Origin of the sequence: Prevotella merdae, assembly GCF_900290275.1 — a bacterium.
Lineage (GTDB): Bacteria > Bacteroidota > Bacteroidia > Bacteroidales > Bacteroidaceae > Prevotella > Prevotella merdae.
In genome coordinates this window covers 1-57,671 of sequence record NZ_LT985324.1, presented here as the reverse complement: position 1 = coordinate 57,671, position 57,671 = coordinate 1, and the positions used below count along the sequence as shown (strand labels likewise).

General features: G+C 44.8%; 46 protein-coding genes and 1 pseudogene. 13 read left to right on the top strand and 34 right to left on the bottom strand.

The window, feature by feature from the left end:
* Positions 1-266 precede the first annotated feature (266 nt).
* The 4 genes from C9991_RS06550 to C9991_RS16845 form a co-directional block, all read right to left on the bottom strand.
* A complete protein-coding gene (locus C9991_RS06550) occupies positions 267-956 on the bottom strand; it encodes a hypothetical protein (RefSeq protein WP_117728745.1) in 690 nt (229 codons plus the stop codon).
* A complete protein-coding gene (locus C9991_RS06545) occupies positions 957-1,352 on the bottom strand; it encodes a hypothetical protein (protein ID WP_106811805.1) in 396 nt (131 codons plus the stop codon).
* A 117-nt stretch (positions 1,353-1,469) separates the two neighbouring features.
* Entirely contained in the window at positions 1,470-2,093 is a 624-nt protein-coding gene (locus C9991_RS06540) for a hypothetical protein (RefSeq protein WP_106811804.1), read from the bottom strand.
* 185 nt (positions 2,094-2,278) lie between these two features.
* Positions 2,279-2,458, bottom strand: a complete 180-nt coding sequence (locus C9991_RS16845) for a hypothetical protein (protein ID WP_198643763.1) — start codon at positions 2,456-2,458, stop codon at positions 2,279-2,281.
* A gap of 315 nt (positions 2,459-2,773) precedes the next feature.
* On the opposite strand from C9991_RS16845, the pseudogene C9991_RS16975 reads away from it, so the two are divergent.
* Positions 2,774-2,923 (top strand): annotated as a pseudogene (locus C9991_RS16975) (tyrosine-type recombinase/integrase); the annotation flags it as partial.
* A 141-nt stretch (positions 2,924-3,064) separates the two neighbouring features.
* Here C9991_RS16975 and C9991_RS16835 read toward each other — a convergent pair.
* Positions 3,065-3,466 carry a hypothetical protein gene (locus C9991_RS16835; RefSeq protein WP_198643761.1) on the bottom strand — a complete coding sequence of 134 codons (402 nt, stop codon included), beginning with the start codon at positions 3,464-3,466 and terminating at the stop codon, positions 3,065-3,067.
* A gap of 283 nt (positions 3,467-3,749) precedes the next feature.
* Between C9991_RS16835 and C9991_RS06525 the strand changes: the two genes are divergently transcribed.
* On the top strand, positions 3,750-4,928 hold the full coding sequence (locus C9991_RS06525; RefSeq protein WP_438269190.1) for an IS4 family transposase: 1,179 nt from the start codon (positions 3,750-3,752) through the stop codon (positions 4,926-4,928).
* A 345-nt stretch (positions 4,929-5,273) separates the two neighbouring features.
* On the opposite strand, the gene C9991_RS06515 is transcribed toward C9991_RS06525, so the two are convergent.
* The 13 genes from C9991_RS06515 to C9991_RS06455 all read right to left on the bottom strand — a co-directional run bounded on the left by C9991_RS06515 (position 5,274) and on the right by C9991_RS06455 (position 18,789).
* On the bottom strand, positions 5,274-5,831 hold the full coding sequence (locus tag C9991_RS06515) for a hypothetical protein (protein WP_157949385.1): 558 nt from the start codon (positions 5,829-5,831) through the stop codon (positions 5,274-5,276).
* 2 nt (positions 5,832-5,833) lie between these two features.
* Positions 5,834-7,042 carry a DKNYY domain-containing protein gene (locus C9991_RS06510; protein WP_106811800.1) on the bottom strand — a complete coding sequence of 403 codons (1,209 nt, stop codon included), beginning with the start codon at positions 7,040-7,042 and terminating at the stop codon, positions 5,834-5,836.
* 18 nt (positions 7,043-7,060) lie between these two features.
* Positions 7,061-7,750, bottom strand: coding sequence for an exodeoxyribonuclease X C-terminal domain-containing protein (locus C9991_RS06505; RefSeq protein ID WP_106811799.1), 690 nt, complete (start codon positions 7,748-7,750; stop codon positions 7,061-7,063).
* Positions 7,751-7,754: 4 nt separating this feature from the next.
* The gene (locus tag C9991_RS06500) at positions 7,755-8,165 is read right to left on the bottom strand and encodes a hypothetical protein (RefSeq protein ID WP_106811798.1); all 411 of its coding nucleotides are present in this window, start codon (positions 8,163-8,165) and stop codon (positions 7,755-7,757) included.
* A gap of 12 nt (positions 8,166-8,177) precedes the next feature.
* On the bottom strand, positions 8,178-8,438 hold the full coding sequence (locus tag C9991_RS06495) for a type I restriction-modification system subunit M N-terminal domain-containing protein (RefSeq protein ID WP_334641319.1): 261 nt from the start codon (positions 8,436-8,438) through the stop codon (positions 8,178-8,180).
* Between the two features lie 13 nt (positions 8,439-8,451).
* Positions 8,452-8,664 carry a helix-turn-helix domain-containing protein gene (locus C9991_RS06490; protein WP_106811797.1) on the bottom strand — a complete coding sequence of 71 codons (213 nt, stop codon included), beginning with the start codon at positions 8,662-8,664 and terminating at the stop codon, positions 8,452-8,454.
* Between the two features lie 394 nt (positions 8,665-9,058).
* Positions 9,059-10,126, bottom strand: coding sequence for a site-specific integrase (locus C9991_RS06485; protein ID WP_106811796.1), 1,068 nt, complete (start codon positions 10,124-10,126; stop codon positions 9,059-9,061).
* 314 nt (positions 10,127-10,440) lie between these two features.
* Complete coding sequence (locus C9991_RS06480; protein WP_007896973.1) at positions 10,441-11,454, bottom strand: GGGtGRT protein; 1,014 nt, start codon at positions 11,452-11,454, stop codon at positions 10,441-10,443.
* Between the two features lie 17 nt (positions 11,455-11,471).
* The gene (locus C9991_RS06475; RefSeq protein WP_094880593.1) at positions 11,472-12,173 is read right to left on the bottom strand and encodes an iron-sulfur cluster assembly scaffold protein; all 702 of its coding nucleotides are present in this window, start codon (positions 12,171-12,173) and stop codon (positions 11,472-11,474) included.
* A 203-nt stretch (positions 12,174-12,376) separates the two neighbouring features.
* Positions 12,377-13,591: a hypothetical protein gene (locus C9991_RS06470; RefSeq protein ID WP_157949384.1), complete on the bottom strand. Its 1,215-nt coding sequence runs from the start codon at positions 13,589-13,591 to the stop codon at positions 12,377-12,379.
* Between the two features lie 266 nt (positions 13,592-13,857).
* Positions 13,858-15,471: a RagB/SusD family nutrient uptake outer membrane protein gene (locus C9991_RS06465; protein WP_106811794.1), complete on the bottom strand. Its 1,614-nt coding sequence runs from the start codon at positions 15,469-15,471 to the stop codon at positions 13,858-13,860.
* A gap of 30 nt (positions 15,472-15,501) precedes the next feature.
* Positions 15,502-18,195 (bottom strand): SusC/RagA family TonB-linked outer membrane protein, encoded by a 2,694-nt coding sequence (locus C9991_RS06460; protein ID WP_106811793.1) that lies wholly within the window; start codon positions 18,193-18,195, stop codon positions 15,502-15,504.
* A 141-nt stretch (positions 18,196-18,336) separates the two neighbouring features.
* The gene (locus C9991_RS06455) at positions 18,337-18,789 is read right to left on the bottom strand and encodes a NanQ anomerase/TabA/YiaL family protein (protein ID WP_106811792.1); all 453 of its coding nucleotides are present in this window, start codon (positions 18,787-18,789) and stop codon (positions 18,337-18,339) included.
* Between the two features lie 308 nt (positions 18,790-19,097).
* On the opposite strand from C9991_RS06455, the gene C9991_RS06450 reads away from it, so the two are divergent.
* From C9991_RS06450 to C9991_RS06440, 3 genes are all read left to right on the top strand, one after another.
* Complete coding sequence (locus C9991_RS06450; protein WP_232823268.1) at positions 19,098-19,421, top strand: Na+/H+ antiporter NhaC family protein; 324 nt, start codon at positions 19,098-19,100, stop codon at positions 19,419-19,421.
* Between the two features lie 448 nt (positions 19,422-19,869).
* A complete protein-coding gene (locus C9991_RS06445) occupies positions 19,870-20,148 on the top strand; it encodes a hypothetical protein (RefSeq protein WP_232823267.1) in 279 nt (92 codons plus the stop codon).
* A gap of 307 nt (positions 20,149-20,455) precedes the next feature.
* Complete coding sequence (locus C9991_RS06440) at positions 20,456-20,662, top strand: hypothetical protein (protein WP_106811791.1); 207 nt, start codon at positions 20,456-20,458, stop codon at positions 20,660-20,662.
* Between the two features lie 106 nt (positions 20,663-20,768).
* Here the strand turns inward: C9991_RS06440 and C9991_RS06435 are convergent, their stop codons facing one another.
* From C9991_RS06435 to C9991_RS06395, 9 genes are all read right to left on the bottom strand, one after another.
* On the bottom strand, positions 20,769-22,544 hold the full coding sequence (locus C9991_RS06435; RefSeq protein ID WP_106811790.1) for a RagB/SusD family nutrient uptake outer membrane protein: 1,776 nt from the start codon (positions 22,542-22,544) through the stop codon (positions 20,769-20,771).
* A gap of 17 nt (positions 22,545-22,561) precedes the next feature.
* On the bottom strand, positions 22,562-25,666 hold the full coding sequence (locus C9991_RS06430; RefSeq protein WP_106811789.1) for a SusC/RagA family TonB-linked outer membrane protein: 3,105 nt from the start codon (positions 25,664-25,666) through the stop codon (positions 22,562-22,564).
* 385 nt (positions 25,667-26,051) lie between these two features.
* The gene (rpsO, locus tag C9991_RS06425) at positions 26,052-26,321 is read right to left on the bottom strand and encodes a 30S ribosomal protein S15 (RefSeq protein ID WP_106811788.1); all 270 of its coding nucleotides are present in this window, start codon (positions 26,319-26,321) and stop codon (positions 26,052-26,054) included.
* A gap of 142 nt (positions 26,322-26,463) precedes the next feature.
* Positions 26,464-27,507 carry a branched-chain amino acid aminotransferase gene (locus tag C9991_RS06420; protein WP_255414796.1) on the bottom strand — a complete coding sequence of 348 codons (1,044 nt, stop codon included), beginning with the start codon at positions 27,505-27,507 and terminating at the stop codon, positions 26,464-26,466.
* 209 nt (positions 27,508-27,716) lie between these two features.
* On the bottom strand, positions 27,717-30,887 hold the full coding sequence (locus C9991_RS06415; protein WP_106811786.1) for an alpha-amylase family glycosyl hydrolase: 3,171 nt from the start codon (positions 30,885-30,887) through the stop codon (positions 27,717-27,719).
* A gap of 594 nt (positions 30,888-31,481) precedes the next feature.
* Positions 31,482-31,679 (bottom strand): exodeoxyribonuclease VII small subunit, encoded by a 198-nt coding sequence (xseB, locus tag C9991_RS06410; RefSeq protein ID WP_106811785.1) that lies wholly within the window; start codon positions 31,677-31,679, stop codon positions 31,482-31,484.
* Positions 31,680-31,762: 83 nt separating this feature from the next.
* Positions 31,763-33,055 (bottom strand): exodeoxyribonuclease VII large subunit, encoded by a 1,293-nt coding sequence (xseA, locus tag C9991_RS06405; protein ID WP_232823329.1) that lies wholly within the window; start codon positions 33,053-33,055, stop codon positions 31,763-31,765.
* Positions 33,056-33,204: 149 nt separating this feature from the next.
* Positions 33,205-33,948 carry a nitroreductase family protein gene (locus C9991_RS06400; protein ID WP_106811783.1) on the bottom strand — a complete coding sequence of 248 codons (744 nt, stop codon included), beginning with the start codon at positions 33,946-33,948 and terminating at the stop codon, positions 33,205-33,207.
* A gap of 62 nt (positions 33,949-34,010) precedes the next feature.
* Positions 34,011-34,901, bottom strand: a complete 891-nt coding sequence (locus C9991_RS06395) for a DMT family transporter (protein WP_106811782.1) — start codon at positions 34,899-34,901, stop codon at positions 34,011-34,013.
* Positions 34,902-35,051: 150 nt separating this feature from the next.
* Here C9991_RS06395 and C9991_RS06390 point away from each other — a divergent pair, with 150 nt between their 5' ends.
* The 5 genes from C9991_RS06390 (at position 35,052) to C9991_RS06370 (ending at position 43,034) form a co-directional block, all read left to right on the top strand.
* On the top strand, positions 35,052-36,602 hold the full coding sequence (locus C9991_RS06390; RefSeq protein WP_106811781.1) for a M1 family aminopeptidase: 1,551 nt from the start codon (positions 35,052-35,054) through the stop codon (positions 36,600-36,602).
* 796 nt (positions 36,603-37,398) lie between these two features.
* Entirely contained in the window at positions 37,399-39,240 is a 1,842-nt protein-coding gene (locus C9991_RS06385) for a sensor histidine kinase (protein WP_106811780.1), read from the top strand.
* 4 nt (positions 39,241-39,244) lie between these two features.
* Positions 39,245-39,877 carry a response regulator transcription factor gene (locus tag C9991_RS06380; RefSeq protein ID WP_106811779.1) on the top strand — a complete coding sequence of 211 codons (633 nt, stop codon included), beginning with the start codon at positions 39,245-39,247 and terminating at the stop codon, positions 39,875-39,877.
* 168 nt (positions 39,878-40,045) lie between these two features.
* Positions 40,046-40,258: a response regulator transcription factor gene (locus tag C9991_RS06375; RefSeq protein WP_106811778.1), complete on the top strand. Its 213-nt coding sequence runs from the start codon at positions 40,046-40,048 to the stop codon at positions 40,256-40,258.
* Positions 40,259-40,283: 25 nt separating this feature from the next.
* Complete coding sequence (locus tag C9991_RS06370) at positions 40,284-43,034, top strand: hypothetical protein (protein WP_157949383.1); 2,751 nt, start codon at positions 40,284-40,286, stop codon at positions 43,032-43,034.
* 107 nt (positions 43,035-43,141) lie between these two features.
* Here the strand turns inward: C9991_RS06370 and ltrA are convergent, their stop codons facing one another.
* Positions 43,142-44,548 carry a group II intron reverse transcriptase/maturase gene (gene ltrA, locus C9991_RS06365; protein WP_106810824.1) on the bottom strand — a complete coding sequence of 469 codons (1,407 nt, stop codon included), beginning with the start codon at positions 44,546-44,548 and terminating at the stop codon, positions 43,142-43,144.
* 725 nt (positions 44,549-45,273) lie between these two features.
* On the opposite strand from ltrA, the gene C9991_RS06360 reads away from it, so the two are divergent.
* Entirely contained in the window at positions 45,274-45,546 is a 273-nt protein-coding gene (locus C9991_RS06360) for a co-chaperone GroES (protein ID WP_106811776.1), read from the top strand.
* Positions 45,547-45,582: 36 nt separating this feature from the next.
* On the top strand, positions 45,583-47,214 hold the full coding sequence (gene groL / locus C9991_RS06355) for a chaperonin GroEL (protein ID WP_106811775.1): 1,632 nt from the start codon (positions 45,583-45,585) through the stop codon (positions 47,212-47,214).
* 164 nt (positions 47,215-47,378) lie between these two features.
* Here groL and C9991_RS06350 read toward each other — a convergent pair whose 3' ends face one another.
* From C9991_RS06350 to C9991_RS06325, 6 genes are all read right to left on the bottom strand, one after another.
* Complete coding sequence (locus C9991_RS06350; RefSeq protein WP_106811774.1) at positions 47,379-47,954, bottom strand: chromate transporter; 576 nt, start codon at positions 47,952-47,954, stop codon at positions 47,379-47,381.
* A gap of 180 nt (positions 47,955-48,134) precedes the next feature.
* Positions 48,135-48,671: a chromate transporter gene (locus C9991_RS06345; RefSeq protein WP_106811773.1), complete on the bottom strand. Its 537-nt coding sequence runs from the start codon at positions 48,669-48,671 to the stop codon at positions 48,135-48,137.
* Positions 48,672-48,780: 109 nt separating this feature from the next.
* Positions 48,781-52,521 carry a phosphoribosylformylglycinamidine synthase gene (purL, locus tag C9991_RS06340; protein ID WP_106811772.1) on the bottom strand — a complete coding sequence of 1,247 codons (3,741 nt, stop codon included), beginning with the start codon at positions 52,519-52,521 and terminating at the stop codon, positions 48,781-48,783.
* 122 nt (positions 52,522-52,643) lie between these two features.
* Positions 52,644-54,104, bottom strand: coding sequence for a CCA tRNA nucleotidyltransferase (locus C9991_RS06335; protein WP_106811771.1), 1,461 nt, complete (start codon positions 54,102-54,104; stop codon positions 52,644-52,646).
* A 182-nt stretch (positions 54,105-54,286) separates the two neighbouring features.
* Positions 54,287-55,282 carry a DUF4435 domain-containing protein gene (locus C9991_RS06330; protein ID WP_106811770.1) on the bottom strand — a complete coding sequence of 332 codons (996 nt, stop codon included), beginning with the start codon at positions 55,280-55,282 and terminating at the stop codon, positions 54,287-54,289.
* A 5-nt stretch (positions 55,283-55,287) separates the two neighbouring features.
* Entirely contained in the window at positions 55,288-56,118 is an 831-nt protein-coding gene (locus C9991_RS06325; protein ID WP_106811769.1) for an AAA family ATPase, read from the bottom strand.
* A gap of 472 nt (positions 56,119-56,590) precedes the next feature.
* On the opposite strand from C9991_RS06325, the gene C9991_RS06320 reads away from it, so the two are divergent.
* The gene (locus C9991_RS06320) at positions 56,591-57,418 is read left to right on the top strand and encodes an AraC family transcriptional regulator (protein WP_198643760.1); all 828 of its coding nucleotides are present in this window, start codon (positions 56,591-56,593) and stop codon (positions 57,416-57,418) included.
* The last annotated feature ends 253 nt before the right edge of the window (positions 57,419-57,671 follow it).

Genomic DNA, 57,671 nt, shown 5'->3' with positions numbered 1-57,671 from the left:
CAACATCCTGATGCTTGTTCGTCCTTCAAGCGGTGACAACATCTTTTATAAGGTGAGGGATGGCAACCATATTATTCTGATAGATTCGTTTGGTAACGAACCTAAAAAAGAAAATCGGGATAACTATGCCCTAATAAAGAAATGAAATGTAAATAAACTGTGTTTACCCATTGTAGTAGAACACAGCTTATTTTACACTCGAACCAAAGATGGACTTTTACAAATTATTGTTTACAAAGACATATTGAATAGTAAACACACTAAGATTATTGTTGCTTTTTGTAGTATTCACCTCTCCATTTTATACCATTTGGTGTAACTTGTATATACTCTCCTAATAAATAATATTGATTGAAAAGTTTATCTGTTACATCAGGTAGATTTATAATAATACTTTTCTCAGTATTCAAATCCACTTTATACGGATACTCGTAGTATAAGACACCAAAGTATTGGCCTGCGGGATTACTTTCGGTATAATACATTGGTTGGAATGTAAATCTGAAACTTTTTGGAGAATTAATTCTATTACGATTCAATACTATAGTACATGTCCCTTTTTCAGTAATCCCAGAATACGAAATAGTTCCACAATAAACATTAAACTTTATAGGCATAGTTGTATTCGGAACTTTGAAAAGTATTTCAGCAAGAGTTTTATTACCAGAAACTTCTTCGATAATTAAAATGTTTTTAAAAGCACTTTGCATCGGTCCTTCTATTGAATTTATCTCAAAAAAAGTATCGCTGACTTTAGTTATTTGACAAATAGCCAAAGGAAAGCTCTGTTCCCCCTCTATAGAAGAGGAGGAATAGAACTTTAGTGTGTCATTTTTAATTTCTATCAATTTTGAACTGGTTTCATTATGATAGATACCATTTTCAAGTTTTTTAGATGTTTCACCAAAACTAACCAATCCTATAACTGACAAAAAAATACAAAATATAAATCTCATTTATTTTACCTCTTTAACGGATTTTACGTTTCCTCTTGGATTGGTCTTAAACTCAAGGGCATGGCTTTTTGCGTCTGGTATAGAATAATTAGATATAATATATGTCGCATCGGGTTGTAGATGAAACTTCTCATTTTCAATAATACTGTTTCCATAAGTAATAACATAAGCGTCATTAATTCTATTTAGATTTATTGATGATAGACCTACATATCCATCTTTTAATGAAATCTGATATGTAAATAACAAAGAATCATTTTCTAATGTTAAACTTCTTAAGGGCTGATTATCAGAGGATGAAATTAATGCACTTTCAACTCTAATAGAAATTTTATTATTTCCACAAGAGATACATAGAAAAATCATTAACAAAAAAAATAATTTATATTTTCCCATATTATTTCTTTTAATATTATGAGTCTACTTTAAGAGATTTTTTAAGGTGAGAGAGGCTTGCTGGTAACCTTTAGGTCATTTGAAGCCCTCTTTAGTTTATTTTACACTCTCTGAAAATCAAACTTCTTTAGTTTCAATTTTCTTTAGCAAGGAACTGATTCGTGAATCTTTAATTGTAAGACAGTATTCTATAAAAGAAGAAACACTGGGAGCTTGCCATTTTAGGCAAGCTTTTACTAATCCGAATTTTGGATCTAATATTCCTTTGTCCACGTTCTCACCAAAATGCCAAAAATGCAGTATTATTAACTCTTGTTCTTCTATATTAGGAGTCATATTGTCCTCGCCCAAAACATTTAAAAAACCTTCTCCAATAGAAAAGCCAATGTTTCCAAAAGATTTTATGATAGGAGATACATCTCTCATATTCAATCTAACAATTCTGAAATATGCAGCAGCAGCTTCCATCGTTACCATATCATGCTCCATATTTTTTTTTACTATTTGTTCTAACAAAGGTAAGGCTTTAACCAAATGCTGTTTACCTATTATTTTAATTGCCTCAACTTGTACTTCCCATGATATATTTCTTTTATATCTTTCTTCGAAAATATCAACTACTGTATTCCCAAATTCAGGGAAATAATTGCGTTGAAGTTTTTTAAAAGCCTTTAACAAATCTGCCGCTTTTTTACTTGCAAGCAATTTTTTTAATTGTACTATCGTTTCTGTTTTATCCATTATTTGAAATTTTAGAAACTTGCCAATGTTATTTATGGCATTGGCAAGTTTTTGGTCAATGAATTAGTCAATGATTGCTCTTTTGACCATTTTGTTTTTTAGATAGGACTTGGGCATTTCTTGTAGAATTACTACCTCCCTTACTTCGTGGTATTAATACCTGAAATCCGTTTATTTTATAAAAATTAGTACCATTGGGGGTGGTAGAGGGAATTTGGCTTTTCCACGATGTTGCTATATTCCCTCTCATACCTATGTTGTCCTCTAATCACTTTGATTAGAGACTCTATATTATCCATGACAACCAACTGGTCACGATTTGTGACCAGTTCGCCGTTTTCTGTCTTTTCCGTTATGTCTGCCATATTGCTATCTTTATTTTTGAGATCACAAATTGTGACCTTAAACGTATTGTTGTTATATTGCGTACAAAGGTAGTGCTTTTAGCCTTTAAGCCACTATTGCACAACCCCTTTCTTTGAAAAGAACGTAAAATCAATAGTATTATTGCTGTGATTGTAGTTTTATTAACATAAAGCTCTAAAGCAGCCAAAGGAGAACAAGAGCAAGGAAGCCGTGGAGACCAACAAAGACATCGAGCAGTTGTTGCTTTCCATCCAAAAGGCTTTCGATGTGCTTGTGGAAAAGAGAACGGACTTACCTATTTCTACCATTCGTGACGACACTCGTTCGCCAGCCTCATTACGCTGGAGGCAGGTGTGCCGATGTAGACCATCTGCAAGATGCTCGGTCATAAGGATGTGAAGATGACGCAGCGGTATGCGAGAGTGACCCAAAAGAAAGCACATCCTTCATTTCGACAAGATTAAGACCAACGGCATTCGCATCGTATTCGATAGCGCAAGGGCTTGTCCGTGCATCAACAATGTTTATTCCTCTTACCATTGGTCGGAACAACTCTAACAAGAATAAATCTCATTATTTGAATATTGTGACGTAGTTTTATATTTCTATCTATCACTTGTACTTAAAACAAAAGGCTTACTTTTTTTATATTTGACATTACTAATGATAGAATGTGTTCCAAAATTTAGAATAATAGAGTCTGGGATTACAGAAGTAGAATCAATCACGAATAAGCGTGGAATAGTAATTCTTTGTCCAATTTCATTTCTATCTCGATGATTTATGCTATTTACCAAAGAATCAATATTATAATTTTTAGAAAAAACTAAGTAATCGTCGAGCCATAAATCATTGTCCTCAATTGTAAGATTATGAAACAACGAGGATATATCATTGCCATTGGAATCTATTATTTTTATAGATTTAATTGACTCAATTGTACCATTCAAACCAGGTTCTATACCTCCTCCCATAAAAGTTAAAGAACTATGGCAATAGTCTACCATGAATTCTAATAGGAAATATCTATTTCCCTTTCTCAAATTCAAAAGAGAATCTTTGATAACAATCTCAGAAAGTGTAATGTTCGTTATCTTGTAATTTCGGTATTCTTTGTGTGATAACAACATACAAAACACAACGCAAATTATAAGAGTTGCTATCACTGCTGTCCAAAGAAAAAATCTTGGACATGATTTAAATTGATTATATTCAATGAGTTATACGAATTTGATTTTTTCGAGATTTGATTTTGTACTTTTGCAAATTGTATTGCAAGAGACTGAAATCATGAATCAAGGAAAGACCGTATTCGCTCAAATCATGTCGCTCATACCAAGATATGAATTCGACAAGTGCGTAAAGAGATACAATGGCAATAGACATGCCATCGAGTTCAAATGCAGAGACCAGTTTATGGTGATGAGCTTTGCGCAGTTCACTGACCAAGTTAGTCTCCGCAGCATTGATGCAACGCTGGTTGCACTCTCTTCCAAACTCTATTCGAGCGGAATAAAGTATATCCAACGTTCCACTTTGGCCCATATCAATGAGACCAAGGATTGGCGTATATACCATGATTTCGGTCAGATACTGATTGCTTGGGCAAGAGAGCTGTACCAAGATGAACCTTCCCGTCTTGACGTGAATGGTATCGTGTACGCCTTTGATAGCAGCACTATCAAGTTGTGCCTTCAGCTTTGTCCATGGGCTCGTCTGCATCATGACAAAGGCGGTGTGAAGATGCATACGTTGTTGGATCTGCGTGGTTCCATACCGACATTCATTTATCTTACAGAAGCTGTAGTTCATGACTCTAAGACAATGAGTTTGATTCCTGTAGAGCCTGGAAGCTATTATCTCATGGACAAAGGCTACGTCGACTTCAAGCAGCTGTTTAATCACTTTCATCGTCAGCAAGCGTTCTTTGTAACAAGAGCCAAGGATAACATGAAATATGAAGTGCTGGAGGAACGTCCCGTAGACAAGCGGACTGGTGTTGTGAGTGATGCCATTATTAGGCTTACTGGACAGAAAACCTCACAATGGTATCCAGACGCACTCCGCATGGTTATTTATGAGGATTATGCTACCGGCAACATTTATAGATTTCTGAGCAACGATTTCACTCATTCCTACCTGACTATAGCGGAACTCTATAGAGAGCGCTGGCAAGTGGAATGTTTCTTTAAATGGATCAAACAACGACTGCATATCAAGTCGTTCTATGGAACGAGCCAGAATGCTGTATTCTCGCAGATTTGGATTGCCATATGCGATTATCTGCTGCTTGCCATAGCTAAGAAGGTATATCATATTGATCAAAATCTTTATATATTATCTGCTGCCATTGGTAAAGTCCTCTTTGAAAGGAAACCTTTAGGTGAGCTATTTGTTAAGCCCAAACGTCCTCAGAATGACTCCGATGATGGTCAGTTGACCTTATGGGAAAATTTCTTTGGACAGTAGTGAGTNTTATCTGCTGCCATTGGTAAAGTCCTCTTTGAAAGGAAACCTTTAGGTGAGCTATTTGTTAAGCCCAAACGTCCTCAGAATGACTCCGATGATGGTCAGTTGACCTTATGGGAAAATTTCTTTGGACAGTAGTGAGTTGCTATAATAATTTTTTTCATAATGCGAAGTTTAATACATTATCATATTCAATTGGTTTTAGCTCAAGTGATTCTCTTATGTGTTCAGTCGCATCTCTCTATATATGCGACTGAACACAAAATAGAAATAATCTGATTGGCTTAACGCTGTATCAGAAACGCTTGTTTAAAAGATGTAACCCCCGAATTTTCTACCACTGCTTCATTTTCTGTTTTTTTGAATTAGCGTTATTGATTCAAGTTTGGCAACATTGGCCGAGATAGGTTTGATTGTCACCCTTACATCGTACTGTTCAGGGAGTAGCTTTACATTTGGGTATTGGTTGAGATTGTAACTTCTCCAAAATGGAGTTTCGTTATAACGGAAACATACCTCAACTATTCTACTTGTTGAATATCCCCTCAGCTGAGTTGTCAATGTTATCGGTTTGATAGACTCCGCTTTTACATTCCAATAGACAAAAAGCACAAGAAAAGTAGAAAGACCGCCAACAGTAGCAAATTTCAAATACTTGCCATATTGGGATTTTCGGGAAATGATAAAACAACCGACAGCAACAAGCCATACGACAATCATCAAGAAATCATATACACGGTTGGAGATAAGAAACCCTCTTGAAAGCCATAAAACTGCACCCATAAGCGCGATAATCGCCAATAAAAAATAGTCAATCGACCGTGAACGTATCGACTGATATATCCATTTGCCTATGCCATAAGCAATAGCGATTCCGACTATATAGCGCAGCATGATTTCCATACTCATTTTCCATATTTCTTTTTCAGATATTCACGCAGTTTGGGAGAATCCTTGCCTTCATATATTCGGTTGCGGTCGAACACCGTCCAACTGTCGCCGTCCGGGAATGTCATCTTCTCAAAACTTCCGGGGTCAGCACCTTGAATGATGGAGTCGTTCCAAAACACATGTTTGTCATCTTTCCCATAGTTGAAATCTCCCCCGAAACCTCCCTCGGACACAGGCTGGAAAGTTTCGGGATTTGCCCCGGCAACTAATTGGGAACTCCACCAGACATGCGATTTATCCTTGTACCAGTTGTCGGAAATATGCTCGAAAGTCGCGACATCGGCTTTAGGAAGGATATTAAAATGGGAATCGTAGATATTTGTTCCGTCGGAATACATCAAACTGCCTACTTCGGTGAGTTTGGAATAATCTTTTATTTGGGTTGGAATCCCTTTATTGTAAGCCCTGTGCTTGTCTTGCCCTATATAGAAGTCCACTTCCTTGAACGTCGCAGGGTCAGCACCGGGAACCTCCTTGTCCCTGAAAAACACTTTGTGCTTGTCAGCGGCATAGTCTCCTGATTGGTCCGGAGTCTTTGCTTCAATCGGGTGGAAAGTCTCGTAATCGATATCTGTAATCACACCTCCTGCAAGGTAGTATCCATTGTATTTGTCTTTTGCCCAATGAGTTTCCCAAGAATCTGAACTGCCTAAGATTTTGAATGTCGATTTATCTCTTACGTTCAGTGCTTTCCCATCCCAATAAAAATCGTTGGCATCTTCTGCAAAATAGTAGGAATGCACTTTGAATGTTGCCGGATGCGCCTTTTCTATCAATTTACCGGAAACATATACATGCGTATTGTCTGCTGCATACGATTTGGTAAGCACACGGAACGAGCCGCCATCGGCACCATTGATAATATCGCCCTCGTAGAATGCGTGTTTCTTGTCTCGACCATAATCATCATTCAGTATTTCAAAAGTCTTTGGGTCTGCATCAACATGACTTGAAGTATAACCGCTTCCTTCATTCCACGTATTCCATGTTACCTCCTTACCATCGTTTTTATATCCGACAGAACATGAAACTAGGGTCATCAATACCAAAAGTATTGATGTAATGAATATAGATTTCTTAGGAGTTTGCGAACCTAACTTACTTTGTGCTGTTGCTCCGAATGCTATAAGCAGGGAGCAAAATATTAACATAAATCTCTTCATAGCTACATTATAATTTGATTACTTGAATTTCTCCCAATCAAGATTGAAAGAATCGTTGTTTTGTGAAAGCCATATAAGGTATTGTCGGTCTGTTTTGCAAACCTCCTCAATGGACTTTCCCTTGTATTTCCCGAAGCTCATTATATCATTAGGACCAAGTGTTGGTCTATTCTCCATATGATATTCCAATACCTTATCGACATCGGTATATAAGTGTTGGGAATCTATAATCGCCCATTTGACATACTGCCAATCCTTAATGATGACCTCTTTCAAAGTCATATCCTTATATTTACCAAAGCCAATCTTGTCATCAAGACCGAGAACCTTAACAGATTCTGTTGTCTTCTCACCGATGATGTCCAACAACATCCATGAGCCACATCCACAACATGGTATTGGTTGCGGTTCGGTATCATCCTTTGTACACCAACTGTGTTCTGGGTCATTCTCATAAGCATCAGCTCTTTCACCATTACGGTAATAAAAACCAAATACATTTCCAAACTTACCACCTCTTCCATGTGGTTCTACTCGTACAACCTCTACATACTGATTACGATACCAGTCTGAAACTCTTCCGTCAGGGAATCTTTGGGCAGTAAAAGGCAATGCTCTACCTATATTGTAATAAATCTCCGTTAGGTTCTGATGTGGATATTTGCAATTCACCGCATCAACCAACGTTTTCTTTTCTTCTTCTGTCATAGCTTCACTTCTTTAGTTTCTGATATTCCGTCTTAGTCATAATTCCTTCTCTGGCTTTATCCATATTTTCGGCATCTTTGTAGAAAATCCAATGTATTATAGGTTTTCCGCCATAAGCAGAAGAATAGGCTTGTTGGAATTTCCACCCCTTATCAACCATGTAATTTGCGGCATCGACCATGCTGTTAAATTTGATTTCTTCACCATTTTCGTCCACAAATTTCAATTTGCTGCTGAGATCTCCCCAAATGTTATATGATGCCTTTGTGCCGAAATCGAATATGATTTTTAGACCAGAAGAAAGGTCTTTCTCAATACCCTTTACCTCGCAATAATAACGATGTTGTGCAAACACATTGCCAACATTACATATAAGGCATAAAGCCAATAAATATTTCATAATAGTCTTGCTCATTTTTTTCTTGTTTTATAGTCCTTGTGATACTTTGCTATACACTTGTTGGAAAACTCTTTCATTGATGGCATTTTGGAAGCTCTTGTTGTCAAGTTGTTCTTTCATCTGTATAACTGCATCCTTTGTCGGTTCAAGCAGCACGTCAATGCGGCGCAACACCAACATAGGCAGAATGACCTTCTTGTAATCGCCTTTGTTGAAAGCGTTCACAAGTACATCATTGGCTATGTTCCAGATGAACGAGAACAAAAAGTTATATTGTGACTGTTCCATTATGTCTTGTCTTTTATTTAGTACTACGTTCTTTCGCGTCTGAGATAAGTTCCTTCATATCCACAGACAATATCTGTGCAATTTCAAGAAGCGCTGTAAGGTTGGGTTGGGTACGATTGCACACATAGGCATTGACCGTACTAAAACTCTTGCCCATTTTCTTGGAAAGCCAAGTTTGGCTTATTCCTTTCTCCTCTAAAACTGCCTTTATGCGATTTAACTTCATATTTTTATTGCATTTTACCATACAAAAATAATAATTTATTGCGATAATCTATCATAAATAGGCAAAATTTTAGCATTTTATAAGGTGATTTTAGTCGAAGATGCTACAAATCCCACTTTTTATGCTTATTTTTGAAACTTTATGGTTCTGTTTTTAGGTCTTGACTTGAAAGCAATGTCGTAATTTACAAAAGAGATAGACAATCAATGTTCACCTCTTAAAAATATGTAAATTAAGAGCAAAAAAGATAGTTTCTCAGATTTTAGATTTATCTTTGCATTCGTAAACAAAGCGTTCTTTGTATATTGCAAAGTTGTGAAAGAAAAAGAATATAGCTCGTTTCTAAATCGTTAGCAGTTACATTCTTTTAAATACTTAATTCGTTGATATTCAATCAATAAAAGATTTTGTTGTGACTCCTTGTGTGGAAAGTCACTCGCTTGTTTATGCCACACAATGTAGCTATGTCTTTTAGGTTCTCGTTCACATCTGTACTATCCTGAATAGGCATAACAATATCACTGTTTGGGTCGTTGTATTTATCCAACAAGAGTTTTGCCATAGGAAGGAGAGGGATGCGTGAGAGAACACCTGTCTTTATGCGTTTCTTCTTAATCCAGATACGCCCCTCGTCATCTGTCTCAAAATGTTCTTTACGCAATGTCTTGATGTCGATATAGGCAAGACCTGTGAAACAACCGAAAAGGAAAGCGTCTCGTGTACGCTCAAAACGCTTGATAGGAGTAGTGAAATTGATAATCTTACGCAACTCCACATCGTCAAGATAGTCTATATCTACATGCTCACGCTCCACCTTATATATATTAAGTGGATTGAACTGGATATATCCATTTGCCACGGCTATGTTCATCAACTGCTTCAAGAACTTCAGATGTTTTGAACATGAATTTTGGCAGTTGTTCTTCTCCGTAAGCAGATAGGTATGAAAGCCCTGTATAAAGCCCAACTTTACCTCGTGCAAGTAAATATCCTCACGATGATACTTAGCCCCCATAAACTCCTTGATATAACGACCTGTAAGTTCATTGGCTTCGTAGGTGTCCTGGGAGATTTTCTTACCGACAAGTGGTTTGCGCATCGCTTGAAAGTCTTTGAACACATCCAACAATGTCTTTTGGTTTATGGCATCCACATGGTCGTTTACTGCTTCTTTCAGTAGGTTGGCAGTAATCATAAAACCTTTTTCCATCAACTCAATCTCCTTTTGAAAGATTTTGTTGCGGAGCTGATACAGATACTCGTTTAGCTGTTTAGCCTCTTCACTTCTGCCACGAACCAACTGCTTTTCATCGTCCCAGTCAGATACTTTAATCTTTTTGCCTGTGTAATAAGATACACGCACGGCATTAACGCTGATGTAAGCTACAATAGGGGATAATCCATTTTTGTCTTTTCTGGTTTTCTTTACCATGAAATAGACCGATGTACAATGCTTTTCCATTGCTTCTTAAACAAATTTTTTGAAGACTTATCTACTTAATATACAATGGTTTATCCCATGTTGTGATGCCACTTTTTACAGACACCCAAAAGTGGCATCAGTATGTACCACGAAAAAGCGATAAAATGGGGTGTTTTAGTGTCTCCATGCAACCTGTTAAAGACTCTTTTTTACAAGGTTTATTTGCCATAAATTCAAGCTCAACCCACTTATAAAAGCCAAGTTTCAACAGGCATACAGACACAAAAAATCCTCCATAATCACTACAAGGACTATGGAGGATAATTCTATATAAATATCTGACAGTCAGATAATTACTTCTTGTTGAGGGCGAGGTCGATAGCCACGGCGATAGCTACAGAAGCACCTACCATCGGGTTGTTACCCATACCGAGGAAGCCCATCATCTCTACGTGAGCAGGAACTGAAGAAGAACCTGCGAACTGAGCGTCAGAGTGCATACGGCCGAGAGTATCAGTCATACCGTAAGAAGCAGGACCTGCAGCCATGTTGTCTGGGTGCAATGTACGGCCTGTACCACCACCTGAAGCTACAGAGAAGTAAGGCTTGCCAGCGAGGATACGCTCCTTCTTGTATGTACCAGCTACTGGGTGCTGGAAACGTGTTGGGTTGGTAGAGTTACCAGTGATTGATACGTCTACGTCCTCGCTCCAGTTGATTGCTACACCCTCGCGAACGTCGTTGGCACCGTAGCAGTTAACCTTAGCACGGGGACCGTCTGAGTAAGCGATGCGGTCTACTACCTTCAGCTCGCCTGTGTAGTAGTCGAACTCTGTCTTAACATATGTGAAACCGTTGATGCGGCTGATGATCTGAGCAGCATCCTTGCCAAGACCGTTGAGGATAACGCGCAATGGGTTCTTGCGAACCTTGTTAGCCATCTCAGCAATCTTGATAGCACCCTCAGCAGCAGCGAACGACTCGTGACCTGCCAAGAAAGCGAAGCACTGTGTCTCCTCGCGAAGAAGACGGGCTGCAAGATTACCGTGACCAAGACCAACCTTACGGTCGTCGGCTACAGAACCAGGGATGCAGAATGCCTGCAAACCTACGCCGATAGCCTCGGCAGCGTCGGCAGCTGTCTTAACGCCACGCTTGATAGCGATGGCTGCACCTGCAACGTATGCCCACTTTGCGTTCTCGAAGCAGATACGCTGTGTGTCCTCACACATCTGATAAGGATCAACACCAGCTGCTTCGCAAATCTCGTTAGCCTCTTCAAGGCTCTTGATTCCCTCAGCGTTGAGAGCGGCAAGAACCTGAGCCTCGCGGCGCTCCTGACTTTCGTAACTTACTTTTCTAATCATAGTTGTGTATCTCCTTATTATTCTTTACGTGGATCAATTGCTTTAACAACACCCTGCTCGGCAGTTGTACGACCATAAGAGCCAGTGAACTTCTTCACAGCCTCGTTAGCGTCCATACCGTTCTTGATAGCTTCCATCATCTTGCCGAGGTGAACATACTCATAACCGCAAACCTGATTGTCCTTGTCGAGGAACTGCTTTGTGATGTAGCCCTCTGTCAGCTCCAAGTAGCGTGTACCCTTAGCTACAGTACCGTAGAGAGTACCTGTCTGTGAGCGAAGACCCTTGCCAAGGTCCTCAAGACCAGCACCGATTACAAGACCACCCTCAGAGAATGCGCTCTGTGTACGTCCGTAAACAATCTGGAGGAAGAGCTCGCGCATAGCTGTGTTGATAGCGTCGCAAACAAGGTCGGTATTCAGAGCCTCAAGGATTGTCTTACCTGGGAGAATCTCAGAAGCCATAGCTGCTGAGTGAGTCATACCGGTGCAACCGATAGTCTCAACAAGAGCCTCCTGGATAACGCCGTCCTTTACGTTCAAAGACAGCTTGCAGGCACCCTGCTGAGGAGCACACCAACCCACACCGTGAGTATAACCAGAAATATCCTTAATCTCCTTGGCATAAATCCATTTTCCCTCTTCAGGAATTGGAGCCGGTCCGTGGTTTGGACCCTTTGCGACAACGCACATGTTGTCTACTTCTTTTGAATAAATCATAATCGGTATAATAAAATAAATTATTAATGAAAATTCATCTTATAAACGAGAGGGGGCTGTACCTTATATATAATAAGGTATAGACACCCTACTCATTAACGTTTACAAAATTACAAAAAAAGAATTATACTATACCTATTTCACGGTATTTTTTTGTGTACATTTTAGGATTTTTCATTCTTAGTAGACTTTGGCGCATGTTTTTACTTCACCATCTTTTTCACTTTGCCGTTGGCAAAACGGTTGATGACAAGCTCGTTGCGCATGGTAGGACGGTTTAGTTTCTTGCCGTCTACTGTGTACGAGGCCACAACCTTCGACTGCTTGCTTGCGTCGGCCACACCTTCTACACCTGTAGCTTCGGTCTGTGTGTCTAGACACCATGTGGCATAGCAATAGTTCTCGTCGTCATAGTCCTTATAGCCATAGCCTACAATGTAGCGTCCGTCGGGTGTAATACTATTGGCCTGTAAAAAGCCGTTGGTCTCCATTGCAGAAAAATCGGTAATTGTTGGATAAACAGCCGACAAATTCTTAAACTCCGTTTCGCCTGCCTTGCAGATTACAGCATTGCGCGACGACATTCCTTCCTGAGCCATACCCAATATTGTGCCGTCGTCGGCCACAGAGGTGGCAAAATAGGCAAGGTCTGCACTTGCATTTGGACATGTAAGTGTGTCAAACACATCGGTCTCCACATTGTATCGTCCGATAAGATTGGCATCCTCTGAGTCGGCGTCCACCATCTTCTTGTGGTACGACACAGCTATCCATTTGCCGTTGGAGCTAATTGCCGCTCCGTTAAATATATCGTAAGGCTGAACTCCGTCTAAATCGATGCTGCCGTCAAAGAATCGCTTGCTCAACTGCGAAACCGAATAGGTCTGGCCGTCACGGTTCTGTGTCCATACTATCAATGGATACGAGGCAAAGTTGTCGATTACACTACCCATAATAACCGAACCATCCTTGTTGGCGCCATTGGCTATAAAGCCATTTGTCTCGTATCCAGTCCACTCGTCGGTTAACTCGGGCAGATAGCTCATCTTGCCGTCCTTCATCACATACGGATGCTGGATATAGGCGTCGTTGTAGGTCACGCCACAATTAAACTTGCCGTCGGCTGTCGCATAGTGAACCAGCGAATAGTCTTCAACACTCTCGTCCAACAAATAATTGTACTTACCTGTAGCAAAGTCGAACTTTGCCGACTTGGCGTCCACGTCGCCATAGCCCACACCATCGTTGGTTACCGAGCGGATGTCGGCCCAAGCTTCAATACCAGCATTTTCGTCGTCAAGACTTGGCGACTGAAACATCTTTAGCTTGCCTGTTTCCTTGTCGTATATAAACACGCGTCCCTCAATATCTGGTCCAGCCAAATAGCGTCCGTTCTCAGATATTGTTGTACCAGTCAAAAAAGGGTTGTCTGTGTAAGGAACGTAGGTAATTTTCTGTGCCGATGCGGCAACACAAGCAGCGAATAATGCTGCAGAGAGTAAAGTTTTTTCATAATCAACTATTTTATGTTTACTTATATTGCAAAAATGCTTACAAATCATGCAATGCTTATTTGTATTGCAAAAGTATACAAAATAAATTAAACACAGCAACAATTTACTAGAAAATTACCCACTTTCCTTACGATATATTACTAACACGTATAAAAATACAACATTTAATACTAATATCCAGCGTTTTGCTTAATATTCTTATTCATCTCCCTCACCTTCTCGGGTATGGGGAACACGATGGTGCAGCCTTTCTTGTCGGCCTCGGATGGGGTGTGGATGTCGTACGTCTTGTTGTAGGTTCCAAATCTAATCATGTCCTGTCGTCTCCAGCCTTCCCACACAAGTTCTCTTAGGCGCTCGTCAAGTATATTGTCGAGAGTTGCCGCCAGCGTATTCATTCCCACGCGTGCACGCACCTCGTTCAGTTCGCCGTCGCCATTCTCTCCATTCCTTACCTTAGCCTCTGCCTTCATCAGCAGCACGTCGGCATAACGATACAGCACGATGTCGTTGTCGGGCATTCTGCCGTCCGAATAAGCCGTGCGGTCCACCTCGTACTTCTTCATACGCGCTCCGGCAGTCTCTATATATTTGCTTGCCGTCAGGTTCTGTTCCACGGCCAGGGGCATGTATTCCAGTGGCGTGCCGTCGTCTAGCTTCACCTCGTTGCCATCTACCACTACCCTACCCGTATAGAAGTTCATGTCCAGACGCTTGTCGGCCGATGCCGTGTTGTATCCGTATACAGACATTGTGTGCAGAGTGGCACATGTGCCGTTCTCCGACGCTCCGCCATAGGCTCCGCCGTGGGCATAATGGCGCGAGCGAAACAGATAGTGAAACTCGTTTGTATACAACATCTTGTCCAAGGGGATAGTAAAGATGTTCTCCTTTGAGTTTTCGTTGTGCACGGCAAAGTTCTTTGTATAGTCGGGCTCCAGCTCGTATCCGGCATTGGCTATCAGGTCGCAATAGTGTATGCAAGCCTGCCATGCGTTCATCCTCGTTCCGTCCACATCCAGCATAATGGTCTTGCCTTGCGGGCGCCACTCATCTGTCCAATTGTCATCCGTATAAACCTCGGCATTAAGCGATAGTTTGGCAAGCAGAAACCAAGCCACGGGGCGTGTAAGCCTGCCATAATAGTTGCCTTGCAGATTGCTGTGCTCGTTGGGCAGAAGCGGAGCCGTGGCTTGCAGCTCCTTAACTATATAGCCGAACACCTCGCTGCGGTTGCTTTGCTGTATGTCGGCCGTATTCTGTGTAGACGATTGAACTATAGGCACACGTCCAAACATGTCCATGGCATAATAGTAGAACATTGCCCTTACGGCACGCACCTCGGCCTTGTACTCCTCAAGCTGCCTGGCCGTTAGCAGAGCCTTGTGTTGGTCAATCGTCTCAAGCGACTTAGTAGACAGCACTATCACCTTGTACAGATATTTCCACACGTTGTACAGGTCGGTATCGGTAGAGGTCCATGTATGATCGTACATATTCTTCCACAATCCACCGTCGTACCAGTTGCCACCACGTATAGGCATTATAGCCTCGTCTGTGGTCAGGGTGTTGTAGTCGTATACGCCACGGCATGTGCCTTGCAGACCCTCGCCCTCCTCATGGGCTCCCACATAATTGTAGAGCGACGCAACGGCATTGACATACAAGCTGTTGGCAGAGTCGTAAATACCCGACTCTGGCATCTGGTCCTTGGGGGTCTCGTCAAGACACGATGAGAGACAAAGAACCGAGAATATATAAAAAAATTTAAACCATTTGTTCATAAACTAACGATTTCGTTTAAGATAATTTTATCAAAACTGCACGCTCACTCCTACAGAGTAGGTTCTATACATCGGATAGCATCGCTTGTCGTCGATGCCCATAGACGAGTTCATTACATACGAGTTTATCATTGGCGTCAGTCCGCTGTACGATGTTATGGTAGCAAGGTTGTTCACGCTGCACGACACGCGCAGCGAGCTTACCACACGGCTCTTGACGGGTACGTTGTAGCCAATGGTGAGATACTCCAGGTTTAGGTAGTCGCCACGCTCAAGCCAATAGTCAGACACGTTCTGATCTACGATGTTGCGTTGGGGCGCCCCTTTTAGCACGTTGTACACGGGGAACGACGACATATTGTTGTAGGCAAGCGATGTGCCGTTGAATATCTTGTGTCCGAAGGCTCCGTTCATCTGCATCGACACGTAGAAGTCCTTGTAGCGCAGCGAGATGTTCGATCCGAGCATAGCCTTAGGCGTAGCCTGTCCGCACACGCGTCGATCGCCTCCGTCGCCAAAGTCGATGTTGCCGTCGTTGTTTAGATCGGCTATCTTGTACTTCATCGTTCCCTGCTCGTCCTTGTACAGTCCGGTGCAATGGGGCAGATAGAACACGCCCAAGGGCTGTCCCACAATTTGGTAGAGCACATGGTTGTTGTCGCCTCCATTCTGTCCTGCTCCGTCGATAGAGCCAATGGCCGTGATGTTGGCAGCCGACATATTCATGCCGTTGTAGTTGCCCGACAGCGACAGCAGCTTGTTCTTCTGCAACGACAGGTTCATGCTCACGTTCAGGTCCCAGTCCTTTGTCTGCACAGGCGCTATCGAGAATCCTATCTCAAGTCCCTGGTTAGACATCGAGCCTATGTTGGCAAGCAGCTTGTCGTAGGCAAAAGGCGGCACAGGCACGTCGTAGGCGTACAGCATATCTGTGGTTTTCGAGTAGTAATATTCGGCCGTCAGCATCAGTCGGTTATTCCACAATCCTATTTCGCCGCCTATATTGAATGTCGACTTTGTCTCCCACTTCAGGTCGGGGTTGTTGTTGCGTATCATGCCCAGCGTTACGGTTGGCGTATTGTTCACTGGCACTATGCCTGTCTGCTGCACGTTGTCCATTGTGGTGTAGGCCGATATTCCGCCCAAATTGCCCGATCGTCCATATCCGGCACGCAGTTTCAGGGTGTTTATGCCCTTGAATCCTTGCAAGAAACGCTCCTTCTTTACGTTCCATTCTGCCGAAACCGACGGAAAGAAGCCCCAGGTGTTGTCGTCGCCCACCATCGACGATCCGTCGCCACGCATTGTCAGGGCCAATGTATACTTATTATATAGGGTGTAAGAGGCATTGGCCATAACCGACGCCAGCGACTGGTCCTCGTACGTGCTGCCCGTAGCTCCGTATGGGCGCGACGCTGTGGCACCAATGTTGTCGTAGCCAAAGGCGTTGGTTGTAATGCCCTTGGCGCGTGTCCAAAAGGCTGTCTTCTCCAGATAATGATACTCGGTTGACAATCCTGCCGTCAGGGCGTGCCCACCCCAACTGCGGTCGAAGTTGAGCGACACGTTGCCAAGATATTCCTGCTTCTTGAATTCGCCACGATATACGTTGCCCTGTGCCCACACCCATGTGGGGCAAAACTCCGAGTTCTCGTTCGACGTGTACGAATAGCTGCCGAATGCCGACAGCTTAAGCCACGGTGCCAGGTTGTAAACCAGTCGCATGTGCGTGTTGAAGTACATCTCTCTTTGGTCGCTGCGTTCGGCAAGCACGGCGCTTGGCGGATTGATGCGGTAGGCCGACCCATTCTTGGTCCAATTGCCATTGGCGTCGCGCCCAGCCGGATAAGTTGGGTTTTGGCAGGCAGCCGAGTAGAACAACATCTGCGAGTCGAAGATGTCGTTGTTCTTGTACGTAGAGCCAAACACGCCAAAGTCGCCCGTCAGGCGGTTGTCTAAGGCGTGCTGCGTTACGTCTATCTTCGCCACAAAGTTATTGTAGTCCTTGGTCTTTATTATTGTGTTGTGGTCGATGTAGCCAAACGAGGCGCGATAGTTCGACCTCTCCGAGCCTCCGCTGAATGCCAGATAATGGTTCTGCACAAATCCCGTGCGCGTTATCACGTCGTAGAAGTTGGTGTTGTAGCCGCCGTTGTTGGCATGAACGCCCAACCTCTGCGCCACAGCAAGATACTCGTTTGCCGACAGCATTTCCAGCTTCTTCGACATCGCCTCTATGCCCACATTCGTCTCGTAGGATATCTGGAAGCCCTTGCCCGTGCCCTTCTTGGTCTTCACCTCTATCACGCCCGACGCTCCGCGCGAGCCATACAGAGCCGTTTCTGCTGCATTCTTCAGCACGGCAAAACTCTCTATGTCGGCTGGATAGATGGTAGACAGGGTGGCTATGTCGCTCGTCACGCCGTCTATAATCACAAGCGGGTCGTTGCCGCCAACTATAGAGGTGGTACCACGCACACGTACCGACGACAGCTGCGCCATGCGGTCCATGCCGTTCGACGTAACGCTAAGACCCGCCGCGTTGCCGTTAAGCACGTCGAGGGCATTGTTCACAATACCCTTGTTCTGCAACTTCAAATAAGTGGGGATGGTGTCGCGTTGCACATGCAACTCCTGTACCTGCGCCGTGGCAGATACGGTGGCCTGCAGCCAAATGGCTGTCGCGGCAAAAACATATTGGTGTAGCTTAATGTGTCTCATCATCGTTGTCCTTTTTTTAGCGTATTAGGTTAATGGCAAAGGAAAGCATAATTGAGAGGGGAAGGAATATAATTGAACGTTAAAAAAAACTGATTGCTTACAAGAGAGGGGTGTTGCAAGCAGAAGCCCCCCCCTTCTCTCTCCTTACAGCTTAATCTTAACAATAGCCTTGCGCAGCTTGCCCTCGCCTATTATCGGGGCATGGGCATCCTCAGGCCAGTCGATAACCATCTGTCCCGGGCGAACCACGAAGTAGGTGTGCACAGGGCCCTTGCTCTTGGCCACGTCCTTAGCCTCGTCGTAAGGCTTGGTTGTGTCGGCCTCATCAAGGTCGGCTGTTGGAGTCCAGCCTATAATCTCCTCGCCGTCGAGCGGCACATGTATGTCGATGTAGCGGCGGTGCATCTCCAGCTGCTGCGCCTCCTTGGTTCTAAGTTCCGACTCGGCATTGTTTATAAACAGCTCGTCGCCCTTTATCTCTATCTTGCCCAGGGGCATTTCGAGGAAGTTGTGGCTCTTAAGATAGTCGAACGCCATCTTGAACAATGGATGAAGCGCCTCTAAGCGTGCGCTGTCTTTCAAATCGCAAATAACCATATGCTATGTTTGTTTAGTGGTTTGGTTAATAAATAATGTTTGTCAATCGCAAAAGTACAACTTTTAAACGATTTAACGAAGAGTTTGCCTACTAATTATTCTCACATATACCAATAAAGCCTTACATTTGCAACCCGAAAACACAGGGTTCTTCGCTACGCATTAAGGATGAATCCCCAAAAAACAAGCATAAAAACAGATTATGGATTTCAATTTCATCGGGACCGTATGGTCTCTTCTTCCTCCAGTCGTTGCCATTGCGCTGGCGCTCAAGACCAAGGAGGTATACTCGTCGCTGTTCATTGGCATTGTACTGGGCACCATATTGTACAGCATGTCGATGGGCACAGGCACGATCCGACACCACCATCATGGCATCGGCTGGTGCCGAGTGCAAGCACATTCACCACGTGTCGTCGCAGTTGCCCTACGCCCTAACCGTAGCCCTTGTGTCGTTCCTAACATTCGTTGTGGCGGGATTCACCCAGCAGCTCGGCATTGCCGCCTGTGCCGCCATTTCGTGGATAGCGGGTTTGGCTATGATTGGCTCGGCCCTTTGGCTGCTGAGAAGATTGGACACAAAAAAAGTCTGCGTCAATAAACTGAACGCAGACTTTTTTTATCCCTACTAACATCCCGTAACACATTAATAACCTTTACCTATCGACCGAGAGACAGACACATCATGTTCAATTTCAAGGAACTACAACCGGTGTTCCTGATGAATAGCGACTGCCGAAGGAGTGAGAAACGAGATTCGACTGGCCGTAAGATGCTGCGCCGACAAGGGCCTAGGAGAGGTGAAGTGGCTGGGAAGGTAAAAAGACGCCAGAAATTAATCACGTGATTAGCGTTCCAGTTCCAGTTGTTCCAATTGTTCCAAATACTATATCCACATGCGACACCCCTCTTTATAGACTATCTAATTAATTGATTATTAAGTAGTTATATATAAGAAAACAAGAACGCGCATACTGCAAACATTAATTGGAACAACTGGAACAACTGGAACGGGAACGCACCCTCTTCCCTCTAAAAGGCTCATTATCAAGAGTTTAATCTTTAAACGACAAGAAGAATATGAAGCACGATATCAGTAAAATCACCGCTCCGAAGATGCCAAAACTCGGTCGCGGACTCGAAAACGTGGCACTTTTGCTCTCGCAAGTGTCAAAAGACATGCATCAGCCACTCGTTCCTATGCTTTTTCCTATCCTTGGCGCACACGTAAGTGGAGCAGAATTTATGTATCTGGACAAAAGTTGGAAGGAAATGTGCAGAATGTTGGCAAATCTCGTGGCTGATAGTGGCGCCGGAAAGGGTCCTCTTGTTCTCATGTTCTCTTGTTCTTCTGTCTAAATAAAACCACGTTCTTATGTCTTACAAAACAAAATCGTACTGAATCGTACTCAATCGCACGTATCGTACTCAATCGTATGATTGATGTTTTGGGATGTATTAACTTTGCACATGCAATCCAACGGGCACATGTCCAACGTCCATCCACAAGCGGATTGCTCACACGCGACTACACGCTCTGGCCAATGCCATTACTCGAAAGACGCCTCGAGTATAATGTAAATGGACCACGACAATAGTCGCACGAAAATGACGACGGGACAAGTGCGTGTTTGCCGATGTGGCCAGCTGTGTGCGCGAGTAGCTATTGAACGGCAACAAGGTGCAGCTTGAGGGTTTGGGCAACGTTATCTTCACCCCAGACAGCGAACTGGAGAACCTTATCGACGATGCTGTATTTAAGCCAATGCCAAGTCGTGTGGCTCAGGCTGCTGTGCTAAAGGCAGAGAAGAAGGTAGACGTGAGCGTAGATTTGGAGGCGATAAAGAAAAAGGGAAATGGAAAAAGCCCCTAAGAGAGCTTCGACATGCATGTTGCCGTCTATTCTCTCTCAGGGGCCACCCTCTCAAATATATATTATCTCCTGTTTGTAGCAGAACTAAAAAAGAGAAACAAGGCGATTAGTAACCCGGATTCTGCTCAAGCAGTGGGTTTAGGTCGCGTGCGGATGTTGGGATTGGGAACAGCATGTTCTTGCTCTCCCAATTCTTCTTTACAACCACATACTTGTTGATGCCGTAAGATGTGCCAGTCATTACCTTGGCGCAATACTCGTTGCCATAACGGCGCATGTCGGCAAAACGCTGACCCTCGCCAGCAAGCTCTATACGACGCTCGTTGCGCACAAAGTCGAGCGCAGCCTCTTTTGAGGCAAACGATGTAGGAACGTTAGGCATACCGCAACGGTCGCGCAACTGGTTGAGCCAGCCCTGGGCTGTAGCATCGTAGCCTGTGTTCATGATGTGAGCCTCGGCAGCAGAGATGAGCACCTCGGCGTAACGCAATACGGGGAAGTCGTCGTAGCTATAGTTCTCGCCCCAGCCAGTGTCGTAAGGACGTACAGACACAAGCTTGCGGAAGCTGAAGCCTGTCCACGACTCGTTGCCGTCTTTGCCAGCCCATGCCGGATTCCAACGATAGTAGAATGTGCCGAAATCGGTTTCGTGCCAACCCTTGAACGGGAAGAGTATTGAGGCATAGAGACGGCTGTCGCGATTGCGGAACTGCTGCATGTAGGCGTCGTCCTTGAGGTCGAGTGTAGGCACTTTGGCAATGTAGCCCTTCTGGTCGAGACCGCTAACCTTTGCATAAAGTTTGTCGTAGTTGGCCTTGTTCACGTCTACGTCCACCTTTGCTGGCATTGTCTTGCCATCGGCGTTCCAGTAGGCCTCAACAAGCTCGGCAAGTGGCTCGTAAGACGAGTAGCCCTTGACAAGCTGCGACGGGCGAGCGTACTGGTAGCGAGCCCAGTCTACGCTGTTGGAGCCTGTGGTGTGCTCGTGTGCAAGGATAACCTCAGGGTCGCTCACGTTGCCGTTGTCGTTCTGCCAGATGCCTCCGTAGCTGAAGATGCCCTTGACAAACTTGTCTTTGTCGATGCCAAGGCTTGCAAAGTCTACAAACTGTGTCATCTCGTTGGCCTCGAGCTCCTGGGCTGGGGTCAAGGATGTAACCTTGTAGAGCTTGAACTTGTTTGAGCCGATGAGCTCCTTGGCAGAAGCCTCAGCCTCGGTATAATTGCCGAAAGCAAGTGCTGCACGTGTGCGTAGGGCAAGTGCTGCGTAGCGTGTCACGCGGCCTGTCTCGTTAAGCTTAGAGCCGCCGGGATAAGATTCGGGCAGCTTCTTGGCTATCTCGCCCAGCTCGGTTAGCACAAAGTCCTTAACCTTCTGAGCGTCGTCGCGCGCCACGTTTGGAGCGTTGTACTCCATAACGTCGGTAACAAGTGGCACACCGCCAAACTTGATTACCATATTGTAATAGCTCCATGCACGGAAGAAGCGTGCCTCCATCTTGGTGCGCTCCTTAAGCTCGTCGCTCATCGAGCAGCGGTCTACGTTGGCAATATAGTTGTTGGCAAGGCGAATGGTGGTATAGTTGTAGCTGCCTGCACCATCGCCTGCTGTAACGCCACCCTGCTGGAAAGCCTCGAACGGGCCCTCCCATGGCTTGTGGCTGTGGGCATTGTCGGTATACATCTCGTCGGAGATGCCGTCGATAAAGTCGGGCATTCCGTTAGCATATATTTCGTTCATGGCATACCAGGCGTCCTGCTCGGTCTTCCAATAGCTATCGGCCGAGATAGCGTCTGGCGGAACAACGCCAAGGTCGCATGATGATACGCCAAGCGTCAACATTCCCAATACAGCCAAATGTTTGATATATTTAGTCTTCATAACTTTTACTCTTTTTTTTAGAATTCAACATTTAAACCGAAAGCGATTGACTTTTCGCCAAGCGCCGAAACCGAACGACCTGAAACCGACTCTGGGTCGAAGTCCTTCATGATGTTGTCGCCTCTGAATGTGAAGAGGTTCTCGCCTGTAACGAAAGCCTTGACAGAGTTCAAGCCAATGCGGTTGACCAATGTGCGCGGCAAGCGATAGCCGAGGGTGATGGTCTTGATGCGGAAATAGTTGGCGCTGAACAACTGGCGGTCGGAGAAGTTCTGGTTGTATGTGTCTTGAGACACACCACCGTAAATTCTCGGATAGTTGGCGTTAGGGTTAGGGTTGGCCTCAGTCCAACGTCCAAGGTGGAACTTGCGCGGGTTGGAGTTGAGGAAGAATGCCCATACCTGCTCTGACTCGAACGCAACCTTGGCACCAGCCACGCCCTGTCCGAAGAGCGAAAGCTCGAAGTCCTTATAGCCGAGGTTGAGGTTAAGTCCGTAGGTGAACTTAGGCACGTCGCAGCCTATGATGGTGCGGTCTTCGTCGGTAATAGCCGATCCCCACTCCACATTGTCGCGCTGTGGCACGTACTTGATGTCGCCGGCGTTAGGCTTACGGCCGAGTGTGTAGTAGTGGCCCTCGTCAATCTCCTTCTGTGTATACAATCCGGCGGTCTTGTAACCGTAGAACGAACCGATAGACTCGCCCTCCTTGAGAATGTATCTAATCTTGTCGCCTCCATTCTGAATCATGTTGTCAGAGCCAGAGAGGTCCTCAATCTTGTTCTTGTTGAACGAGATGTTGCCTGTAACCTCGTAGCGGAAATCGCTGATCTTGTTGCGGTAGGTAACAGCCATTTCGAAACCTGTGTTCTTAACCTTACCCACGTTCTGCGACGGAGCCTGTGTAATGCCGGTCTCTACAGGCACGTTGTAGCCCAGAAGAATGTTGCTGGTCTTCTTAACATAGTAGTCGGCAACAACGCTCAGGTGGTTGTCGAAGAGGTCGAGGTCTACACCAACGTCAGCAATAGCCACCTTCTCCCATGTAAGAGTGCGGTTGGCTGGTTTCGACTCGGCAATACCCTCAACAGGCACCTTGTCGAACACATAGTTGCCCGACTTGTCGTAGAGCTGGAAGTAGTCGTAGTTGCCCACATTATTAATATTACCCAGCGTACCGTAAGAGGCTCGAATCTTGAGGTTGTTAATCCATGTTATAGGCTTCATGAATTCTTCCTCGCTTACACGCCATCCTGCCGAGAACGAGGGGAACCATCCCCAACGCTCTGACTTGTAGAAGCGTGACGAGCCATCGGTACGCACATTGGCCTCGAACAAATAGCGGTCCTTGAACGAGTAGTTGATGCGTCCGAAGTAAGACATAAGCTTGTAGTTGCTCATTGAGGCTCCGTTAGAGATGTCCTCGGGTGCCGACGAGCCAGCGCCCATGCTCTCTAATGTCTCGGTAGGGAAGTTTTTGCGACTGCCCGACAGCGACTCGTACTTGTTGTCCTCGTAGGATGTACCGGCAAGGAGCGTGAACGAGTGGTCCTGGGCTATGTTGAAGTTGTAGGTGGCAACGAGGTTGGTCTGTAGGCGCGAACTGCTGCTCCACGACATACTCATCTTGTTAACGTCGCTCGAAGTACCTGATATCGGGTTACCCGACTCGAAGTTGTTTACAGCATCCTGTTTGGCCGAGTAGCTCTTATACTTGTACTCGTAGCGCTTGTAAGAGCCCGAAGCCGAAATTTTAAGTCCCTTCAATGGTGTGATGTCCATGCCTACGCTATAGAGCGAGTTCTCGAAAGCCGACTTCGACCAGTCTTTCTTCGAAAGGCGGCGCAGCGGGTTTCGGTTGATAAACTCTAATGTAGCCTGCTGGCCACCCGAAATGCTACCAAACTCGCCATTGCTCTGCTTTGCCACCATGGTAGAAGGCACGAGCAAGAAGCTGGTAAAGTCGGGCACACCCTGGTTTGTTTCGTTCTGGTTGCGTATGTACTTGGCGCTACCGTTTACAGACAGCCAATTGTTTACCTTAGACGACAGGCTCATGTTAAAGTTGTAGCGGTTGCTGTTGCGTCCGCGCACAAAGCTGTCGTTGTACTGGTAGCCGCCACCGAGATAATACTGCACCTTGTCGCTGCCTCCACTAACGTTGAGCGAGTGCTGTGTTGTGGCAACGTGCTTGTCCATGGTTAGGTCCATCCAGTCGGTATTTGGATAAAGGTCGGGCTTGCTGCCGTCCTTGAACCATCCAACCTGCTCGGCTGTATAAGCCTGATTCTTGCCTCCGGCAGGATTGCGGTTGTACATGGCCTCGTTAAGAAGCTCGGCATACTCGGACGAGCTGATGAGGTCGGGCAGATATGTAGGTGTCTTTACGCCAACCATTCCGCTGTAGGATACAGACATGCGCTCCTTCTTGCCCTGCTTGGTTGTGACGAGCACAACACCATAGGCTGCACGCGAACCGTAGATTGACGACGAAGCGGCATCCTTAAGGAACGAGATAGACTCGATACTCTCGGGGTCGAGGTTCTGGAAGAATGTGGCATCGGCAATAACACCATCGATTACGTAGAGAGGCTCTGAGGTGCCAAGGTTGCCACGGCCACGGAAGTTGATGGAAGGAGTAGAGCCTGGACGCGAGATGATGGTAACACCAGGTACTGTACCTTGAATGGCCGAAAGCACATTCGACTCTACACGGTTGGTCAGCTTGTCTGAAGATACTGAAGCCACACTACCCGTGAGGTTCACCTTCTTTTGGGTGCCGTAACCTACGACAACCACTTCATTAAGATTTTGAGAGTTTTGTGTCAGGCGTACTGTAGCTGCCTTACCGCTGCTCACTTTAACACGCTGGGCGTCGTAGCCAAGATAAGTCACCTCTACGGTGGCATTCTCGTTGGCAACAGAGAGTGTGAAGTTACCGTCAATGTCGGTAACAGTACCATTCTTGCTGCCAGGAACTTTTACGCTTGCTCCGATTACGGGTTCTCCCTTTTCGTCAAGCACAACGCCCTTAACCGAATGTTTGCTCGCTTGATTCTGTCCATATGATGCAACAGACATCGAAAGACAGAGCGCAAGTGTTGCGGCTGTTCTTTTGTTCATAAGGTTTAAAAAATTTTGATTAGTAAATTAGTAGTGTTCTCACCGTATGTTTCACGGTTTTTGTTTCTTACACTATGCAAAGATAGAAATAACTTATGAAATAAAAAAGAATATTAACATAAAATTAGACTACTAAGGATTTCATGTTCTCTTGTTCTTATGTCTTAGTTTTTCATGTTCTTATGTCTTAACACACGCTTCCAAGGAATTTCATGTTCTTATGTTCTTATGTCTTAGTTTTTCATGTCCTCTTGTTCTTATGTCTTAGTTTTCATGTTCTCCTGTCCACCTAAACGCAGAAATCCCGAGAATTCGTAATTGAATCCTCGGGATTTCGTTTTCTTTGCAAATTGCTCTACTTTTCTTCAAAGTCTCTTTGCGTAGATTACTTACGCAGACCGAGAGCCTTAACGATTGCACGATAGCGATTGATGTCGCGGTCGTACAAGTAGTTGAGCAATGCGCGGCGCTTTCCTACCAACTGTGTCAAAGAACGTGCGGTAGTATAATCTTTACGGTTCTTCTTAAGATGTTCCGTCAAGTGGGAAATACGGTATGAGAACAATGCTATCTGGCTCTCAGCTGAACCAGTATCAGTGTTAGACTTTCCGTACTGTCCAAAGATCTCTTGTTTTTTTGCCTGATCTAAATACATAGAACTTTTGTGAATTAAATTGTTATTTGTGCAAAATGCGGGTGCAAAGGTACGCTTTTTATTTCATATACAATGACATACAAGCGTAAATTTGCACCCGCATTAACTATTTTTTACTTTTAAAGGTCCTTTTAACTGCCTGTTACTCAATAACAACAGTTGTCCAGCCGTGCTTATCCTCTATTGTGCCATACTGAATGCCACGCAGAGTGTTGTAAAGTTTGGTAGACCATGGACCTGGCTTATCGCCAAAGTTGTACACCTTGCCTGTTTCAAGGTCGTCGAGATGAGATATTGGCGATATAACGGCAGCTGTACCGCAAGCTCCTGCCTCCTCGAATGTGTCGAGTTCTTCCTCAGGAACTGGACGACGCTCTACCTTCATACCCAGGTCTTCGGCAATCTGCATCAGACTCTTGTTGGTAATAGAAGGGAGGATTGATGTAGACTTTGGTGTTACATATGTATTGTCCTTGATGCCGAAGAAGTTGGCAGCGCCACACTCGTCGACATACTTCTTCTCCTTTGAGTCGAGATAGAACTCGCTGGCATAACCCTTGGCGTGGGCAATAGAGTTGGCCTTGAGGCTGGCTGCATAGTTGCCACCCACCTTATATATACCGGTACCCAGAGGAGCTGCACGGTCGTAGTCGCGCATTATGACGTAAGGGTTGGTTGAGAAACCGCCCTTGAAGTAAGGACCTACTGGTGTAACGAAGATCAGGAACATATACTCTGTAGCTGGATGCACACCTACCTGAGCCGATGTGCCTATGAGCAACGGACGGATGTAGAGTGTAGCACCACTCTCGTAAGTAGGAATATACTCCTGGTTTAGGCGCACTACCTTCTTAACCATCTCGACAAAGAGTTCTGTTGGAACCTCTGGCATCATTATGCCACGGCATGTAGACTGCAGACGACTTGCGTTCTCCTCTACACGGAACACGCGCACTTTACCATCTGGGCAACGATAAGCCTTTAGTCCCTCAAATGCTTCCTGACCATAGTGCAAGCATGTTGCAGCCATGTGCAGCTTTATGTACTCGTCGGAGCAAACCTCTATTTCGCCCCACTTGCCGTCGCGGTAGCAACAGCGAACATTGTAGTCGGTAGGCATATAGCCAAACGACAACTCAGACCATGCGATATCTTTCATAACATTATCTGTATTTGTAAGATTAATTACATTTCATATTTGTTAAAGGCAAAAGTACGAATAAAAAGAGAGACTGCCAACGATTTTCACGCAATTTTTATATTGACACGCAAAAGAAAAGAGACAATAGAAACAATTCTATGTTTTTGGCTATGGTCTGCAAAGACCTTTTACCAAAGAATTGTCCCTATCGTCTCTAAACAATATATTCTCTAAATATTAATGGTTAAGTAGTTTTAGCGAATCACAAACTTTCTGCCGTTGGCAACATAGATGCCTGGGCGGAGAGTGTAGGTTGCCGAGTTGAGGTCGGACAGTACAGCAACACATTCGCCGTTGAGTGTGTAAACCTTAACCATTGTCTTGGCTGCTGCGTTGATGCCCTTGATGGCTGTTGTGATGTTGATTGAACCATTAACGCCATTGAAGTCGTAGCACTTGCCGTTCTGATAGTCGAGGTCTTTGGTCTGCTCGCCACTACCATTGTTAAAGATGATGTTTGTAGGCATGTCTGTCTTGTCGCCCTTATACTCCCACATCCAAACGGTCATACCGTTGTACTTGTTAGAAGTCTTTACACAATCCTCGCCTGGCCAATTGCCACCAGTATAGTTCTCGTCGCCATTATTGTGGTTCCATACCCATGCCTTAACAGTTGTCCATGATGTAGGAGCGGCAAAGTAAACATAGAACTTGCCAGTTGGATTTGGGGTAGGTGTTGGGTCTGGTTCTGGATCAGGATTTGGATTTGGATTTGGATTCGGGTTCGGATCAGGAACAGGAACAGGAATATCGGTAAGAATCTTGTAGCCAGAGCCACCATCATATGAGAGGAATGTTGTAGCTGTGATGTCAGTAATGTCGCCAGTCTGTGCGCCGCTACCATTGTTGAGAATAATGTTGAATTTCTCTACGCCATCTGCCACGAACATATAATAATCTACACCTTCGATAGTTGTCTTGGTAGACATCTTCTTGCCAGGCCAATCGCCATTGAGAACCTTGGCTTTTTCGCCGCCTTCTACCCATGCATAAAGGTTAGGAGCGCTGTTGGCCTTAACGTATACTATGATAGAAGCATTTGGATCTACCTTTCTGAAGGTCAAGCTACCGTTCTTCTCTTTACCATCCTGGCTCATTGCGTACCAGTCAATAGTCTTGGTGTCGCCAAAGGCCATATCTGCGCCAATGGTAAGATTCACACTCTCACCAGGAGTCAAGTTCACCTTATCCTGACCTTGTATCTGATACCAACCAGACTGAGCGTCTTCAGAGAGAGTAACTGTCAGGTCGATAGTCTCTGTGCGGAATGTTCCACCTGCTTGTGAGAACTCAACAGTTGCAGAAGCAGAAGGAGCCTGCTCGTTCCATGTTGTGCCATCCTCTTCATGACCGTCGTATTTCTGATCGCCCTTTGATACAGGAGAAGTTGTGTAGATAAATGGGCCATCCTCGCCTATTACACCACCAGTCCAATCCTTTACAAGTACACGTACCTGACCTTGAGTCTGAGGAGCGTCTACGGTGATAGTAGAACCAGTATATGTCTGACCAGTAACAACATCAGTATATGTGCCTTCTGGGCAATCTGTGAATGTAGCACCACCATTGAGGGCTACGAGAGCGTAGCTATCCTTGTAAGCACGCTTGAAGGCGATACCACCATTGGCTTCACAACCGTCATCGGTCCACTGACCCTTACGGAGTGCAGGAACTGCCTGACGAATCTTGTTCAAACGAATGAGGTGTTGAGCTACATCATGATTCAATGTGGCAGCCACATTACCAGAAGCTTGATAATCACCGAAGTCAGATGCTTCCACATCACCAGTGATATAACCACCGAAGTAAGCACGACCTGTATCAGAGAGAGGACCATGAGGGCCACGATCAATTGCAGAACCACGACGGAAACCAATCTCAGAACCATAGTAGAGACATGGGATACCACGGAAGGTAAACATCAGAGAGAGATTCTCAGCCCACTGAGCATCAGTACCAGGGAAACGAACACCATCGTTTGGACCTGGACAGTAGTCATGGCTATCTACATATACTACATTGTAAGTAGCGTCATTATATTTTTTATCACCTTCTTTAGCTAAACGGTATGCGGCTCCAGCTGTGTTAAAGTTGTAGTGCAATGGGAAATCGATAACATTGAATCCACTTGACTGAGAATAGTCTGGTTCATGCCATTTGCCATTCACCATAAAGGTGTTATCGCTTTCAGGAGATGCTGCATTATCTTTCTCACAGAGAGGCATCAGCTTATCATCCATACCAGAACCTCTATCATAGACGGCCTGTGTATCCCAATATGACTGGCTACCATCAAACTGATCCATCAAGTCCTGTGGAGCCTTCCATGTATAATAATAAGGTGAAAGATTGTCCTGACCACGGTACGTTACACCACCGAAACGGGCACATACCTCACCATACATAAAGAAAGGAGCCCCGTTAAGACGCTTGCTCTTGTACTCCTCGCCAAGTTTTGCAAATTGAGGGATAAACTGCTTGCAGAAGGTAAGACGAGAGATGTGACCAGAGGTATCGATACGGAAACCATCTACGCCCATCTTGATAAAGCTGCCATAGCAGTTGACAAGATAATCTGCCACTGCATCGTTCTCGGTATTGAGGTCTACACAGTCGCCTGCAATCTGAGCCCACCAACGGGTAGGATCATCCCAATTGAAGTTACCGAAATGGTGCCAGTAATTGTGAATATCATGATTCACACCATCGGTATTCTTCATCTGCGCCAGACGACGCTGATACTGGAAACCTCCTGCAACATTCAAGTAGTCGCTACCCAACTTTTCTTCATTTGGAATCATACAAGCATCTATGTAAGCCTGATTGCGAAGCTGTGTGTCACGATCAAATAACTTGCAGAGTGTCTCCTCACCGAAGTTACCTGTGTGGTTGAGCACGATATCGAGGATAATTTTGATACCCTTTGCGTGCGCTTTGTCGATGAGTTCCTGGAACATCGCGTCACCAGTCTTTTTACCGTCACTGCTCTGATAACGGCAGTCAACGCGTGTGAAGTCAGATGCATGATAACCATGATAGTCGTAGCCTGAAGCGTTCTGAACAACTGGAGTAATCCAAATGGCTGTGAAACCAAGCGCCTTGATGTAGTCGAGCTTGTCGATCACACCCTGGAAGTCGCCTCGCCAGCAAGGGTCTTTTGTTTTGATCTGTTCTTCCTGGTTATCCCAGCAGAGCACATTGTTTCCTGTATCACCATCGTAGAAACGAGTGGTCATCATGAAATAAATACTCTCGTCACGAAAATCTGTTCGCTGACTGTTGAAATCATCTGCCACAATTGGTATGGCAAAAAGCATAAGCAGGAATAAAGCCCATGCCTTTGGGTTTAAAAGTTTTTTGAACATAAATTTAATTAGGTTTATTGAAGAAGTTACTAAGTTTTTAATTGATGTCGCAAAATTAGACATAAAAGAAATATACAACAACAAAATTCGTGAATAACAACCACAAAATATATACAATCGTTTGCAGCAACTTAAAAACAAAGAAGACAAAACATGTGTAAAGTACTGAGAATTAAGATGTAATCGATTTCAGTGTTTTTACATAAAAAAGATAGAAAAATAATTGGATATTTAAAATAAATATATTATGACTAGCGATTATGGATAAAACGGCAAAGTATATTATATTAAATGGCAAAGTATATTATATTAAATGGCAAAGTATATTATATTAAATGGCAAAGTATATTATATTAAATGGCAAAGTATATTATATTAAATGGCAAAGTATATTATATTAAATGGCAAAGTATATTATATTAAATTGGCAAGTAATATAATATCATTGTTTGAGGAGTTAAGCCATATGCCCTTTACTGGTTTTACCGGACACTTTTTTGATTTATAAACTACTGCCCTTTTCTGCCATTAATGAGCCTTAAGACATTTGGCTTAACACCTCTAAACACCTTAACTTCCACAAGTGTGGAAGAATTACTTGGTCTCCGACTTCAGAATCTTGTTTATTTCCTCGTCGGTCTTTGTCAGTTTGTCCCTGCACTGCCCTATCAGCTTCTGCGCAGTTTTTAGTTGTTCACATAGCGAGTCGATGTCAAGCTCACCGTTTTCCATTTTTGCAGCAATGTCCTCAAGTTGACGCATTGCTGTCTCGTATTTCATTTCGCGTGCCATATTATTATAAGTTCCGCCCATCTCCTATACCCTAATAAGGGGAAAGAAGTGACGCGGTATGCTGTTTTTTAAAAGTTTTGTAACTACTCTACCTTAGCCTTAAATCTACCCTTCTCCACTCTTGTTTCCACAACAGCGCCTTTAGGCAGCTGCGAGGCATCGTGCACAGCGCGTCCATCATAAGTGGTTATACTGTATCCACGTCGCAATAGGCGCTCTGGATTTTCGGCCTCTATACGTTGCTCAAGCATTTTCAGACGATAGTGTTCGTCTACAAGCCTATGTCGCACATTATCGGCAAGGCGGGTCTCTATACGCTCCACCCGCTGGCGTGCCGTATCGATGCGGCGTGCAACAGCGTTGAGCATCTGGCGCGACAACCTATCTATACGGGCTTGCTCCCTGACGCTTACAAGCGAGAATAGGACCGGGATACGCTCGGACACGGCCTTAAGGCGCACTTGCTCGGTGTGCATACGCTGCTGGGTGTAATGAACAATGCGTTGGCGCAACGACTCTATCAGCTGGTCGGTACGCGACAGATTGTCTATAAGCAACTGTGCTGCCGCCGTAGGTGTCTTTACACGTGTATGGGCAACCATATCGAGTATACTCTCGTCGCGGTCGTGACCAATACCGGTGATTATCGGTAAAGGGAAGTTGGCTACATTCTCTGCCAATGCCAATGTGTCAAACCCCGAAAGGTCGCTCGTTGCACCTCCACCACGTATTATCACCACCACGTCAAAATGGTCTTGCTGTTCGTATATGCGGTTGAGTGCTGCTATTACACTATGCTCCACAGCCTCGCCTTGCATAGTGGCACTAAAGAGTTGGACAGCAAACTTATAGCCTTGAGCATTGTCGGCAAGCTGACGACAGAAGTCGCCATAGCCAGCTGCCCCATCGCTCGACACTACGGCTATGTGTTGGGCAAATGCAGGTATAAGGAGCTCGCGTTGCAAGTCGAACACGCCCTCTGCCTTAAGTTGCTTGATTATCTCTTGGCGGCGTCGCATAAGGTCGCCCATGGTATATTCCGGATTAATGTCGGACACTATCCACGAGAATCCATATGCCGCATGAAACTGTGCCTTTACACGCAGCATTACCTTCATGCCTGCATGCAGACGTTGCCCAGTTATGCGTTCAAACATAGGCCGCAGCATTGCCCATCGAGACGCCCAGCACTTGGCAGAGGCCTTGGCTATGGGCGTATTCGAAGCTTCGTCTTTCTGCACAAGCTCCATATAGCAATGGCCACGCACCTCGCGTGCCTCGCTTAGCTCAGCCTCAACCCAATACTCATCAGGCAAGTCTATAGACAGGACTGACGCTACAAGGTTGTTGAGCTCATAAAGGGAGAGGGCTGGAATAGCATCGGCTACTCCACCATCAGGATGATGAGCAATATGTAATGATTGTCTGAAACTACTCATAGCCTATATATAATAAGGTGTATCAGAAACATGGAGTGACTCGAGTTCTACATTACTATTAATATGTTGTGTCGAACAACGCACAGCTAATCATTAATGAACCCCTGACGCTTAAGCACCTCCATCAGTCCTTCCGACATAGCCTCATTGTCCTTCTTGGTGTATCGGCAGTCGGTAAACACTTGCGCCAATGTCTGCTTGTTGTTTATACGCACAAACTCCTTATTCTCGGGCAACGACTCTTTCTCTGCATAGAAGCGGTCAATGCTTTCGGGTGTGTAATCCTTATAAGTTTCGTTGTGCATTATTGCGGCAAGCGGCAGACGATCGGTAAGAGGTGGTTGCTCGTCTGGCCAACCAAGTGTTATGGTTGCTACAGGCACAACAAGACGAGGCAATTGCAATGTATCTATTATCATCTGTGGCATATAAACTGTTGTTCCAAGGAAGCAACAGCCCAATCCCTCTTCTTCGGCAAGATTGCAGAAGGTCTGACAGTAGAGCAAGGCATCTGTGGCAGCGTTCTGATACGACAATAAGTTATCGTAACCGGCATTTGCCTGACGGTTGTCTGCCCAAGCTGTCATGCGGCGAGTATCGGCACAAAAGGTAAGAACCACGGGAGCCTGTGTAACCATAGGCTGATTGAAATGAGCTGGAGCCAAACGTTGTTTCATCTCGTCAGAGCGGGTAACCACAACACTATATAATTGTAGATTGCCCATGGTCTGGGTACGCATGGCTTCGGAAAGTAGACGGTTAAGCAACTCCTCGCTAACCTCGCGCTGAGCGTAGCGGCGTATAGAGCGGCGTGTATTTATTGTCTTCATATTGATTTGCTTTACATTATTATATTATATACATTATTATATTCTATTATATACTTGTTCAATTATTCTTTGGTCTTCTTGTCGGCCACATACATACCCGTAAGAATGCATGCCGCACCCATTAGAAAATATGGAGTAATCTTCTCGCCAAGCACCCAAGAGGCAAAAATCATTGTCGTAATCGGATTGAAGTATACCCAGGTTGTTGCTTTTACGGCTCCAAGTTTGGATATGCACCAGTTCCATGTCAGGAAACAAACCATCGATGCAAGACATCCCAAGAACAAAAGATTGCCAAGTACCACTGGCTGGGTAAGCGTTGTCAACGACGGAAAACCTGGCTTGATGAAATAATAAGGAAGTATGGTAAGCACTCCATAGAAAAACACTTTGCGTGTGATGAAAGCTGCGCCGTAATGGCTGGATGCCGACTTCATAAGCAACGAATAAAATGCCCAGCATATACATGCCGTAAAAGCAAGTGCATCGCCCGCAGGTGCCAGATGAAGCACAAAGCGTCCGTTGAGCACAACTATAGCCATACCTACAAAGGCAAGAAGCGAACCAAGCATCTGTATCGTGTTGATGCGTGCCGTGTCTTTATAGACAAGGCGCACAAGCAGAGTGGCAAACAATGGACATGAGCACACTATGAGCGAGGTATTGGTAGCAGTGGTGAAATTCATAGCCTCGTTCTCACTCAAGAAATACAACGAACCTCCCGTTATGCCAAGCAGCATCATCTTGGCCTCGTCCTTCCACGAATCGGAAAACAGCCGCTTGTGATTGAAACAAAGCATCAATACATAGGCTATGGAGAAACGAAGCGTAAATATCTGAGCGGGAGATATCCCGTTGAGCATCAATACCTTTGTAGAGACAAAGGTGGTGCCCCATATCGCAACGGTGACAAAAGCCACAAGATGATATAGATAGTTGCTTTCTTTTGACATGCTTCTTATATATGTTTAGATTGCAAAATTAACGCTTTTTTCTGAAACTAAGCAAGCCATAGATTTATTATTCAGAATTAACGACACACAACGTAATATTTCAGCGATTACAGCGTTATAGAACAAGCAAGGTAAAGAAAACATAAAAAAATGAAAGCAATGAAACTCTGGAGACACATCCTCTTGACGACCACTACCATACTCTCCCTCATCTTTTGCAGCAGCGAATCGGTATCGGCACAAACTGCAAATGATTATTGGTTGGCTGCAGACAAGGCACTGGCGGCTGGTGATACTGACAGTACCTTCTATTATCTCGATATGTTCAGAAAGAGGTTCGGCAGACAATATGCATACGCTTACACAACTTTCTTAACAGAAGAAGACTACAGACCACTTCACAACGATGCACGATGGACGGCATTTATGGATTCTATGCGTATCTATAAGCATGAAGATGAGGATAAGAGAGAAATCGCTTATCCTAAGAAAGCGGTTGTGAAGGACACCAACGCCCCAACCGTAAAGCGATACGACATTATGCTTTACATTGACGTGGAGAAAAAGAAGCTCGCCGTAACTACGACGGCACTAATTGACTTCAAAGGCAGAGAGAGCATTGATTTCACGCTCTGGAAAAACTCGACCATCAATCACATCCGCTGCAAGAAAAAGGAACTGGCATACTCATTCGACACTAAAGACGAATCAACTAACACATACATCCGTCAGGGAGCACCACTCCATCTTACCGCTCCAAAGAACAAGGGCATTTGCAGCATTGCCTTCGACTATACCTGCAACCTCGATAGCATCGACACTTGGATGAGTTCGATGGAAAAGGACTGGGTGCAACTGGGTTATTACATAGCATGGTTTCCCGTCAACAACGACAGCCGCGACTTCACGGCAAACGTTTCTATATCAATCAACAAAGACTATACGGTCAGCGGATCGGGCATTGTAGAGCGCAAGGGCGACAAGTGGAAAATGTCGCAGACGTGGGGAAGTTTCGACCTCCAGATTGTAGCTTCGCCATCACTAAAATCGAAGAAGATGACTAATAATGGGCGCACATTCGAAGTAGTATATACCGACTTCGCCGATGCAGATGCCGACTCGGCGTTAGTGGCATGCAGTAAGGCACTGCAATTCTATACTCGTCTGTTCAAAACAAATCCTAACAACGACTATATGAAGTTTCTTGTTGTGCCACGTCGTGGTGGCGGCATCAGCCGAAAGAACTTCATAGCCTATGCAACGAGACGCTTTAACGAGCACTTCAAGACCGCCATTGGTCACGAAATGGGTCATTTCTGGTGGAACAAGGCACCGACATTTAGTTGGGAAGACTGGCTTAACGAAGGCTTTGCCGAGTTTAGCATGCTGTGGTATATCAAGTGCCATTTCGACAAGCACGTCTTCAACTGTTATCTGGAAGCCTGTCGCGAGGATTCACGCCATGCCTGTCCCATCTACGAGGTCGACCGCGACGCACCCGAAGCTTACGATGCCCTGTACAACAAAGGTGCCTTGCTTCTGTATGACTTGGAACAAAAAGTAGGCGAACAGCATTTCTTCGAATTTATGCAGGGAGTTGCCGAACGTGAAATAAACTCTACCGCACTACTTTTAGATTATGCAGAAGAGAAGTTTGGGAAAGAGATTAGGGAATGGATTGAGGATAGGATTAAATCGTAGGAATAAAGTGAAACAGCCTAATCTTTTAGGTTCATCCGATATTTGGAGTGGCACAATCTGGAGTTTAAGCTCCCACAGAACTCACCGAAAACACAGAAGCCTACGGGCTTAAGCTTTTGGAATTCACAGAGCGTATAGACGCTGCGCGTCATACGACAGAATCCACAGAATTGACAGCTTGTGTAGCGTCGCCGAAGGCGGCGTGTAACACGTAACTATGTACAACGACAAGACTCTCTTATCAACAAAACAACATGATGTCACGCCTAAAAACAACAACGGCGCAACTCTCAACAAGCTGCGCCGTATTGCTATGTTTAACTTAAAAAACTTTCTGTATTAAATGAAAATCCTCACGGACTCTCATTAGTACCTGTTAAACAATCGTTCAATTTACCTTAAACCTAATAACTAAAAACCTAAATCTATTACTACTAACCTAAACAATCTATTAACCTTTTGACGATGCAAAGGTACAAAGAATTTCTGTGTGCGCAAACATTTCGGCATTTATTTAGCTTCTTTTAGCGGTTTTATTGATATAAAGCAAGGTTATGTGTGCGTACACAACAGATATTAACAGATAGTCACAATCGTTTAACACTAAGGCGTTGCACACTATTGTATTATGTAACAAAGATTACATGAAGAAGATGCATGAAAATGCAGTTTACAGGTGCATCACTCAAAAAATATGGTCAATAGTATTTATCGCCACCTATTTCTTGTATATCCCAATTTAATTAAATAAATTTGCACAGACATCAATTTAACAACCTCATCAAACAAATACAATATGCGCAGACATCTAAACCTTATTATATTTGCAACTCTTATAGTATCGCTGGCAGCATGCAACAGCAAGCCTACGGTTACACAGGAACAATCCAAAGCAGAAAGTTTGCTGAATGCGGCAAGTGAACTTACAGCTATGTCACGACCCGACTCTGCCTTGACCTTGCTCGACTCTGTGCTTAACCTCAACGGCATTGACGATACTGTGCACGCAATGGCTGTAGGCGAGAAGGCTAACAACATGCTTATTCTTGGACGTATGGCAGATGCCTTGCCTCTTTGCAGACAGGCTATTAGCGAGGGAGAACGTATTGGAAACGACGAGGTACTGATTAACCAATACTCTACATGTGGCATAGTATACCGACGATTGGGACTTGCCGATTCGGCTATGTGGGCTTACCAACACGGCATTGAGGTGTCGAAACGCGTGGGACTGAAAGATTATGTGGCAAACCTATATAATAATATTGCTGTGATGTTCGTAGAGACCGACCGCCTAAAAGAAGGTATCAGCTATGCCGAAGAGGCTACACGATGGGCTACAGAGGCAAAGGATACGGTAGAGCTGTTCTCTGCATTGGCAACAAAAGCCTCGGCTCTTCTTAAGCAAAACGATTATAAGGGAGCTCGACAGACTATTGCGCCCCACTTTGATGAGATATTGGGCACAGGCTCTACCCCACTGGCATTGAAGACAGCATCGCCTATGTTGCAATCGTGTGTAAAGTTGGGACTGATAGACGAGGCTGATAGTTATCTACGTAAGCTGCAACCTGTTATGCAAAAGGTTGAACCTGCAAGCAACGGGTCTTTGGGTATACTCGAGATTGAGGCTGCCCTTATGCACGCACAACATAATTACAATGGCGAACTGGCTTTATGGAATCGCATTGAGACGCTGTGCAAAACTAATCAGGGAGTTCCGCAACAGCGCATAATGTGGTCGAAGGCTGAGTGTATGCGACTAACTGGCAACACCAACGAAGCTCTGAGATACATGAGAGAGGCTTACAACATTGCCGACTCAACCAAGAATAGCGACGTGAACAGACAATTGTCTGAGTTTAGCGTGCGCTACAACACCCAGCAAAAGGAACTGCAGATTGTGAAACTGAACCAAGAGAAAGCCACCGAGCGTGCAAGACTTATGACCGTTGTGCTTGTTCTTGCTGTAACATCTATGCTTCTTGCCTTCGGCATTGTACTGATATTGTACAAGCGACGCATAGCAAACCAACGCTACGAACTTAATCTGCGACGCAAATACATAGAGGGATTAGAGAGCGAGAGAGCACGACTGGCACGTGAACTGCACGATGGTGTATGCAACGACTTGCTGGGATTACAGATACTTATGACTACAAGTGACAAGGAACAAACAATACCTATATTGAAGGATATTATGATTGGAGTTAGACAAATATCTCACGACCTTATGCCTCCACGCTTTGCTCATGCCGACATTGCCAAGGTGGCAGCCGACTATGTGACACATTATCCTCTTGCCAATTGCAAAATCAACTTCCAAGCAACCGATACAGACCGCTGGCAACATATCGACCAGGCTAAAGCTTTCGAAATCTACCGCATAGTGCAAGAACTTATGGGCAACATTGCCAAGCACGCCAATGCACATATTATTAATGTGTATATGACATACGAGAAATGGGGACAGATTGTGCTTGAGGTAGAAAACGATGGTGCCCAACCTCAACTAAAGGATTCGACCAACGGTATTGGGTTATACACTACTACAGACCGTGTGCTCGGAATGAATGGAGAGATTAAACGCTCGGAGACTAACGGTATGTACAAGGTAGAAATAAAACTTAACTCGTAAACAAATGAACAAGATTATAGAACACGCGGCAAACATACTTGTTGTAGACGACCATCCCATTGTGCGAAAAGGCATTGCCGCACTACTCTGCCATACTGCATCTTATATCACCGAGGCTTCGTGCGCTGCCGAAGCCGCAGACATATCAAGAACACATAATATCGACATTGCTGTAATTGACATTGACTTGCCCGACGCTAATGGCTTGGAGCTTATAACACGCCTGCGTTCCACCAAGCCACAAATGCGCTTCGTGGTGTACACAATGCACGAGGAACCATGGATTATAGGCGAACTACAGGATGCCAATGTGCAGGCTATTGTGCTTAAAGGCGACGATCCGTATGAACTGCAAATGGCGGTGGAGTCGGTAAAGATTGGCATTGAATACTATTCTTCAAGATTTAAGAAGTGCGCCGCAAATGCATCAGGATACCTTACCGAACGCGAGATGGAAGTATTGCAGATGATGTGCGACGGCTTGTCGAGCAAGCAGATTGCAGAAGGGATGTGTGTAAGCGAGAACACCATAGAATATCATCGCAAACAAATACTAAGACGCATCGGTGCAAAGAATAATGTGCAGGCCGTAAGCATTGCATTGAAAGAAGGATTGCTACCTATGAGAAAACATTAAAAAAAAATTGTCTTTTTTGCCTTAATACACTACGGATATCCATAGGAACAACCTACGGAAAATAATAGTTTTTAATGACTTTACATCTGATTACAACACAAATATTCGTGTACTTGCTTTTTTGTTTCTAATTTTGTATAGTCTTAGAAGAAAAAAGAACCAATATTTATGACAGATATAAAGGCCATTATAACAAAACGCGAAATGGAGATTCTTAACCTCCTATCACGCGGTATGAGCAGCAACGAGATTGCTGCCAAGCTCTTTATATCGCATCATACCGTGGACTTTCATCGCCGTCAACTTATGCAGAAGACTGGCTCTAAAAACATTGCCGACCTAATTGGCAATGCTTTTAGATTGGGCATTTTGTCTAAATAACAACTAACCCAAAACTATTATATATATGAAACACATTTCCCCTATTTTGGCAAGCATTGCCTTGCTTGCAAGTTTGGGCGCAGTGGCTCAAAACACTCCACGTATGCCTATGCCCGTACCTGGCATTAATGTACAACAGTTATATATGGCGCATCAGAAAAAAGCCAATGATATGGCTAAGAAGAGCGACCGTATATACATTCCTACAACTCCTGGCGTAAGAGTGATGTCGCAGGCTGAGACTGCACGTGCAGAAGCAAAAACTAAGGAGACTGTAAAGAAGACTCTGATAACAAAGATGGAGATGACCTCCGACAATGGCAGAAGAGAATACTGCAACGTGACATACAACGAATACGGACACTTCAAGACTCTCGACTACGGAACATACAAGATGCTGTACGACTACGAATATGGCTATGGCAACCATTGGACAAAGAAGACTGTAACAAGGGTGGATGGCAACTATTCTATAGTGGAGAGCAAGGAAGAACGTACGCTCGACAATCAAGGACGAGTTATATCTATTAAGCGCTACGAACAAGCAGACGAGAAGATGGTTCTTGCAAGCGAGGAAGCATACGAGTATACACACAATGCTGACGGTATGCTTGTAAAGCAGATGGTGTATAACATATATGATGGCTCTGTTAATTCTGGTTTGATTCGCCAATGGTTTGCTCCTACAAAGAGCTATGTGGAGGCTGAGTGGCACAATTACAGCGAGAAATTAGAGCTTAGCATTGGGGCCGACTATTATGAGGTTAAGTGTTACGAAGTAACTTATCCCGACTACGATAATTATGTACTTACAAGAACTGAACGCCACTACTACACTGCAGACGGCAAAGAGTGCGGCAACGAACTGACTAGGTATAATAACGGAAAGATTGAAAGTAAAGAGGGTTCGAAGACTGAATATCAGTACAACACTCCCGAAAAGGGCTACACCACAACTATAACCAACCGTATCGACGAGAACGGAATGTGGACTAAAGCCAAGAAGACCATAGCTACCGACAACTATGAAGACCCTCTTATTCCTTTCAGCGGATCGCGTTCGGAAAAAGAATATTTGTACAACAGCAACGATGACTCATGGGAGCTACTACGTTCGTGCACCAAGGAGTGGACGGAGCAAGGCTATCTCAAGCAAGTGGAAGTAGACAATGAGTATGAGGACGAATCGGGTACATATTATTATATGTATGATGACAAGGGCAAGGAGATTGGCTGTGTATATCCATTCGGCAATGGCGACTATGTGTTAGAAGTAGAAGAAGACACTGAAGAAAGCAAAGACATATACACCTGCTTCTACACCTTCTACGACAAGAAGGGCAACATCACACGACAGATTAAATACGTAGAGAATCAGAGCCACAAAGACGAGTATACCAATACAGAAGCTAAAGGAACCTTCTATGAACTGAAGAACGGCACATGGCAGATTCTATCTGGCAAGATTTCTATCGGTGATGGCGACAACCATCTGGAAGCCACACTCAACGAAAAGGGTTGGGTTACGGAGTCGATAGAATACGAAAACGGAACTATCAATAATCGTTCTGTATACGAATATTCACCATCGGGATATACCGAGACCTCATACCGTATTCTTGGCGGCCAACTGAACAAGAGCAGCCTTACCTCTTTGTCGAAGGACGCTAAGGGTACATACACCTATGTGCATTATATATACGATGCAATGGGCAATGTTACCTGGGCACGAAAGCATGTCACTTATGCCAATGGTATAAAAGAGATATATTATTGGGATGATGACAGACGCGACTTTGGCAATGCTTATGCCTCTGCCACAGATCTCGTAAGCACTGACGACAATGGTGTAAAAACTACCATATACCGCAAATTAGACCCTGACACCAACACCGTAGTTGAGACTGGAAAACGGGAGGAATACAGTAAAGACAATCTCCACTGGTACGCAAGTTACAGAAAAGAAGACGGCAAATGGGTGGGCGAATACAAAGAAGAAAGCATAACATCCGACAAAATATCTTTCAAGGTGAACCCTTTACAGCAGCCGCTTAAGGTAAACGATGAGTACTTCAGCTACACAGATATGGATAATGTATACCCGCTCGAGACTGAGGTTAATCTCCAAATTGTCTATTATTGGAATAACGGTGAATGGAAGATTAGAACAAAGTCGGGTTATGAATACTCAGTAGACGGCGACAAGTATACAGAGAAACAAATCGATATACGTAGCGAAGAAAACGGTTACTATTCGGAGAGAACGATAGTAAGTGAGACTACACGCGACGCCAACTACAACATTGTGGAAAGTAATACCATCCAAACCGAAATAACAAAGGAGCCTCAATATGATGAAGCTACTGAAGGTATGGTGGTTAAGACATCCAAGCACAATGTGCACGAAGCTCCCACATACTACACATACGATAGCGAGCAGCGTCTAACGAAAGAGGTGTTTGAGAACTATAACACCGACTACTTGGCAAATAATCCTCAACGCCATTTTACTGGACGCGAGACAACGGTATACTATTATGCCGAGATGGACGTAATTAATGCTATCGACAATGTAAATGCCAATAATGCACAACCTGTGTTTGCTGTCAACGGACGCAACATCTGTCTTGTTAATGCATCGTCTACCGCAATGAGTCTGTACACTATTGACGGACAAATTGTGACTACATCAAACGATGGACAACTTACTGTACCTAACAATGGCATGTATATTGTTAAGGCAGGAAACTTAAAGGCCAAGGTTGTTGTGAAATAATAACTGTTCATCCGAATCGAGTAGGAGGAAAACGAAGCAGTTTTCTTCCTACTTTCGTTTTCCGACCTCTCACACCACCGTACGTGCGGTTCCGCATACGGCGGTTCCTATTTTGGATACCATTCGAGATACGCCTCCATTAAAGTAGCATACCCTGCGGAGCGTAGTTTATTGTTATCTATCGCCCTTTTTAGAACAGGGCTGTCAGCTATTCGCCAATAGCCCTTGCGAGTGTTACCCCATTCGTATGCTTGGTATTTATTGATACCGCATCTAATGAGGTTTGCCACTTTTGTCTTGACTTTCTTCCAAGCTTTCCATATACACATGCGTATTCTACGTCTTAACCATTCGTCTGTTACAAGCAAGAGACGCTTCATATTGGCAAAGTGATAATAGCCGACCCAACCTCGTATGTATTCTTTCAGCTTCTGCTTTCTCTTGGCATATCCCCATCCATTGCTGCGGTTTGTCAGTTCTTTCAACCTTGACTTCATCTTGGCTTTGGACTTTGGGTGCACCGTGAGTTGGCATTCGCCTTTCATCACATAAAAGGAGTAGCCGAGGTATTTCACTCCGCGCACATACGACACTACGGTCTTTTCCTTGTTGACTTTGAGATATAGAGTATTCTCTATAAATCGGGTTATAGACTCCTTCACTCGCATTGCAGCCCTTTTGGACTTGCAGAATATCATCGAGTCATCGGCATAGCGCACAAAGGGGAGTTCTCTGCGTTCAAGTTCCTTGTCCAATTCGTTGAGCATTATGTTACTCAACAATGGACTTAGCGGACCGCCTTGGGGAGTTCCTTCCTCGCTCGCTTCAAACAAACCTTTGTTCATTACACCACTTCGGAGATATTTGTGTATAAGACTGACCACTCTGCCGTCTTTTATCGTACGGCTGAGGATTTCTATGAGTTTGCTATGGCTCACCGTGTCGAAGAAGCGTTCAAGGTCAAGGTCGACTACATATATGTAGCCTTCGTTGACTATCCTTCGCGCTCCTCGTAGTGCGTCATGGCATCCTCTTCTCGGACGGAAGCCGTAGCTCGTCTTGGAGAATTGGTTCTCATAGATGGGAGTCAATACTTGGTTGATGGCTTGTTGCACCAGACGGTCTACTACTGTAGGTATTCCCAACAGGCGCATCTTGCCATTGTCCTTGGGTATTTCTACCCTTTTTACTGGGTTCGGACGGTAAGAACCGTCCATCAAGGAACGGGTGAGTTCATCCTTATTGGTCAGGAGCCATGGGAACAATTGCTCGCACGACATCTTGTCGATACCACCACAGCCCTTGTTTCTCATAACTGCTTTGTATGCTCGATTGAGATTTGTGGGACTAAGAATTTGCTCGAAAAGGTGTTCCTTGTCGAATGGTACTTCCACGATGTTGTCTTCACACATCCACATGAAGGTCTGCACTCCCCCATACCATTCGGTTTCCGACCTATTTCTTTGGGGGCAGCCATTAACTTGGGATAATGTTTTCTGCATTCTTTCCTTCATAAGGTATGTTTCAATTACTATCGTTTAATTGTTAGGTTCAGCCCTTCGTGCAACGTTATCGATTGTTGCACTACTATGACGTCTGCTGACTTCTCACGGCAAGCTTTACTCCACTTCTTTCGTAAAAACAACTATTTGAAGCGTCCGTGAGACCTCCTCGGATAAGGGCGTTGTCTTTCCATCTTATACCTACTTCATTTACACCGACCGTTCCGAATAGCTATTGGGCTTTGGTTTGAATAGCAACCTCACCCACGGTCACATGCCTTATATGAAGTTTCTGTCCGTTAGGTCAGATGTTTGTCTTGGGCTTCCTTCAGATTTCATCTCGCGATGAACACCCTTGCCTTTGACTATGCAATTCCCGCTATTAGGGCTTGCTCGGGACTTTCACCCGTTAGACAATGCTCATGCCGAGCGTACTATTTATAATGTCCCCCTTGCTCAGCTTTGCCGAGTGAGGAGGACATTCTTATTTTCTAGTAAAACCTACCACCCCCTACCCTATTATCTACGGTTCTCTTACCTTAAATAATATGTATATACTGAAAAATTGTCATAACCTTATGCCAATTTGTGCATCCATGCAGAACATTTGTCTGACGTATAATCTATACTTTAAGTTTTTGGCACGCTTTTAGCTATATCGTTTGCGAAAGACGTTCGGTTATAATATCGTTCGCAAACAATATATAGAATAATAAAAACTTAAAAACATAAGAATTATGAACATTAAACCATTAGCAGACAGAGTGCTTGTACTTCCTGCACAGGCAGAAGAGAAAGTTGGCGGAATCATCATTCCTGATACAGCAAAAGAGAAACCACAGCACGGTACTATCGTTGCCGCCGGCAATGGCACTAAGGATGAAGAAATGATTCTTAAAGAGGGCGACGAGGTTCTCTACGGCAAATATTCAGGCACAGAGCTTGAGGTTGAGGGAACAAAATACCTCATCATGCGTCAAAGCGACGTTCTCGCTGTAGTTAAGAAATAATAATTCAAAACTCAAAATTCAAAACTCATAAAAATTATGGCTAAAGAAATTAAATACAATATAGATGCACGCGATCTGTTGAAGAACGGTGTCGACAAATTGGCTAACGCTGTTAAGGTGACACTTGGTCCTAAGGGCCGCAACGTTGTTATCGAGAAGAAGTTTGGTGCTCCTCAGATTACTAAGGACGGTGTAACCGTTGCTAAGGAAGTGGAGCTCGAGGACAAGTTCGAGAATACAGGTGCTCAGCTTGTTAAGAGCGTTGCAAGCAAGACTGGTGATGACGCTGGTGATGGTACAACTACCGCTACCATCCTTACTCAGGCTATCGTTACAGAAGGCTTGAAGAACGTTACTGCAGGTGCCAATCCTATGGACCTTAAGCGTGGTATCGACAAGGCTGTTGCAGCTGTTGTTGCTCACATTAAGAAAACAGCCCAGGAGGTTGACGACAACTACGACAAGATTGAGCAGGTAGCTACTGTTTCTGCCAACAACGATCCTGAGATTGGTAAGCTCTTGGCAGACGCTATGCGCAAGGTATCTAAGGATGGTGTTATCACTATCGAGGAGAGCAAGAGCCGTGACACAAGCATCGGTGTTACAGAGGGTATGCAGTTCGACCGTGGCTACTTGAGTGGCTACTTCGTTACAGATGCCGACAAGATGGAGTGCGTTATGGACAACCCATACATCCTTATCTACGACAAGAAGATAAGCAACCTCAAGGACCTTCTGCCTATCCTGCAGCCTGCTGCTGAGAGCGGACGTCCAATGTTGATTATTGCTGAGGATGTAGACTCTGAGGCTCTTACCACATTGGTAGTAAACCGTCTGCGTGGTGGCTTGAAGATTTGCGCAGTTAAGGCTCCTGCCTTTGGCGATCGTCGTAAGGCAATGCTTGAGGATATCGCTACACTTACTGGTGGTGTTGTTATCAGCGAGGAGAAGGGTCTGTCTTTGGACAAGGCTACACTCGACCTCTGCGGTACTTGCGAGAAGGCTACTGTATCTAAGGATAATACTACTATCGTTGGTGGTGCCGGTCAAAAGGAACTTATTGCCGATCGTGTTGCTCAGATCAAGAATGAGATTGCAAATGCAAAAAGCGATTACGACAAGGAGAAGCTTCAGGAACGTCTTGCCAAACTCGCAGGTGGCGTAGCAGTTCTCTACGTTGGTGCTAACAGCGAGGTTGAGATGAAAGAGAAGAAGGATCGTGTTGACGATGCACTCTGCGCTACTCGTGCAGCTATGGAGGAAGGTGTTGTTGTAGGTGGTGGTACTACTTACATCCGTGCCCAGAAGACTCTTGAGAACCTCAAAGGCGATAATGCAGACGAGCAGACTGGTATCAACATCGTACGTCGTGCCATAGAGGAACCACTTCGTCAGATTGTTAAGAACGCTGGTGGCGAAGGTGCTGTAGTTGTTCAGAAGGTTCGCGAGGGCGAAGGTGACTTTGGCTACAACGCTCGCAAGGATGTTTATGAAGATTTGCGTGCAGCTGGCGTTATCGATCCAGCTAAGGTAGAGCGTGTTGCTCTTGAGAATGCTGCTTCTATAGCAGGTATGTTCCTCACTACCGAATGCCTTATCTGTGACAAGCCTGAGGATAAAGCTCCGGCTATGCCTATGGGACAAGGTGGCATGGGTGGCATGATGTAAACCCATACCAATAGGCTTTTAAAAGCCCATAGATGATATATTAACATAAAACCTAAAGGCGGTTTGCAAGTGTTAGAAGCACTTACAAACCGCCTTTTTTATTGTCTTGACATTCTTGCAAGACAACATATCGCTTTTTTATTAACTGTATTGTCGCGTTGTCTTTATAGCAGCATCAATCCAGCAAACGCTGCCCAGCATATCATACGTATTGGACTGATGCGCATAAATGCTATGCCTATGAAGCTGGCAATGAGTATAAACATATTTACACAAAAGTACCATGGATTGACGTCTAAAGACGAGAAGTTTTCTTTGTTGAATAATCCAAAGGATACTGCTGCAAGCATTAATCCTACTACTGCAGGACGCAGCCCACTCATAATGCTTAGCATGACGGGCGACTTTACATAACGCATTAGTAGACGGCAAAAGACTGTGGCGATTATAAACGAAGGCAACAATAGCGCTATTAATGCTGTAATGCTGCCAAGCACAGCCATACCGGCACCCATACCGGCATTGTGCACCACAGTATAGCCACAATAGGTAGCGGCATTTATGCATGTAGAACCAGGTGTTAACTGTCCTAACGACATTAGATTGAGAAACTCTGCCGACGACATCAGTGTCTGACGGTATACTATCTCGTCTTGCATAAGAGCAAACATACTGTATGCTCCGCCGAAACTAAAGAGTCCTATCTTGAAGAACGTATAAAAGAGTTGTAGAAAAAGCATATTAAGTTTTGAGTTTTGAATGTTGAGTTTTGAGTTGTTGCGCTTTGCGCAATGTTGAGTTTTGAATGTTAAGTTTTAAGTTGTCGGATTATAGTCTTCGGATTATTAAGTCCTAAATGAACAATTCGTTATCGGCTGCAAGCCGACAATTCAAAACTCAAAACTCAAAATTCAAAATTCCTATTCCGTTGGTTTAACAAGCAACCCATACAAGTAACCACCCATACCGGCAGCCACAAGCACATATATGGGGTTTACACCTATTATATATATAAGTAAGGCACTGGCTATAGGAATCCAGAAGTTGGTCCAACCTATACGAGCCGCATCGGCCAGTCGAAACACGGGGATAGCCACTATAGCTACGATGGCAGGACGTATGCCATTGAATACAGATGCCACTACAGCGTAGTCCTTAAGCTTGTTGTAGAGCAATGTCACGAGCAGTATGATGAGCAGCGAAGGCAGAACAACGCCAAGTGTAGAACATACGGCTCCTGACAGTTTCTTCAACTTATAGCCAACGAAGACGCTAAGGTTTATAGCCTGTACTCCTGGTGCTGTCTGTGCCATTACAAGTAGGTCGGCAAACTCCTCTTGTGTCAACCATTTGCGACGGTCAACCAATATGTTTTTTATGGTATGTGTCATTACATTGCCATCACCGAAGTTGGTAAGTCCAATCTTGAAGAAAGTGCGGAATAAATCAAAATTCATATAAAACCAATTCCATATATATAATAAGTCCCACTCCCAACAAGCAGTATATGCATACCGCTCCCTCCCTTCAGAGGGAGGGTTGGGAGTGGGATCTTATTATTATCTATTACTTATTATTCTCAATCCACTTACGTGCATTTACGAAAGCCTCTATCCAAGGAGTTACGTCATCCTGACGATGCTCTGCAGGATACCAAGCATTCTGCCATGGGAAGATGGCACGCTCCAAGTGAGGCATCATAGCCAAATGGCGACCATCTGCCGAGCAGATACCAGCTACATTGTAGTCTGAACCATTCGGGTTGCCAGGATATTCTGCATAGTTGTAGCGAGCCACAACATTATACTTGTCCTCTGACTCAGGCAATGAGAACTTGCCCTCGCCATGAGCTACCCAGATGCCAAGTTTGTCGCCGCTGAGTGAAGAGAACATCACACTGTTGTTTTGCGGAATCTCCAAGCCAAGGAATGTGCTCTCAAACTTGTGCGAGTTGTTGTGCAACATGCGTGTGCGTTTCTCGTGCTCAGGATTGATAAGGTTGAGCTCAACCATAAGCTGGCAACCGTTGCAGATACCGAGTGATAGAGTATCCTTGCGAGCATAGAACTTGTCGAGAGCCTCCTTAGCCTTCGGGTTGAAGAGGAATGCGCCAGCCCAACCCTTAGCCGAACCAAGAACGTCGGAGTTAGAGAATCCACCACAGAACACAATCATGTTGACATCCTCAAGAGTCTCGCGACCAGTGATAAGGTCGGTCATCATAACGTCCTTAACATCGAAGCCAGCAAGATAGAGTGAGTAAGCCATCTCGCGCTCACCATTTGTACCCTTTTCACGGATGATGGCAGACTTGATGCCTGATGCTGTGCGGCGATCGGCAGATATGCCGTAGCTCTCAAGAGAGCCCTTGAATGAGTCGTGGAACTTCATCTCCAATGGTTGTTTCTTGTAATTGTCGCGACGCTTAGCAGCACATCCGTTGAAGCTCTGGTCACGGTCGAGCAAGTAAGAAGTCTTATACCATGTATCGCGCAAAGCGTCGATATCGAAGGTATGAGTATACTCGTCCTTCTTGATAACGATGGTGCGCTCTGACGGAGTTGGATAACCAATCTTTGCGTAGCCTATACCGTTATCCTCCATATACTCCTTGAACTCATCCTTGTACTTATCCGAAACCTGAATAACAACACCTGGATTCTCAGCAAGCAACATCTTTATGATGTCGTTGCCTGCAAGATTATGGAGGTTGATGCTCATACCGCCTTCCTTGTTGGCGAAGCACATTTCAAGCAATGTAGTAATAAGACCACCTGCCGAGATGTCATGTCCTGCCATAATCCATCCCTTCTCTATCATGTCCTGAACTGCATTGAAACAGTCGGCAAAATATTCTGGGTTCTTTACGGTAGGAACATCATCGCCCACGAAGCCAAGGCTCTGTGCGAAAGCGCTACCACCAAGACGCTGCTCGTCGAATGAGAAATCGATATGATAGAGTGAAGAGTTCTTGTCGTTCACGAGAACTGGCGAAACAACCTTACGGATGTCTGAAACCTCGCCACCTGCGCTTACGATAACGGTTCCCGGAGATATAATCTTCTCGCCGTTAGGATACTGCTGGCTCAACGACAGAGAGTCCTTACCGGTAGGAACATTTACCTTCAATGCCAAACAGAACTCGCTTAATGCCTTAACAGCACTATATAGACGAGCATCCTCGCCCTTCTGCGAGCGGCAAGGCCACATCCAGTTGGCCGAGAGCGAAAGGCTGTTCATGCCATCAGCCAAAGGAGCCCAAACGATGTTAGTAAGGGCCTCGGCTACAGATAATACAGATCCAGCCTCGGGTGAAGCCAAACCTGCCTGAGGAGCATGTCCAAGAGCAGTAGCGATACCCTTCTTGCCACGGTAGTCCAGGGCTACAACACCACAGTCGGAAAGTGGCAACTGTATCTCGCCTTGGCACTGCTGGCGTGCAATTTTACCAGTTACCGAGCGGTCAACCTTATTTGTCAACCAATCCTTACATGCCACTGCCTCAAGCTGCAATACACGACTTACATATTTGTCAAGAACGTCGTCCTTGCCATTCTCCGAAGTTTCCTCATGAGTATATTCAGCATCCTTGTAGTGACGCTCTACGGTCTCGTCGCGCATAATGGTCTTTGGTGAGTGACCGAACATCTGAGCAACGTCGAGGTCGAAAGGCTTAACTCCGTCGCCCTGCTTGAATGAGAAGTGGGCGTCGCCAGTTGTCTCGCCTACTACATACAGCGGAGCACGCTCGCGCTCTGCTATGCGGCGCACGTGGTCGATATGTTTCTCGTCGATGAGCAAGCCCATACGCTCCTGGCTCTCGTTGGCAATGATTTCCTTTGACGAAAGTGTCTTGTCGCCGATAGGCAACTTTGTCATATCTATCTCGCCACCACACTCCTCAACAAGCTCCGAGAGACAGTTGAGGTGACCTGCTGATCCATGGTCATGGATACTAACTACAGGGTTGACATCTTCCTCGCAAAGTGCGCGAACCAAGTTATATGCACGCTTCTGCATCTCTGGGTTGGCACGCTGAACAGCATTAAGCTCGATACCGTTTGAATAGCGACCAGTGTCTACTGATGATACAGAGCCACCGCCAAGACCGATACGATAGTTGTCGCCACCTACTACAACAACCTTGTTGCCCTTCTGTGGTTCCTTCTTGAGGCAGTCGCGCTTGGTGCCGTAGCCTACGCCACCTGCAAGCATGATAACCTTGTCATATGCATATTTCTCCTCGCCTTCCTGATGCTCGAATGTAAGTACCGAACCGGTGATAAGTGGCTGACCAAACTTGTTACCGAAGTCTGATGCACCATTAGAAGCCTTAATAAGAATCTGCTCAGGTGTCTGATACAACCATTTGCGCACGGGCATGATGTCCTCCCAATCGCGTGTCAGGTTGTCGTCGTCCTTTAGACGTGGATAAGCTGTCATGTATACAGCTGTACCTGCAATAGGCCATGAGCCTACACCACCACCCATACGGTCGCGAATCTCACCACCTGTACCGGTAGCTGCACCGTTGAAAGGCTCTACAGTAGTTGGGAAGTTGTGGGTCTCTGCCTTAAGAGAGATTACGCTCTCTATGTCCTTCACCTGGAAATAATCAGATGTTGACTGGTCCTTTGGTGCAAACTGCTCCACAACAGGACCCTGGGCAAAAGCCACATTATCCTTATAAGCAGAGAGAATCTTATTTGGGTTCTCCTTTGTGGTCTGCTTAATCATAGCAAACAGCGACGACTCCATCTCTTTGCCGTCGATGATGAATGTGCCGCCAAATATCTTATGGCGACAGTGCTCTGAGTTGATCTGTGCGAAACCGAAGATTTCTGAGTCGGTCAATGGACGACCAAGTTCCTTCTCTATCTTGTGGAGATACTCAATCTCCTCTGACGATAGAGCCAAACCTTCCTGCTCGTTGTACTCCTCGATGTTCTCTACACGCTTGATGGGTTCAGGTTGATGATTGACTGTGAAAACAGTCTGATCCAAACCTTCATACATGCGTTGAAGCATCGGGTCGTGGTCGGCATCCTTCGAGCTTACTGGGAAGTACTCCTCAATACGCGAAATGCCGTGGAGGCTCATATTCTGAGTTATCTCTACGGCATTCGTACTCCATGGAGTAATCATTTCGCGGCGTGGACCCACAAAGAATCCTTCGACAGTCTCACCCTCTATGAGAGTGGCACCGCCGTAAAGCCAACACAGTTCATTGATCTCGTCTTGAGAGAGCTTGTGATCCACTTCTGTGGCAATCACGCTCTTGCTTGGAGTCATGAAAAATAAAATCATACTGCTTGTATAGTGTTTTGGAAATTAAATTCTGATTTGTCTGCAAAGTTACTACTTTTTTTATATATAAGTACGCTTTTGCGGCAAAAGGATTAAATAATTTAGGGTTGAGCCTATTGCCATTATGCTTTAGGCAATGGCTCAAGTCCCATTTCTTTGGCTTTGGCTGTAAGCAACTCCATCAGCGGCTCGTGTTCGTTGGCCACTCTATTGTCCAGTACAGCGTCCTTAAGATATTGTTTTAGCTGTCCAACCTCCCTACAAGGCTTCAGTCCAAACAGTTCCATTATCTCGTTGCCGTCTACTACGGGTTGCAGCAGACGTTTATAGTCGCGCTCCTTAAGGTCGGCAAGTTTCTCGCGCACCATGCGGAAGTTTTCTCTGAATTGCTTCTTCCTCACCTCGTTCTTCGATGTGATATCGGCCTCGCACAGAGTCATCAAGTCGTCGATATCATCGCCAGCATCGTTCATCAGTCGTCTTACAGCCGAGTCGGTCACCTCCTCGTCGGCTATTACTATTGGGCGCATGTGCAGGTCCACAAGTTTCTCCACATATTTCATCTTGGCATCCATAGGCAACTTCATGCGTCGGAATATCGACGGAATCATCTTTGCGCCAAGATAGTTGTGGTTATGGAATGTCCAACCAGCAGCCGGTTCCCATCGTTTCGACTTAGGCTTGCCTATATCGTGGAACAAAGCCGCCCAGCGCAACCATAGGTTGTCGCTGTTCTTTGCCACATTGTCCACCACCTCCAGCGTATGGTAGAAGTTGTTCTTATGTGCTCTTCCGTTGCGTGTCTCCACCACATCAAGGGCTGCAAGCTCAGGAATAATAAGTTGCAACAGTCCGCATCGCTGCAATTCCACAAATCCTCTACTGGGCTGAGGTGTCTTCATTATCTTGTTCAGCTCATCGGCTATGCGCTCGCCACTTACAATCTTTATGCGCTCGGCATTACGTCCAAGGGCGTCGAATGTTTCCTCGTCGATAAAGAAGCGCAGCTGTGCCGAGAACCTTACACATCTCATCATGCGCAATGGGTCGTCAGAGAATGTAATGTCTGGGTCGAGTGGTGTGCGTATAATACCGTCTTCAAGGTCGTAGATACCGTCAAAAGGGTCTACCAATTCGCCAAAACGGTCCTTGTTCAAACATACAGCCATGGCGTTTATAGTAAAGTCTCTACGGTTCTGATCGTCTTCCAGTGTGCCATCCTCAACAACTGGCTTGCGCGAGTTGCGGTCGTAACTCTCGCGACGTGCCCCTACAAATTCCACTTCCGTGTCATAATACTTCACCTGGGCTGTGCCGAAGTTGCGGTATACAGCCAAATGTGCACGCGGCTTGCCATTCTTTGGATTTACACCAAGTTTCTTTTGCAGAGCCTTTGCCACATCAATGCCGCTGCCTACCACCACAACATCTATGTCGTTGGTGGGTCGTTCCAGGAATATATCGCGTACGTATCCGCCTACAAGATAACACTCTACATGCATCTCGTCGGCCACTTCGCCTATCTTATGAAAAATCTTCTTGTCGAGTATCTGTGCCAGTTCGGCATCACTATATAACTTCATGTCTTTATATTGCAATACTATAATCGAGCACAAAGGTACAAAAAAATACTGAATTTTTAGTGCAAAACCATAGCATCTATATCAACTAATAGTATCATTTATATCAACAATCGCCATCGTTTATATCAACAATCGCCATCGTTTATATCAACAACCGCCATCGTTTATATCAACAGCCGCTATCATTCTATCCTTTTTTCCAGGTCTGCCACAATTCTCTTATACTGTTCCGAAGCCGTAAACCCAATATTGCGTCTCATCATAAGCTGCACATCCGCAACGCTCGACGAGTAGCACGACATCTCGTTGTTGTACTGTGTGGAGTGAACACTCTGGCGCGAGATTTCGCGCTCACGTTCACGCATAAGCTGGTTGCACACCTTCTTTAACAGCGGCAAAACAATCTTGTCGAACAGGAAATGACCCTGAATATACATGTATGTCTGCGCCGGAACCACCCCCAGCTGCTTCAGCTCTTCCTTTATCTTGAGATAACTCTCCTTGGCATCCGGATGCTGACGCTGCAAGATGTTGATGCGATGGCCTACTCTACGGCGCAATGTGGCAAGCTGTTCGGCTGCCGTATCGGGCGATATATTGCCCATCTCTATGGCACGAAGAAAGTCGGTTATCGAAAACTTCTGCGTAGACGATGTGCGATACGACCATATATTCCATACAAACAGCGGGAATATAGCTGTAGAGAACTCGCTCAGAAATGTCTCGAAGTTGAATTTTGAGCTGTCGTTCAGCGTTACAGCCACACATATATCATGCAACGATGGGGCATAACATTGCATATTCTCTATGGCATAGGCATAAGTATGGAATATGTATGGACTCTCCAATATGGTTTTCGATGTAGGTGTAGCGCCCTGTTGCAGATAGTCGTAGTCGGCATCCACACACGCTATCATATCCTTGCCAATGGCGCCACCCGATATCAGACTCATTATAGCCGCCTTCTTGCCGCGTTCAAGATGCTCCAACCTTGATGGCAACATCACCTCAAAGTAGCGCTCATCATTCTCAAAACGGTTCAATATTGCACGCCAAAAGAACACGTCATCATAGCTCTCTACATATGCCACGATGCGTCGGCGCGCCTTCTGCGAGTTAAGGCGGTTGGCGGCTTCTATATATTGCGACGTTATGCTGTCGCGGAGTCGTTTAGCCATAATCCTTAGATTTGGTCAGTAATATCGCTCACTTCTGTCACTCTATCGGCCCATCCGTTCATTATCACGGCTGGCGAGTGTGTGGTCAATATTATCTGCACGTTGGGGTTAAGTGTCAGAATAAGGTCTATCAGCCTCTGCTGCCAGTCCACATGCAGGCTCACCTCGGGCTCGTCCATAAAGAGCACGTATGGTTGCTGGTCCTCCACAAGCACCGTAAGCATTATCACAAGCATCTGCTTCTCGCCGCTCGACAACTGATAAGGCGTTAGCGTCTCGCCTATTTGCGAGAATCTTATCTCGTTCTCGGTACGTACAATGTGCTTTCCAGTCTCTGCAAACAAGTCGTCTATAAGGTCCTGGAACGTCTTCTTCGGCTCTGATATCTTCTGTGCCTTTAGTGCCGTGTCGGCGTCTCCGCTTTGCAGACAGGCTATAATACGGTTGCCAATGTTCACCTGATAGTCAAGATACTTGCGCTGAAGAAAGAACAGTTGCAGGTCAAGCTCGGTTGTCAGGTCGCTCAAGGCTGTGTTCAACTTGCCCACAGCGTCAAGATTCAGTATAGGTCTGTCAAAAGAGCGTATCACATCATATCTTATCCATTTGGCATCCTCGGGCTCTACTATAAGGTGCACACCTTTTAGCATATGGCTTGGAAATTCGCCACCCGACGCAAGCCCCTTTACCACCTTGTTCAGTATGGTACTCTTGCCCACACCGTTTATACCACTTAGTATGTTCACCTGACGGTCCAAGTTCCACACCACATGGCGACGTCCGCTCCAAAGCGACTCAATCTCTATCTGTTTGATATATTCGGCATATTTCATAATGTGCAGTTGTTTTAGATTTCTACAAATTTATAAATTAATTTGATAAAGAGTATAATGGATTCCAATATTTTTTATACCTTTGTAGTTAATTAGACTATTTTTAGCGTAAAATGTAATCTACGATTATCAGAATCGTATAAAATACGAGCCCAAACGATAATAAGTCTTAAATTTAGCCGTTATTTTTGTTAGTATATACAGAAAGTTGTATCTTTGGCATAAATATCATTAATCTGTGTGCGAATGATATAAAAACTGAATATAAATAACAAAACTTTAGTATGTTGGGATAATAAACAATACGATAAAAACCTTTTAAAGGTAAACAAAATAAGAAGATATGAATTTTTAATCGTATTTTTGCAAGAGATATGGAGCTATCCAAATATCTTTGCATAATCAACACTAATATTAAAAACAAAGAACAAAGAATTACTACAATATGGATTTGTATAAATTTGAATACAAGAGAATGAAACCAAGTGAGCAACTTCCTCTACATCGTCAAGATTCTTGGGAGCTCACATATGTTGTTTTTGGACGTGGCAAATGTGTACTCGGCGATTCGGAGAAAGACTTCGCCGCAGGTAGCCTTGCATTTGTCCCTCCACACATTCCACATTGCTGGAAGTTCGACGAAGACTGTGTGGACGAGGATGGATTGATAGGTCACTATACGCTCACATTCAAGACAGAGTTCATAGACCGTTGCGTAAGCGCCTTCCCCGAGCTTACCGACCGACTGGAGCGCGTCAAATCAATATCGTCGGTACTATCGTTCGACGAGAACACAACAAAGGTCTTGGCCGACTTCATGTCTATGATGACAAAAGAGGAAGAAAGCGAGCTCTTGCCATACTTCTTCCGTCTGTTGCTGCTATTGTCTAAGCGCGAGCAGCAGGCCACGGTGGTAGGAAGATTCTCCGAGAACGACCGCACATCCGAGCGTATTAAGCGTATCAAGGACTTTACACAGTCGCACTACGCACGCACCATAACCATCGACATGATAGCCGAGTATGTAGGCATGAACCGCTCTTCATTCTGCACCTTCTTCAAGAAGGCTACCGGACAGACCTACATCACCTACCTCAACAAGTTGCGTGTAGACCGCGCTTGCTACTTGCTGCGCCAGGGCTCATTTAATGTTACAGAGGTATGCTATATGGTAGGCTTCAACGACGTGCCCTACTTCAACCGCTGCTTTAAGAACAATCGTGGCATGTCGCCAAAGGAATATGCCGAAGGTGTTCTAACTAAGCGCCAGATGGTAACCGACCGCCAGTTTGTCAACAAATAAGCTCACCCCACATCTTATCAAATAATTATTCCAATCGGTCAAGCAAAGAGCCACACCCATACCGGCCTTTGCTTGACCGATTGTTTTTTTACAGACATCCCGAAAATACAGTAAGCAACAAGTGTTTGTCTTTTTGTAAATATGGTTGACTCCCTAAAATGTAAGTGAAATGAAAAAATCATTAGAAGAGACATTAAAGGAAGTTGAATTAAGCAAGGAGATTTATCGTCTTTATGCTTTAGAACACCTTACA

Excerpts from the sequence above, each read along its gene's own strand:
- C9991_RS06430 (WP_106811789.1), bottom strand. The coding sequence starts at position 25,666 with ATGAACAAAAGAACAGCCGCAACACTTGCGCTCTGTCTTTCGATGTCT.
- rpsO (WP_106811788.1), bottom strand. The coding sequence starts at position 26,321 with ATGTATTTAGATCAGGCAAAAAAACAAGAGATCTTTGGACAGTACGGA.
- C9991_RS16835 (WP_198643761.1), bottom strand. The coding sequence starts at position 3,466 with ATGGTAGACTATTGCCATAGTTCTTTAACTTTTATGGGAGGAGGTATA.
- C9991_RS06390 (WP_106811781.1), top strand. The coding sequence starts at position 35,052 with ATGAAAGCAATGAAACTCTGGAGACACATCCTCTTGACGACCACTACC.
- C9991_RS06375 (WP_106811778.1), top strand. The coding sequence starts at position 40,046 with ATGACAGATATAAAGGCCATTATAACAAAACGCGAAATGGAGATTCTT.
- groL (WP_106811775.1), top strand. The coding sequence starts at position 45,583 with ATGGCTAAAGAAATTAAATACAATATAGATGCACGCGATCTGTTGAAG.
- C9991_RS06465 (WP_106811794.1), bottom strand. The coding sequence starts at position 15,471 with ATGAACAAATGGTTTAAATTTTTTTATATATTCTCGGTTCTTTGTCTC.
- C9991_RS06345 (WP_106811773.1), bottom strand. The coding sequence starts at position 48,671 with ATGAATTTTGATTTATTCCGCACTTTCTTCAAGATTGGACTTACCAAC.
- C9991_RS06490 (WP_106811797.1), bottom strand. The coding sequence starts at position 8,664 with ATGAAGTTAAATCGCATAAAGGCAGTTTTAGAGGAGAAAGGAATAAGC.
- C9991_RS06545 (WP_106811805.1), bottom strand. The coding sequence starts at position 1,352 with ATGGGAAAATATAAATTATTTTTTTTGTTAATGATTTTTCTATGTATC.
- C9991_RS06475 (WP_094880593.1), bottom strand. The coding sequence starts at position 12,173 with ATGATTTATTCAAAAGAAGTAGACAACATGTGCGTTGTCGCAAAGGGT.
- C9991_RS06385 (WP_106811780.1), top strand. The coding sequence starts at position 37,399 with ATGCGCAGACATCTAAACCTTATTATATTTGCAACTCTTATAGTATCG.
- C9991_RS06330 (WP_106811770.1), bottom strand. The coding sequence starts at position 55,282 with ATGGCTAAACGACTCCGCGACAGCATAACGTCGCAATATATAGAAGCC.
- C9991_RS06335 (WP_106811771.1), bottom strand. The coding sequence starts at position 54,104 with ATGAAGTTATATAGTGATGCCGAACTGGCACAGATACTCGACAAGAAG.
- C9991_RS06445 (WP_232823267.1), top strand. The coding sequence starts at position 19,870 with ATGAAGCACGATATCAGTAAAATCACCGCTCCGAAGATGCCAAAACTC.
- C9991_RS16845 (WP_198643763.1), bottom strand. The coding sequence starts at position 2,458 with ATGGCAGACATAACGGAAAAGACAGAAAACGGCGAACTGGTCACAAAT.
- C9991_RS06480 (WP_007896973.1), bottom strand. The coding sequence starts at position 11,454 with ATGATTAGAAAAGTAAGTTACGAAAGTCAGGAGCGCCGCGAGGCTCAG.
- C9991_RS06360 (WP_106811776.1), top strand. The coding sequence starts at position 45,274 with ATGAACATTAAACCATTAGCAGACAGAGTGCTTGTACTTCCTGCACAG.
- C9991_RS06505 (WP_106811799.1), bottom strand. The coding sequence starts at position 7,750 with ATGACAGAAGAAGAAAAGAAAACGTTGGTTGATGCGGTGAATTGCAAA.
- C9991_RS06400 (WP_106811783.1), bottom strand. The coding sequence starts at position 33,948 with ATGAAGACAATAAATACACGCCGCTCTATACGCCGCTACGCTCAGCGC.
- C9991_RS06550 (WP_117728745.1), bottom strand. The coding sequence starts at position 956 with ATGAGATTTATATTTTGTATTTTTTTGTCAGTTATAGGATTGGTTAGT.
- ltrA (WP_106810824.1), bottom strand. The coding sequence starts at position 44,548 with ATGAAGGAAAGAATGCAGAAAACATTATCCCAAGTTAATGGCTGCCCC.
- C9991_RS06515 (WP_157949385.1), bottom strand. The coding sequence starts at position 5,831 with ATGGAAATCATGCTGCGCTATATAGTCGGAATCGCTATTGCTTATGGC.
- C9991_RS06320 (WP_198643760.1), top strand. The coding sequence starts at position 56,591 with ATGAAACCAAGTGAGCAACTTCCTCTACATCGTCAAGATTCTTGGGAG.
- C9991_RS06510 (WP_106811800.1), bottom strand. The coding sequence starts at position 7,042 with ATGAAGAGATTTATGTTAATATTTTGCTCCCTGCTTATAGCATTCGGA.
- C9991_RS06485 (WP_106811796.1), bottom strand. The coding sequence starts at position 10,126 with ATGGAAAAGCATTGTACATCGGTCTATTTCATGGTAAAGAAAACCAGA.
- C9991_RS06370 (WP_157949383.1), top strand. The coding sequence starts at position 40,284 with ATGAAACACATTTCCCCTATTTTGGCAAGCATTGCCTTGCTTGCAAGT.
- C9991_RS06350 (WP_106811774.1), bottom strand. The coding sequence starts at position 47,954 with ATGCTTTTTCTACAACTCTTTTATACGTTCTTCAAGATAGGACTCTTT.
- purL (WP_106811772.1), bottom strand. The coding sequence starts at position 52,521 with ATGATTTTATTTTTCATGACTCCAAGCAAGAGCGTGATTGCCACAGAA.
- C9991_RS06495 (WP_334641319.1), bottom strand. The coding sequence starts at position 8,438 with ATGGAACAGTCACAATATAACTTTTTGTTCTCGTTCATCTGGAACATA.
- C9991_RS06455 (WP_106811792.1), bottom strand. The coding sequence starts at position 18,789 with ATGGTTATTTGCGATTTGAAAGACAGCGCACGCTTAGAGGCGCTTCAT.
- C9991_RS06525 (WP_438269190.1), top strand. The coding sequence starts at position 3,750 with ATGAATCAAGGAAAGACCGTATTCGCTCAAATCATGTCGCTCATACCA.
- C9991_RS06395 (WP_106811782.1), bottom strand. The coding sequence starts at position 34,901 with ATGTCAAAAGAAAGCAACTATCTATATCATCTTGTGGCTTTTGTCACC.
- C9991_RS06415 (WP_106811786.1), bottom strand. The coding sequence starts at position 30,887 with ATGTTCAAAAAACTTTTAAACCCAAAGGCATGGGCTTTATTCCTGCTT.
- C9991_RS06460 (WP_106811793.1), bottom strand. The coding sequence starts at position 18,195 with ATGATGAGACACATTAAGCTACACCAATATGTTTTTGCCGCGACAGCC.
- C9991_RS06500 (WP_106811798.1), bottom strand. The coding sequence starts at position 8,165 with ATGAGCAAGACTATTATGAAATATTTATTGGCTTTATGCCTTATATGT.
- C9991_RS06540 (WP_106811804.1), bottom strand. The coding sequence starts at position 2,093 with ATGGATAAAACAGAAACGATAGTACAATTAAAAAAATTGCTTGCAAGT.
- C9991_RS06380 (WP_106811779.1), top strand. The coding sequence starts at position 39,245 with ATGAACAAGATTATAGAACACGCGGCAAACATACTTGTTGTAGACGAC.
- xseB (WP_106811785.1), bottom strand. The coding sequence starts at position 31,679 with ATGGCACGCGAAATGAAATACGAGACAGCAATGCGTCAACTTGAGGAC.
- C9991_RS06435 (WP_106811790.1), bottom strand. The coding sequence starts at position 22,544 with ATGAAGACTAAATATATCAAACATTTGGCTGTATTGGGAATGTTGACG.